A 57,671-nucleotide genomic window follows, 5' to 3' on the forward strand; every position below is an offset into this window, starting at 1 on the left:
TTGCTGCGATGAACGGCCGCAGGCCGCCCCGAAGGGGTGAGCCACGCAGTGGCGAATCATCCCTCCCTCACCGCCAAATAAAACAAAAGGGCCTGTCGCAAGACAGGCCCTTTTGTTTTATCCGATGACGGGCGGCTCGGTTCGGGCCCTGGTTCGACAGGTGGGCAGGATAGCCCGCCTGGACGGCCAGAGCCGCCCGCAGGGCGAGCGCCAGGGATGGCGCGAGTCAATCCCGACCCATCCTCAGATGTTAAAACCGACCTGATGGTCGGTTTTTTGTTTTGGGGAAGAAGTATCAGCCCATGTCGAAGAGGGAGGGTGAGAACCCTCGCCGGGTTCGAGCAGAGCAGCTTGCTGCGATGAACGGCAGCCGGCCCCCGATGTTTCCTATTGTCAACGCACGGCTCAGTCGCTATCACGCCCGTGCGGGTCATCAGGTTGAAATAAGTTCTGACTTGCGCAATGCATTGCGGAATTTACAGTTTTTTGCTCTGCATATGCAAACTTATCTGGATGAATATCTCGAATGCGCAACTTGTTGCGTTATTGCGATGATGGCTTGATTTGTGATTGATTCAACCTATTGTTTTAAAACAATAAAATGAATTGGCATGGTCACTGCTAACGGATTCGGTCGAGTGTCACTACCGTTCAACCAATCAGGAGCAATTCCATGCCAACTCCATGTTATATCAGCATCGAAGGTAAAACTCAGGGCAACATCACCGCCGGTGCTTTCACCTCCGATTCCGTCGGCAACATCTTCGTGCAGGGCCACGAAGACGAGATGCTGGTACAAGAGTTCCAGCACGTCGTGACCGTGCCGACCGATCCGCAATCCGGTCAGCCTGCTGGCCAGCGCGTCCACAAGCCGTTCAAGTTCACCGTTGCGCTGAACAAGGCCGTGCCGCTGATGTACAACGCGCTGGCTTCCGGCGAGATGCTGCCGAAAGTGACCCTGAAGTGGTACCGCACCTCCGTCGAGGGCAAGCAGGAGCACTTCTTCTCTACCGTGCTGACCGATGCCACCATCGTCGACATCGACTGCCAGATGCCACACTGCCAGGATCCGGCGAAGTCTGACTTCACCCAGCTGATCCAGGTCTCCATGGCCTATCGCAAGATCGATTGGGAGCACACCGTTGCCGGTACCTCCGGTGCGGACGACTGGCGCGCGCCGATCGAAGCGTAATTCTCAGTCAAAGGGCACTGCTTGCGGTGCCCTTTTGCCGTTTCTGGCATTTCCCGCTCCGTTTCAATACACGCGTTTTTTCTTTTGCCCGTTTGCCTGAGGTGAGGGGGCACAAGAAAAAATCCGAGTTTACGTCTTGCCGCACGCCGTCAAGGGCGTGCGGTAGCCATGGTGTCAGAAAAACCGGGGCGAAGGCGGATCTCTCACACGGCTTGAAGTGCCCCGCCTGATGGGGCTGCACGATATCTCAGGGGCGAGTAACGATGGCAGACTGCACAGGATTACAATTTACCGTCAAGGTGGGGGCTCTGCCCGAAAACACCTTCGTGGTGGCCGAGTTTGCGCTTGATGAAGCGCTCAACCGGCCGTTCAACCTGCGCCTGGAGCTGGCAAGCGCCCAGCCCGACATCGACTTTGGCGCCGTGCTGGACCAGCCGTGCGAGCTGCTGGTGTGGTACAACGGCGAGCTGCTGCGCCGGGTCTGCGGGGTGGTGAGCGACATGGCGCAAGGGGATAGCGGCTTTCGCCGCACCCGCTATCAGCTGCTGGTGCAGCCGGCGCTGTGGCGTCTGTCGCTTCGCCACAACTCCCGCATCTTTCAGGCACAGAAGCCCGATGAAATCCTCAGTATTCTTCTGCAAGAGCATGGCATCACCGACTACGCCTTTGCCCTCAAGAACGAGCACGCCAAGCGGGAATATTGTGTTCAGTACCGGGAAACAGACCTCGATTTCGTGAACCGCCTCGCCGCCGAAGAGGGGATGTTCTATTTCCACGAGTTTGAAGCGGGCAAGCACCGCATCGTCTTTGCCGATGACGCGGCCGCCCTGACCGCTGGCCCCGAGCTCTTCTTCAACCTCGGCAACCGCTCGCTTGAGCAGGGACCCTATGTGCGCCAGTTCCATTACCGGGAGGCGGTGCGGCCCTCGGATGTGGAGCTCAAAGACTACAGCTTCAGGACCCCGGCTTATGGCCTCTCCCACAAGAAGGTGGGAGCTGAGCTGACCCACCAGCGCGATACCTACCAGCACTTCGACTATCCGGGTCGCTACAAAGAAGACCCGAGTGGCAAGGCCTTTGCCCAGCACAGGCTCGATGCGCTGCGCAACGATGCGGTAGCCGGTAGTGGCAAGTCCAACAGTGCGGCCCTGCAGCCGGGGCAGACCTTCTCGCTGACCGAACACCCCAACGGCAGCCTTAACACCGATTGGCAAATCGTGCGCATCCAGCACACCGGCTTGCAGCCGCAGGCGCTGGAAGAGGAAGGGGGCAGCGGCCCCACCGTCTATCACAACGAGTTCGGGGTGGTGAAAGCCAGCACCACCTGGCGAGTGCGCATCGGCAGCCCAGAGGCCCCTCAAAAGCCCATGGTGGATGGCCCGCAAATCGCCATGGTGGTGGGGCCCGAGGGGGAGGAGATTTATTGCGACGAACACGGCCGGGTGAAGCTGCAGTTCCCGTGGGACCGCTATGGCAGCTCCAACGACCAAAGCTCCTGCTGGGTGCGGGTCTCCCAGGGTTGGGCCGGCGGCCAGTACGGCATGATGGCGATACCCCGTATCGGCCACGAAGTGATTGTGAGTTTCCTGGAAGGGGACCCGGACCAGCCTATCGTGACCGGTCGCACCTACCACGCCACCAACCGGTCACCTTACGAGCTGCCTGCCAACAAGACCCGCACCGTGCTGCGCACCGAAACCCACCAGGGGGAGGGCTTCAACGAGCTGCGCTTTGAAGACCAGGCGGGGCAGGAAGAGATTTACATCCACGGTCAGAAAGACCTGAACGTGCTCATCGAGAACGATGCGGCCTGGCATATCAAACACGACCAGCACACCGACATTGACAACGAGCGGGTCACGCGCATCAGAAAAGTGCCGGGTGAGGATGGCGCTCCGCCCAGTCTTGGCAACGATCATCTGACCGTTGAAGGAGAGAAGCGGGATCATATCAAGGCTGACTACTCGCTGACAGTGGATACCTCCATGCACCAAAAACTGGGTGACAGCTGGCTCACCCAGGCGGGGCAAGAGGTGCACGTCAAGGCCGGTGCCAAGGTGGTGCTGGAAGCGGGTTCTGAAATTACCGTCAAGGTCGGCGGCTGTTTTATCAAGGTCGATGGCGGTGGTGTCACCCTGGTGGGGCCCACCATCAAGATGAACTCGGGTGGTAGCCCGGGTTCGGGTTCGGGATGGGGCGGCAAGTCACCAGTTGACCCTCTGGGTGTCAGTGTTCCCCCCAAACCCAAGGTACCGCTCACTCCTGCGCAACTGGCCACCATGAAGAGTGCCGCCCCTTTCTGTGAAGAGTGTGAAAAATGCAAGGAGGGTGGCTGTGAAATTTGAGATCACGCCGGTGGAAGAGTGGATACAGAGGCAATCAGCCCCTCTTTATGCTGTGCTGGCCGGAGCCAGCGATGCGGCTCCCTTGCAGAATTACTACCAGCTCGATGGCCGCGAAACGCCACGCGGGCTCTATCTCGGCACCCCTTATGAAGACTGGCATCCCGTCATGCCCTATCTGGTGGCCCTCGACAAGGAGAGCCCCTTTATCGAGTGGGCGCAGAGCACCGAGGCAAGCGACTGGGGCTGGATAGTGGCAAGCGAGCAGCCTGTCGATACCCTCTATGCCCATCTGCAGGGGCTGACCCAGATCTGGCACCAGGGGGAAGCGGTGTTCTTCCGTTACTGGGATGGTGTGTATCTGAAGTGCATTCTGGTCCAGCTGGGGGAGGGCTTCACTGCCTTGATGCCTGGGTTGAGCGGGATCTGGGTCGGAGGGGACGGCTTCGAATGGGCTGCGTCAGAAGCCGCACCACCACGCGCATTCCCCTGGTGGGAGCTGCCCCCCGCCATTGCCGCGACATTGGCGAGGCAGGATACCGGTCCCCTCGTCAATAACCTGATGCAGCAGTTGGCGGATCAAAACGGTCAGCTCTACTGGTCATTTCCCGAGGTGAACCTGCGCTGCAAGGTTGCTCGCTTTGTCTCCCGTCATTCATCCCCTGATATCGATCTATTTCCGGCGCTGGAAGCGGCGCTGATCAATGAGGTTCAAGCATGAGCAATGCCGGCCAGGCCGTCTTCAACGAAGTGATCGCCGATTATCGCAACGTTCTGAATGCCTATCGCAAGGATGCCGAGAGTTTCTTTCTGGGCGACATGCTCAGCATGGACATGGAGCAGACAATCAAGGTGGGCGACAAGACCATCACGGCATCGTCCAGCAGCAAGAAGGCGCAGTCCGTGGTGACGCAATGCCCGCTGAGCGGCACTTTGCGTCTGGTTCATCTGTTTGAATCCGTACGTTTTATTCCCATCGGCAATACCCCGTACAAGGTGGAAGCGGGGAAACTGGTGCGCGGACGATTTGTCAGCGAGGCGGTAGCCAAGGAGGGAACCCTGGATGGCAAGGGCATTGCCGAGGTCGGTAAGCTGACCCCGGGCAAGTCCTATCGGGTTACCTTCTACCCCAATGTGAAGAAGAGCGATCTGGATACCTTGTTCACCTCTTATGTGCCCGTTCAAAAAGACCTGGAGGCATGGCTTACCAAGGAGTGGAACAGTGAGCACAAGGCTGCGTGGGCTCGTTACAGGGGTACTGGTGGTGGGTTTGGCAGCCATGCTCTGGCGGCAGCAAGCGGTATCGGCAAGGCACTGGTCGGGGTGTGGGACGATCTTAAAACCATCTACAACCTGCTGGCCGATCCGGTAGGCAACGCCAAAAAGCTGGCCGCCTTCGGAGTGGACGCAGCGGCCATGGCCAAGGCTGGGGCCTCCCAGATGGAAGCTGCCATGCTGGTACTGCAAGATGAAGCGCTGCTTTATCTTTATGCCTATGCCTTGGTGTGCTGGGTCAAGATGTTGCCCCCTGATCAGCAAACCGAGTTTGGTGCTCAGGTGATTTCGTCGGTGCTGATTGATGTGATCATCGGTGTGGTGCTGACCGGCGGTGCTGGTTTGGCTGCACGCTATGGTGCCAAGGCTGCCACCATGGCCAAGAACAGTGACCGGGTCATGCGACTGGTCACCTCCTTGGTCAATCTCTCCAAAAAGCACAATTTGGCCCAGCACGCCCAGAAGGCGAAGAAGGTGCTGGTCGCGGGGGCTGCACCGTTGAGCCCGGCCAAAAAAGCGGATCTCAAGCTGGTCGATGGCAATGCCAAAACGTTGGTGGAAAAAGGAACTGCGGCCAAACGCCGGTTCCAGGGGCACACCGAGATTAAGCAGGTGAACAAGACTCCGGATGCCTCCAAACAGGCAGTTACCCCGGCCAACCGGCCCCATCAACCGGAGGCCAGCACCTGCAAGAACAACTGCCCGGTCTCCATGGTGACGGGGGAAGAGTTGCTGGCACTGCAAGATGGCGAACTGCCGGGCCTGCTTCCCTTTGTCTTCGGGCGCCTCTATCGCACCTCCGCCGTCGCGCAATCCTGCGGCATGGGGCTTGGCTGGACGCATGCTCTTGCGCATCGTCTTGAACGTCACGGCGATACCCTGACCTGGTGGGATGAGGAGTCCTTGGCAACTGAGCTGCCGTTGCCATCGATAGCCCGACCCATGGTGACCAACCTGCTGTCGGAGGCGGCGGTCTACCTCGGTGACGAGGCTGATGAAGTGATCCTGGCCAAGGCCGGTTCGCCGTTCCTGCATTTTACCTGGCATGGTGATCGCGGGCGGCTAACCGGTTTTTCCGATCCCTACGGCAATCGGCTGACGGTGCGTTCTGACCGTCAAGGGCGCCCCGCCTGGGTTGAAAATGAAGGGGGGCTGGCCCTTCGTCTCGCCTATGAGGGCGACCACATCATGGCGCTCGATTTGCAGCGCTTTGATGGCATAGCCTGGCAGCACCAGGCCACGCTGCAACGCTACCACTACGATGACCATGGTCATCTGGTGGCGGCCGAGAATGGGGCCGGGGAGTGCGAGCGTTATCGCTATCGCGATGATGGGGTCATTGTGGAGCGCCGCCTGGCTGGCGGTGCCGGTTTCTTCTGGGAATGGGAAGGGGAAGGCAAGGCCGCCCGAGCCATCCGTCACTGGAGCGATGTGGCGGGTTTTGATGTCACCTATGGCTGGGATGATGACAAGGGGGAGGTGACGGTACTCAATGCCGATGGCAGTCAGGAGGTGTATCAGCACGACAGCCAGGCACGCCTTGTCCGCCAGCAGGATCCGGATGGTGCGATAACCGAGTTTGCCTACAACGACAAGGGCCAGAAAGTACTGGCCCGCGACCCGCTGGGGGCCGAGATCCATTATCACTATGACGAAGAGGGGATGTTGGCCCTCGAAGTGGCTCCCGACGGCAGTCAGACTGCCTATTACTACTGGGATGGCCGGGTTCGCAAGGTAGTGCAGGGGGAGCGTGAATGGCGCTTTGAGCACAATCCGCAAGGGGATCTGATTGCCAGGCGGGATCCCCTGGGGAACGAAACCCGTTATGGCTATACCCCCCAGGGCAAGCTGTGCTCTGTGGTTCACCCGGACAGCACCCGCACCGAACTGGTGTGGAACCGCCTTGGCCAGTTGATCGAAGAAAAAGGGGTCGATGGCGGGATAAGCCGCTGGCGCTATGACGAGCGGGGCCGCCAGATCGTGCGGCAAGACCCGCGTGGCGCAATCACACGCTATGAATGGGACGCGACAGATCGCCTCAGTGCCGTCCATCTGCCCGGGGGCGGCGTTCGCCGCTATGAGTACAACGCCTATGGCAAGGTCACGGCGCAGTGGGACGAGCTGGGTCGCGAGACTCGTTTTGAATATCACCCCGGCCTGCATCTGGTGAGTCGGCGCATCAACCCAGATGGCAGCGAGCTCAAATACCGCTACGACAACGCCAAGCTCTTTCTCAGCGAGATCGAGAACGAGCATGGTGAACAGCATCGTATCCATTACCATCCCAACGGGCTGGTAGCACGGGAAACCGGCTTCGATGGTCGCACCACCGCCTACCGTTATGATCTCAACGGACGCCTGAGCGAAAAAGTGGAGTTCGGCAAGCAGGAGACCGAGCTGGTCACCCGCTATGAGCGCGACCCCATGGGGCGCTTGCTGAAAAAGTCCCTGCCAGATGGTCGCGAGATCGCCTTCGAGTATGACGGTCATGGCCAGCTCATCCGGGTCGACGACGGTGCCTGGCCCCTGGCATTTGACTACGATGGTGCCGGTCATCTGCTGGCCGAGCATCAGGGGTGGGCCTCAAGCCATTTCCGATACGATGCCATGGGGCGGCTGTCACATTGGCAACTGCCCGACGGCAACCAGCTTGGCTATCACTATCAGCACGGAGCGCTTGGCGGAATTGATCTCAACGGCGCCGAGCTCACGCGCCACCAGGTGGTGGGGGGGCTTGAGCTGCGCCGGCAGCAAGGGGAACTGACCCAGCAGTACGAATATGACGAGCAGGGGCGCCTCTCGGCGCTGCGTCTGCAGCGGGGCAAGCAGGTCGCCCGCGAGCGGCGCTATGGCTATGACGGAACGGGCAACCTGCTGCGCATCGATGACAGCGTGCAGGGGGAGCAGCACTACCGCTACGATCCGCTGGACCGCTTGCTGGAGGTGCGGGGCGAGCTGACCGAGCGCTTCTTGCATGATCCGGCCGGCAACCTCCTGGGTGAGAGTTCGGGTGGCCAGTTCGATGGGGCCCGCACCCAGGGGAACCGGCTGCTGTTCAGTGGCGATCGCCACTTCGAGTACGACGAATTTGGCCGATTGGCGCTGGAGCGGCGCGGCAAGGGTCAGCAGCTGGTGACCCGCTATCACTACGACTGCCAACACCAGCTGGTGAGGGCTGAACTGCCTGATGGCAGCACCGCATGTTATGCCTACGATGCTTTTGGTCGCCGCATTCGCAAGACGGTAAAGGGGGCAAAAGGCGAGCAGATTACCGAATTCCTGTGGCAGGCCAACAACCTGATTGCCGAGAACAGTTATCTGCTGGGTGATGCTCAGCGCCGTACTGACGAGCAGTACCGCAGCTTTATTTATGAACCCGGCAGTTTCAAACCCCTGGCACAACTGGAGGGGGAAGGGCAGAAGGCGGAGGTGTTCCACTACCAGCTTGACCACCTGGGCACTCCCTTGGCACTGACCCGTACAAGCGGGGTCACCGCCTGGCAGGTGCGCTATCGAGCCTATGGCAATGTCTGGCGCGAAGAGATCGCCGAGGTGGCAACACCTTTGCGTTTCCAGGGGCAGTATTTTGACGCCGAGACGGGGCTTCACTATAACCGCCACCGCTACTATCAGCCCGGTACGGGTAGATTTATCACCCCCGACCCGATAGGCTTGGCCGGCGGGCTCAACAACTACCAGTATGCTCCTAACCCGACTGGCTGGGTGGATCCACTGGGGTTAAGTAATGTGCCGGGACAGTGCCCTGGTTCAGATAAAGATCTTACAAGACGAGCATATCTGAATAATAAATTCGGCCGTACTGGTGAGGTCAATGCTGACATAAATCAGAGGGCGAGGAAAAAAATTGCATTTGACTTTTATAAGGGGCAGGGTTTTGCCGAAGAAAGCATACCTAGTCATTTGAATGGAATTGACTTCAGTCACGATGTGCGTATTGAAACCCTCAATAGAGGTAAAAAAGTATATCAGTATCAATCACCAGGTGCCCCACAAGGTAATTACTATGCAATGCATAGCAGTGTGACTCCATCAGAGTTGGGTATTGGTAAGATGGGGGAGAATAGGGCTAAAGGAACAGTGGAACTTAAACTGAAAAAACAGTATGTAGTTAATGAAAAAACTAAAGTGATTCGTTCTACCTCTAAGGCAATTGATGATACTTGGTCTGTTAGAGGTGTGACTCAGCCATCTTCTGGTGGCGGCACTCAGCTCTTTACCACAGAAAAACATATATTTGTAGAGGGTGTTGAATAATGATTAATAAAGATGATTTTCAACAAATGGCTTTGAAAAACCGTTTTTTATTAGAGCAGTTTACAGATTTCAAAGAATTTTTTTTGTCATGGACCGCTTTGCTAAAAAAGAATGGTGATAGTTATCTAATTGAGAATGATGGTAGGGAAGGATGGTTGATTCTATATTCAGAGAATTCTAATGGAGGATGGGATGAGGTGGAAAAGGTTGTTTCTCATAGGTTTCACAAAGATGACTACGTAAAGCAATGTGAACTATGGTTGTCTAGAATATAAAGATAAAATGTAAGTGTTGTGGTGCATGCGATTTTTGGTGAGCCTTCGAATGGTTGAGGTTGTATACCAAGCAGAGTCGTAGGCTCGATTAGCCTAGTGTAATCGGACATAATCTAATGAATCTGTATAGATCTGGTTGTCATCTGATACTAGACTGGGTCTTTATTGGTTCAATCATGCCTCGGATGTGTAAAAGTTAGGGTAACGAAGTTTCCTTATCTTTTTATTTTATTGCATCCCTCATGTTCCTGATAAAACTGAAGGTAATCAAGGTTCTCATTTCAATGAACGCCCTATTTAAAATAAGAAAACAGGGAAGGTTGATAGTACAAAATAATATTATAACTTCAGAGTCAAGAGGTGATGTATGAGATGGTCTGATCTTCCGGGGAGTGAACTTGTGTCCAGCGTATACTCAATTGCCCCCGAAATATCAGAAGTGTCATTAATGAGTCTTTCCTTGGAGTTAATTGATGGAAAAGCAATGCTTGACTTTGATTTGAGCGATAACTTACCAGACAAAGTACCAGTAAAATGGGGTGTAAACTATAACCGATGCCGTATAGGGCTTGGATGCCATGTTGTTTCACAGTTTAGTATGAGTGGAGACTTTTATTCTTGTAATGGTACGTTAAGTATATCTCGTGGTAATGAATGTTATTGCATTTCTTTCTCCTCGGAAATAATAAATTTCAATTTTGAATGTAAGGTTGTCTATGTGACAGGGCCTTCTGTATATACATCAAGTTAAATCCAAAAACAATATTCATTTGTTTTTTGTGATTATTTTTAATATCTTGTCAATATGTTGGATTGATCTGCAGTTTAACATCTAAAATGTCGAAATAGGCTTTAAATATTATTTAATAAAGATGGAATGCTTGGTTGTATATAGTTACATCATGGCTTGTTTTTACTTCGTCATTAGCTTAGGTGTCGGTAAGTATAATATGAAAAAATTCTGTTTTTTAAGCACCTCTAACGGTTGGTTATTATGTGTATTTCTTATATCTGGCTGTTCTTCGCCAATATCATCACTAAACGATCAACAAGTAAGCCAAGCCGCCCAGCAAGGCCAGGGCAATGCGCAATATGAGCTGGCCAACCGTCTGGCGGCCAAGCCGGATTATCCCGAGGCGATGCGCTGGATGAAGCAGGCCGCCGATCAAGTCGGTCCGCTGGCGGCAGATGCCGATATTAGGGGCAAGGCCGCACTACAGGTGGGAAGTTGGTATCAGGCGGGGTTGGGAGAACCTAAAAATCCTGTACTGGCCAAGCAGTGGTGGCAGCGCTCCGCCAAGTTGGGCAATTCGGAGGCCAGCTATCAACTGGGTCAGGACTGCCGGCAACGGCACAAGGGCAAGCTGGCCAGTGAGTGCCTTGACTGGTTCGAACAGGCGGCCAAGCGCGATCATGCGAATGCCCAGTTGGCTCTGGGGCAGTGGTATGCAGGTCAGGCGGGGGCTGATGCTGATGCCGTCAAATGGTTGGAGAAAGCCGCCGAACAAGGTAATCGGGATGCCCAATTCCAGCTTGGCGCTCGCTATGAACAAGGGAAAGGGGTGAGCAAGCGCCCCGATCTTGCCCTGCGCTGGTATGAGAAAGCTGCTGCCCAGCAACAGCCGGATGCCTTGTTGGTGCTGGCGCGCAAGGCGCCATCTGAAGAGGCATTCGTTCTCTATCAGCGAGCTGCCAATGCGGGGGCTGTATCGGCACAGTTGTGGTTGGGACAAGCCTATCTGGTCGGTGATCTGGTTGCTCAGGATCTTGCGCTTGGCCGTTATTGGCTGGAGCTGGCAGCAGGCAGTGGTTCCCATGAAGCAGAATATCAATTGAGCCTGCAACAGAGCGATAGCGCCGCGCGAGAACATTGGTTGACACGTGCCGCAGAAGGGGGATTCAGCGAAGCTCAGTTGGCATTGGCGCAATGGCAGCAAGAGCAAGGTGACCTGGTGACCGCGCGCCACTATTTTGCTTTGGCAGCAGCACAGGGCAACGTCGATGCTCACTATGCCTATGGCGAGATGCTACGGCTGGGATTGGGCGGCAAGGAAGACTACCCGCAGGCGCTTAAAGAGTATCGACTGGCCGCCAATGCTCAGCACCGATCTGCTCAATACCGCATGGGTATGATGCGAGAGCAGGGGTTGGGAGCTCCACGCAATAGACTGCATGCCTATGCATGGTATCTGCTTGCTGCCACGGATGGAAACAGTGAGGCTTCTGAAGCACGTGACGAGCTTGAAAAAGGTATGACTGAAAAAGAGAAGAGCGCAGGGCAAAAACTGGCTCAGCATTGGTTTGTAGCGCTTGCCAAAGGGAAGAAATTGAACAGTTAGTCTGTTTCTTGTCAACAATGATGAGATTTACAATCTACCTGAACGGTCGAAGATCCAGAGTGCTTGATATAAGCCGCCTTATCCTGGTGATATCGTCGTGCATATTATGTTCTCCAGTCCCTTCATTGTTTTGCATGATGAAGGGATTTTTCGTTTTTGAACGGTAATTTTTTGTTACATATCCATGTCTGGTTGCGACAATCATTGTCGCATTGGATTGTGGTAAAATGTATGAATCACTAACGCTCAAAGTGAATGACTCTGGAATATGTTTTTCTGAGAGCGTGGAGGATATGGGGTGTATTTTAAAATATCACGAAAAGGCATTGTGATTTTGCACTAACTTGTTGTTTTTACTTGTTTTTTTTCTTTTTGTTCTTCTTCGCTGATAAATAATCAATTGACTATCTGTGCTACACGCATATACCATGCGGCGCAAATGGCTCTAGGGCCAATATGACCTCTAACAAAGAGTAGAGGCAAAATCGGATTGTATAGATAACAAGATGCATACTGCGTTTTTGATTATTAGAGCTTTTGCTTTTGTATATCGGAGACGCATCGTCAGCTGATGAACTACTCACTTAATCCGTCAGTGAGTTCAGTCAACTGTCATTTTTGACAGTTGTTGGTATGTGCATTGGCTATAAGCTTTAGGGTCTTTGTTGACCTTTAACTTGGTATTTAGAGCATGGGAAAAGGAATTGACGGCGGCACTGTTGCGCCCAAAGAACGTATCAATATCAAATATGTACCGGCAACCGGTGGTCAGCAGGCGGAAATAGAGCTTCCGTTGACCATGATGGTGGTCGGCAATATGAAGGGTCGTACCGAAGACACTCCGATCGAGGAGCGTCAGACCGTCTCCATCGACAAGAATAACTTCTCGTCTGTCATGAAAGAATCCGCGCTGGAACTGAAGTTTTCCGTTCCCAATCGTCTGGAAGAGAATAGCCAGGATGAGCTGCCGGTTTCGATCAAGATCCAATCTCTGGAAGACTTCACCCCTGACAGCGTGGCACAGCAAGTGCCCGAGCTGCGCAAGCTGTTGGAACTGCGTGAGGCCTTGGTTGCCCTGAAGGGACCGCTGGGTAATATCCCTGCCTTCCGCAATCGTTTGCAGGATCTGCTGTCCAGTGATGATGCTCGTGAGCAACTGCTCAAGGAGCTGGATTTGATTAAGCCTGCCGAGTGATCGCCGGGTTGGATTGACTGAACGAGAAAGGAACAAACATGTCTTTGGTCGAAGAACAGGTTCAAGCGGGGGCGAGTGCAGCCTCCTCGTCCTTGCTGGACGAAATCATGGCTCAGGCTCGTATCACCCCGGTGGACGAGGGTTACAGCGTTGCCAAGCAGGGGGTTGCAGCCCTGATCGCCAACATCCTGGACAGCGGTACGACCAGTGAGCCGGTTAACAAGGCGCTGGTCGACAGCATGATTGTCGAGCTCGACAAGAAGCTGAGCAAGCAGATGGACGTCATCCTGCATGCCAAGGAGCTGCAGGAGATGGAGTCCTCCTGGCGTTCCCTCAAGCTCTTGGTGGATCGCACCGATTTTCGCGAGAACATCAAGATCCAGGTGCTGCATGCCACCAAGGAAGAGCTGCTGGAAGATTTCGAGTTCTCGCCCGAAATCACCCAGTCCGGTCTCTACAAGCATGTCTACTCGACTGGCTACGGTCAGTTCGGTGGTCAGCCCGTCGGCGCCGTGATCGGTGACTACGCTTTTACCCACAGCTCCCCCGACATCAAGCTGATGCAATATGTCAGCGCGGTGGGTGCCATGGCCCATGCGCCGTTCATCTCTTCCGTCGCACCAGCTTTCTTCGGTGTCGACAGCTTTACCGATCTGCCTTCCATCAAGGATCTGAAATCGGTTTTCGAAGGTCCGGCCTACACCAAGTGGCGTTCCCTGCGTGAATCGGAAGATGCCCGTTATCTGGGGCTGACCGCACCGCGCTTCCTGGCGCGTCTGCCGTACGACCCGACCGAGAACCCCATCAAGGGCTTCAACTATCAGGAAGATATCAGCTCGGATCACGACCACTATCTGTGGGGCAACACCGCCTATCTGATGGGCACCTCCCTGACCGACAGTTTCGCCAAGTATCGCTGGTGCCCGAACATCATAGGCCCGCAGAGCGGTGGTGCCATCCACGATCTGCCGGTACACGTCTATGAAGCCATGGGCCAGCTGCAGGCGAAGATCCCGACCGAGGTGTTGATCACTGACCGTCGTGAATACGAGCTGTCGGAAGAGGGCTTCATCACCCTAACCATGCGTAAAGACAGCGACAACGCCGCCTTCTTCTCCGCCAACTCGGTGCAAAAACCCAAGGTGTTCCCGAACACCAAGGAAGGGAAAGAAGCGGAAACCAACTACAAGCTGGGGACCCAGCTGCCCTACATGTTCATCATCAACCGCCTGGCGCACTACATCAAAGTGCTGCAGCGCGAGCAGATCGGCTCCTGGAAGGAGCGTCAGGATCTGGAACGCGAGCTGAATGGCTGGATCAAGCAGTACGTTGCCGATCAGGAGAACCCGCCGGCAGACGTACGTAGCCGTCGTCCGCTGCGCGCCGCCCAGATCAAGGTGCTGGATGTGGAAGGGGAGCCGGGCTGGTACCAGGTTGCCATGGCCGTGCGCCCGCACTTCAAGTACATGGGGGCGAGCTTCGAGCTCTCTCTGGTAGGTCGACTGGACAAGGAATAAGGCCCGATGCCGCATCTCTCTTCCTGGGATAGAGGAAATGCGGCCAGCCTGTTTGATCGCATCCGGGGGGAGGGGCTTGGCTCCTCCCCTCGTTCGGAAGTTGATGAACTGGTCGACTCTGTCAAACGGCAGCTCGACCAGATCCTCAACACCCGTCCCGGCAATTGCCGCAGTGCACCCGATCTGGGGGTCATTGATCTCAATGACGCCACTCAGGGCAGTGCGGATATCAAAGGACGGATCCGGGAAGCGATCCGGCAATGCATCCGCCGTTATGAACCGCGGATCATCCATGTGGATGTTCGTTCACCGGACTATCAGGCGAGCCCGCTTGAGATGTCGTTTCAGGTGACGGCCCACGTGCGGCTGGAGCATATCGAGCAAGTTACCTCGTTCAACGTCCATATGGACAGTCACCGTCACTACCGCATGGTCTGATCAATGTCGCTGGAACATTACTTCAGGGATGAACTGGCATTTTTGCGCCTGCAAGGGCGTGAATTTGCCGACGCCTATCCTGAACTCACCCGCTTTCTGTCGGAGCAGAACACCGATCCGGACGTGGAGCGCCTGCTGGAGGGATTCGCCTTCCTCACGGGCAACCTGCGCGCCAAGATTGAGGATGAGTTTCCCGAGCTGACCCACGGTCTGCTCAACATGCTCTGGCCCAACTACCTGCGTCCCGTGCCCAGCATGACCATCATGCAGTTTTCGGTCATTCCGGGGGCCATCGCCCAGCCGGCGCTGGTCAGGCAAGGCTGCCAGCTCGACAGCCTGCCCATGGACGAGGTGACCTGTCATTTCCAGACCTGTCACGATACCTGGGTCTATCCGGCCGATATCCGTCATATTGCCGCCCAGAGTGGCAACGATCTCTCCACCATCTCGCTGGATATCGCCCTGCATGCCCCTCTGCCGCTCAGCGAGCTGCAACTGGACAAGCTGCGCTTCTTTCTCGGTGGCGACAGCTACACCGCCTATGAGCTCTACTTCTGGCTCTCCAACCAGCTCTCCCATATTGAGCTTGAGATCGACGGCAAGCGCTTTCGTCAGGAGGCCAAGGCCCTCAAACCGGTCGGCTTCGAGCGCGGTGATGCGCTCTTGCCCTATCCGAACAACGTCTATTCCGGCTACCGGATCCTGCAGGAGTATTTCTGCTTCCCGGAAAGCTTCCTCTTCTTCGAACTCGCCGGTGGCGACTGGCCCAAACAGCCGTTGCCGGTGAGCGAATTCAAGGTGCACTTCTGTTTCGATCGGCCGCTGCCGGCGGAGCTCAAGATCCGTCCCGACTCCTTCATGCTCAACTGCGTGCCGGCCATCAACCTGTTCCAGCACGACAGCGAGCCGGTCAACCTCAATGGCCGTCAGGCGGAGTACCCCCTCAAGGCGAGTTATCGCCACGCCGACAGCTTCGAGATCTTCTCGGTGGATCAGGTGGAAGGCTGGGTCGAGGGGAACCTCGGCCGCTCCCGCGGCACGCCGCGCATCTATCAGCCGTTCGAGAGCTTCCAGCACCAGATCGAGCGGGCCAAGCAGCGGCTGGCGCTCTACTACCGGGTGCGGGTCAAGGAGGCGGTGAGCGGGGATGGTTTCGAGCACAGTCTCTCGTTCGTGCGCGGGGATGAAACCACCACGGTCGAACTGGATGAATCCATCTCGGTGACGCTCACCTGCACCAACCGCTCCCGCGCCGCCCGCCTCAAGGTGGGCAGCGTCTGCGTGCCGACCGGCAGCTCACCCTCGTTTGCCACCTTCCGCAACCTGATCCGGCCGACCCGGCCGCTGCGCCCGGCGCTGGACGGCAGTCTGCACTGGACGCTGATCTCCAACCTGTCGCTCAACTATGTCTCCCTGTTGCGCCGCGATGCCCTGGTCCAGGTGTTGCGCACCTACGATTTTCCGGCGCTGCACGACAAGCAGGCGGAACAGGCCTCGCGCAAGCGGCTGGCGGGGATCGAGGAGATCGAAACCAAGCCGGTGGACCGGCTGGTGCGCGGCATGCCGGTGCGGGGGCTCAAGTCGGTGCTCTCCATCCGCCAGTCCGCCTTTGGCAGCGAAGGGGAGCTCTATCTGTTCAGCACCGTGCTGGCCCACTTCTTCTCGCTGTACGCCAGCGTCAACGCCTTCCACCTGCTTGAGGTGGTCAATCTCGACAACAAGGAGCGCTATCAGTGGCCAGTCCAGATCGGTCAGCACTCCCTGATGTGACGTCCGGCAAGGACGCGCCCCGTTTCAACTTCTTCCAGCTGGTTGAGCTGCTCAACCGGCTGGATGGTGCCGATCAGGAGCGGGGGCTCGACTACCTGCCCGGTGACGAGAACATCCGCTTCAAGGCGACCGCCTCCCTGGGGTTCCCTACCAGCGACGTGCTGCAGATTGGCCGGGACGGACAGGGCCGCCACGAGCTGGAGGTGGCTTTTCTCGGCCTGCATGGCAGCCAGTCGCCGATGCCCGGCTATTACCTCGACTCGTTGGCATGGGAGTACGCCCAGGGGGAGCAGAAGCTCGGCCTGTTCCTGGATTTCTTCCATCACCGTCTGCTGACCCTGCTGCACCGGATCTGGCGCAAGTATCGCTACCACGTCCGGTTTCAGGACAACGGCGAGGATGGTTTCTCCCGCCTGATGTTCGCCTTGGTGGGGCTTGGCAACGAGGCGGTCTGCCAGAGCCTGCCGGTCAACCGGGCCAAGATGCTCTCCTATGCGGGCATGCTGGCCAGCCCCAGCCGCTCCCCCGAGGTGGTGGCTGGTCTGGTGGCCCACTGTTTCGATCTGGCGGACGTGGAGGTGAGCGCTTGGCAGTGGCGCAAGGTGCCTATTCATCAGGATCAGCAAAACCGCCTCGGCGGTGCCTGCGCCACCCTGGGGGATGACTTTGTCATCGGCGACAAGGTGAACGACTGTGCCGGCAAGTTCTTGTTGAAGATCAACAACCTGAGTTTTGGCCAGTTTCTCGGGTTTCTGCCGAACGGGGAGCACTTCCACGCCCTGGTGACCTTCGTCTCCTTCATCCTGCGCGATCAGCTGGCCTGGGATCTGCGGCTGGGTTTCGGCCAGGAGCAGGCGAGGGGACTGAGACTCGGTGAAGAGCAGAGTGCCCGTCTGGGGTGGAGTACCTTTCTCGGTCAGCCGCCGAGCGATCCGTTCGTGACCATTTGTGTGCAGGAATAAGCGCAGAAATACGCTGCGCAGAACATTTAAGTACAGAGATCAGTGCAGGAGTAACCGTGGACGATTTTAACCAGCAACTTTCCCTGGTGGTGCTCAACAGCGAACAGCTCGACGGCAGCCAGCAGGTGCAGTACCGCTTCGACGAGATGGGGGGGACCCTGGGGGCCTCCGAGCAGGATGACTGGCAGCTGCGGGACAGGTTGGGGGCCGTGCTGCCCGCCCACGCCCGCATCGAGCTCAACGACGGTCGCTTCTGCCTGTGCGATCTGAGCGGCCAGACCTATATCAATGGCGCCACCTCACCCATCGGGCGGGCCCGCAAGGTGCATCTGGAGCAGGGGGACGAGCTCATCGTCGGCCCGTTCCGGTTGCGTACCTACCTGGGGGCCATCACCCCGGAGCAGAGCCTGCAGCAGGTGCTGGGCAATCGTGCCACCGAGCAGCTCGACGAGTGGCTGACCGGTGATGAGCCCGCCGCCCGGGCCGATGATCCGCGCACCTTGGCGGCCGATCCCCTGCTGGCACTGCAACAGGAGCGCCGGACCCCCAATTCGTTGATGGATGGCTTGCCAACAGCTGGCGTGCCGACGGATGGCCCGCTGGCGGATAGTCGCCTGCAGGCTTCACCGCGTTCACAGCCGGATGTGGACGTTCCCCCCCTTGCCCCCTTTTCTGCTGTCGAGAACACCATGAACCAAGAATTTCTGGATATGCCCAGCATCGAGAACCACCCCGATTATCAGCTGTCGCTGGACGGCGTCGATCACGTGGCCCTGACCCCGCTGATGCGTGGCCTGGGTCAGCCCTTGCAACTGCAGGACACTCAGCAGGCCCACGACATGCTCGAAGAGATGGGCAAGACGGTGCGGGCCATGGTGGAGGGGTTGCTGCAGTTGCAAACCGAACAGGCGGCGCTTGCAGACAAGCATCTGCGCCCCATCGAGGACAACCCGCTGCGCCTGGGTCTTGACTATGACGAGACCCTGGCGGTGCTGTTTGCCGAGCAGAAGAGCCCGGTCCACCTGAGCGCGCCGGCGGCGGTGACCGAGAGCCTGCACAACGTGCGTATTCACCACGTGGCGAACCAGCAGGCCATCGGCGCGGCGCTGGACAGTATTCTGCAAGCCTTCTCGCCCGAGGCGCTGATCGGCCGGTTCGAACAATACCGCCGCAGCGGCGCGCCGGGCATGACCGATGAAGGCTGGGCCTGGAACATGTACCAGCACTACTACCGCGAGCTCACCTCCGCCCGCCAGCAGGGGTTCGACAAGCTGTTCCACCAGGTGTATGCCCAGGCCTATGACCAGGCCGTGCGTCAGCAACAGGGACTGATTTGATGATACGTGCGCTGATGCTGGGCGCCGCGCTGCTGGCCCTGGCTGGCTGTACCACCATGGGCAAGATGGCCGACGTCGCCATGAACCCGGATATCCAGGTGGGCAGCAATGACAGTCAACCCTCCACCCTGGGGCTGAGCCTGCTGGCGGAGCCAGATGTCAACCCCAACGAGAGCGGGGAGGCGGCGCCCATCGAGTTTCAGGTGGTGCTGCTGGCCGAGGATTCCAAGCTGCTCGCCACCGACTACGACCAGGTGACGGCAGATGTCGAGAAGGCCCTTGGCAAGAACTACCTGGATCATCAGGACTACACCCTGCTGCCGGGCCAGTTCAAATACCTGCCCCCCGTCAAGCTCGACGAGAAGACCCGTTACATCGGCGTGATCGCACGCTACGCCGACCCGGACAGCGCCGAGTGGCGCAAGGTCATCAAGATCAAGAGCAAGGGTGCGGCTTATCAAATCCTGGTGCACCTGCGCCTGGATGAAGTGGAACTGCAAAAAGAAGAAGAATAACCATGTCGAGTCGAAATCGGGTTATCTGGCGTGAGGGGCTCTTCATCAAGCCCCAGCACTTCCAGCAACAACAAAGGCATTCGGATTACGCGCTGCACGCTCGCCTGAGCGCGCTGTCCGACTATTTCTACGGCTTGCAGTCGCTCGCCATCAACGAGGATTACCTCGGCTTTGGCCGCATCGCCCTGGTGGGAGCCACCGGCATACTGCCGGACGGGACAGTATTCAACATTCCCAACGATGACATGCTGCCGACCCCGCTGGAGATCACCGACGCCTCGGTGGCCAACCAGAAGGTCTATCTGGCGCTGCCGCTCTCGGTAAGCGGCGTCAACGAGGTGGGGCAGGGCGGCCAGGTGGCTACCCGGCTGCAGGCCCATCGCCACGATGTGCGCGATCTGCACAGCGAAGGGGGGGACGTGGTCTCCCTCGAAGTAGGGCGGGTCAGCCTGCGGCTGATGCTGGAGCGGGAAGATCGCAGCGCCTACGCGTCGCTCGCCATTGCCCGCATTCTGGACAAGCGTCCGGACGGCGGTCTGGTGCTGGATCCCAACTTCATGCCCTGCAGCATCAGCGTCTCCGCCATCCCGACCCTCAAGCGCTTCCTCGGCGAGTCGGCCGGCCTCGTGGCCGAGCGGGCCCGCAGCCTCTCCCAGCGCATCGCTGCGCCCGGTCAGCAAGGGGTGGCCGACGTGGCCGAGTTCATGATGTTGCAGCTCCTGAACCGGGCCCAGCCCCAGCTCTCTCATCTGGCGCGCCTGGGCACCCTGCACCCGGAGCGGCTGCACGAGTCGCTGGTCCAGCTCTGTGGCGAACTAATGACCTTTACTGACGAGTCCCGCCTGCCGCCGGAGTTCCCCGCCTATCGTCACGACGACCAGCAGGTGAGCTTTGAGCCGGTGATGCTGGCCCTGCGCCAGGCGCTCAGTACCGTGCTGTCGCCGCGCGCCGTCTCCATCCAGCTGCGCAAGCACCAGTACGGCATCATGGTGGCCATGGTGAACGAGAGCGAGCTGATGAAAAGCGCCGACTTCGTGCTGGCGGTGCGCGCCCGCATGCCGCAGGAGCAGTTGCGCAAGCAGCTGCTGCAGCAGACCAAGGTGGCCTCCAGCGACAAGATCCGCGAGCTCATCAGCCTGCAACTGCCCGGCATTCCGTTGCTGCCGCTGCCGGTGGCGCCGCGCCAGCTGCCCTATCACGCCGGTTACAGCTACTTCCAGCTCGACCGGCAGAGCCCGGCCTGGCAGATGCTGGCGGTCAGCAACACCCTTGCCTTCCACATTGCCGGCGACTTCCCCGAGCTTGACATGCAGCTCTGGGCCATTCGCAGCCAGTGATCGTACCAAGGAATAAGCAGAGATGACCACGGACATTATCAAGAACGAGCAACTCAGCGACCTGCTGTTCGATCACGCCGAGCAGCTGGACATGGATTCGGATTACTGGTTCCGCCTGCGCGGCCAGAGCATCAACCCGATGATCGATGCGGTGACCCCCTTGCTGGGGCTGGTACAGCGGGTGCGCCTGCTGTCGCGCTATGACCAGGTGCCCGAGCTCTACCAGCGGGTGGTGACCGAGATCCAGGCCATCGAACAGGAGCTGATGGCCCAGGGTTACGAGAACGGGGTGGTGCTGTCGTTTCGCTACATCCTCTGCACCTTCATCGACGAGGCCGTGATGGGGCGCGACTGGGGCAGCCAGAGCGAATGGTCCCAGCACTCCCTGCTGGCCCGCTTCCACAACGAGACCTGGGGCGGCGAGAAGGTGTTCGTGCTGCTGGCCCGTCTGCAGGAAGACCCGGTGCGCTACCGCGACATCTTGGAGTTCATCTACCTGTGCCTCTGCCTCGGCTTCGAGGGGCGCTACAAGGTGATGAGCCAGGGGCGGGAAGAGTTCGAACGCATCGTGCGCCAGCTGCACAAGCAGTTGGCGCCCGAGGCAGGTGGTGAGGCGCCCAGCGTGTTTCACCTCGATCTGGGGCAGCAGGCCTCCCGCTATCAGCTGCGCAAGCAGGTTTCCCTGCGCAGCCTGTTCATGGGCGGGGCGCTGATCCTGGCGCTGATCTTCGGCCTCTATCACCACCAACTCAATAACCAGACCCAGGACGTACTGCGTCAACTGGGCGAATTATTAAAATAAAATACTAAGGAGAGCACGCCTTGATTCGTATAGAGCTACCGGTACTGGTGGAAAGACTCAACCCCATCTGCCGTCACATGCTGGAGGAGGCCGCGGCCCTCTGTGTCAATCACCAGGGGGCCGAGATCCGCATCGAGCACCTGCTGCTCAAGATGCTGGAAACCCCGCTGAGCGACGTGCGCCAGATCCTGAAGGTGGCCGAGGTCGACGTTGAAGAGCTGAAGACCCTGCTGCAACCCTCGCCGGCTGACAATGGTTATGGCCAGGGTTACCCCTCCTTTTCGCCCATGCTGGTGGAGTGGCTGCAAGACAGCTGGCTGCTCGCCTCCGCCGAGCTGCAACACGCCCAGCTGCGCAGTGGTGTCATGCTGCTGGTGCTGTTGATGACCCCGCAGCGCTATCTGCCGGGCTCGGTGACCCGCCTGCTCGCCAAGGTCAATCGCGAGCTGCTGCGCCAGCAGTTTGACGAGTGGGTCAAGGAGTCCGCCGAGATGCAAGTCACCACGACCCCCGGCGGCAAGACGGCCCAGGCCGCGCTGCCGGCCGATGCCAGCCTGCTGGCCCGCTTTACCGTCAACGTGACCGAACAGGCCCGCCAGGGCAGCCTGGATCCTGTGCTCTGCCGGGATCACGAAATCGACCTGATGATCGACATCCTCTCCCGTCGTCGCAAGAACAACCCCATCGTCGTGGGGGAGGCCGGTGTCGGCAAGAGCGCCCTCATCGAGGGGCTGGCTCTGCGCATGGTGGCGGGCCAGGTGCCCGAGAAGCTGCGCGGGGTCGAGCTGATGACCCTGGATCTCGGTGCCATGCAGGCCGGCGCTTCGGTCAAGGGGGAGTTCGAGAAACGCTTCAAGGGGGTGATGCAGGAGGTCAAGGACGCCGTGCAGCCTGTCATCCTGTTCATCGACGAGGCACACACCCTGATCGGGGCCGGCAACCAGGCTGGCGGGCTGGATGTCTCCAACCTCATCAAGCCGGCGCTGGCCCGGGGCGAGCTGCGCACCATCGCCGCCACCACCTGGGGCGAATACAAAAAATACGTGGAAAAAGACGCGGCCCTGTCGCGCCGCTTCCAGCTGGTGAAGGTCGGTGAACCCGATGCCGACGAGGCCACCGTGATCCTGCGCGGCCTGCGCAGCATCTACGAGAAGGCCCACGGGGTACTGATCGATGAGGAGGCGCTGCAGGCGGCCGCCCAGCTCTCCGCCCGTTACATCTCCGGCCGTCAGTTGCCGGATAAGGCGATCGATGTGCTTGACACCGCTTGTGCCCGGGTGGCCATCAATCTCACCACGCCGCCGCGCGCGGTCAGCCACCTGCAAAACGCGCTGCGCCAGCGCGAGCTGGAGATCCGCCAGCTGGAGCGCCAGAGCCTGATCGGCCTCGGTGACAACGCAGATCGCCTGGCCGAACTGCAGGGGGCCCAGCAGGCTTGCCGTGAAGAGCTGGCCGAGCAGGAGGCCCGCTGGCAGCAACAGCAGGGGCTGGTGCACCAGATTGTCGAGCTGCGTGCGGCCCTGCTGGCCGATCAGCAGGATGAGATGCTGGCCAGAGAGGCGCTGGATCTCGCCGACGCGCCGCTCGATCCGCAAGCCGCTGCCGAGCAGCTGGCCACCCTCGAGCGCGAGCTGGCCGAGCTGCAGCAAGGAGAAGTGCTGGTCTCAGCCCACGTCGACAAGACCCAGATTGCTGCCGTCATCGCCGAGTGGACCGGGGTGCCCCTCAATCGCATCTCGCAAGGGGAGCTGGACGTGGTGACCCGATTGCCGGAGTACCTCGGCGAGCTTATCAAGGGGCAGGATGTGGCGGTGGCCCACCTGCACAAGCACCTGCTGACCGCCCGCGCCGATTTGCGTCGTCCCGGCCGCCCGCTCGGCGCCTTCCTGCTGGTAGGGCCGAGCGGCGTCGGCAAGACCGAAACCGTGCTGCAGATTGCCGAGCTGATGTTCGGTGGTCGCCAGTATCTGACCACCATCAACATGTCCGAGTATCAAGAGAAGCACACCGTTTCCCGTCTCATCGGCTCGCCGCCCGGCTACGTCGGTTTCGGCGAGGGGGGCGTGCTGACCGAGGCCATTCGGCAGAAACCTTATTCCGTGGTGCTGCTGGACGAGGTGGAGAAGGCCCACCCGGACGTGCTCAACCTCTTCTATCAGGCGTTCGACAAGGGCGAGCTGGCGGACGGGGAGGGGCGCATCATCGACTGCAAGAACGTGGTCTTCTTCCTCACCTCCAACCTCGGTTTCCAGACCATAGTCGATCATGCCGAGCAACCGGACGTGCTGCTGGATGCCCTCTATCCGGAGCTCGCCGCCTTCTTCAAGCCAGCGCTGCTGGCACGGATGGAGGTGATCCCCTATCTGCCGCTCGGTCACGATACCCTGGTGCAGATCGTCGGCGGCAAGCTCAACCGGCTGGTCAAGTTGCTCAAGGAGCGTTTCGGCGCCGAGGTGGTGCTGGACGATGAGGTGGCCGAGGAGATCCTGCTGCGGGCCAATCGCAGCGAGAACGGCGCCCGGATGCTGGAATCCGTCATCGATGGGGCCCTGCTGCCGCCGGTCTCTCTGCAACTGCTGCAGCGCCTCTCGGCCGGTGAGCCCATCAAGCGCGTCCACTTTTCCGTGGCCGATCACCAGTTCGTGGCCGAGGTGGGGGCTTGAGTATGGAGCAAGCCCTCGCATTTGCCCTGGCCCTCACCGCCCAGCGCGATGAGCCGCATCTGTGCCACTGGTGGAGCTCGACCCTCCATGCCAGCTTCCAGCCCAGGGGGCTGCTGCTCGGCATGCTGGATGTGAGCGGCCGCCAGCTCGAATGCAAAGGCTGGGTCAGGGGGAAGGAAGTGGCGCTGGGGCTGGCGGTGGACGATTTTTCCCACCCGCTGGCCTATGTGCTGCACAAGGCCCAATCCCGCACCTGGGACTCCCTCTATGGCGGTGCCCGCATCGAGCACGCCGGTTTTCGCGCACTGCTGGCCGACCTTGGCCAGCAGTGCGGCCTGCACGCCTATCCGCTGCTGGATGGCAACGGCAAGCCGTTTGCCGTGCTGGCCCTGATGGATGAGGGGGAGGTGCTGCGGGCCTGGGCCGATGGCCCCGAGCTGGCCCAGCTCTCCCAGGTCTTTTGCAACCAGCTCACCCTCATTCGCGATCTCGGCCGCAGCCGACGGGATCAGGGGGTACTGCGCGACTCCCTGCGCCAGATGAAGGGAGAGGGGGAGCGGCTACGTCAGCACGAGAAGCTGCTCGGCGATCAGCTGGTCGGCCAGTCGGCGGTGATCCGCGGGCTGCGCGAGCAGATCAATCAGGCTGGCCAGCACAAGCTGACCGTGCTGATCCAGGGTGAGACTGGCAGCGGCAAGGAGGTGGTGGCACGGCTGGTGCACCAGTGCTCCGATCGCGCCAACAAGCCCTTTGTCGCCATCAACTGCGCCGCCATCCCGGAGAACCTCATCGAGAGCGAGCTGTTCGGCTACCAGAAGGGGGCCTTCTCTGGCGCCCTTGCCAACAAGACCGGGCTGGTGGCCCAGGCCAACGGCGGTACCCTGTTTCTGGACGAGGTGGGCGACATGCCCGCCGCCATGCAGGCCAAGCTGCTGCGGGTGCTGGAAACCCGCAGTTACCGGCCGCTCGGGGCCGAGCAGGAGTATCACTCCGATTTTCGCCTCATCGCCGCCACCCACCAGCCGCTCACCCGTCATGTGGAGGAGGGGCGGTTTCGGGCCGACCTCTACCACCGTCTCTGTCAGTGCCTGCTGCTGATCGCCCCCCTGCGCGAACATATCGAGGATGTGCCGCTCTTGTGCCAGCACTTCATGGCCCAGTTTGCCGCCCAGGATGGCAAGACGCTCGCCGGCTTGCAGCGCAAATTTTTGAAACAGCTGCAGACCTATGACTTCCCCGGCAACGTGCGCGAGCTGCGCAATCTGCTGGAGGTGGCCTGCGCCCATACCCGCTCCGGGGAGGAGGTGGGGCTGGAGTCGCTGCCGCCCGAGTTGCGTGAGCGGGTCTGTGTCGAGTTGCCCGGCTACATGGACGATTACAACCACATCCGCGATCTGCGCCGGGCCATGCAGCAGTACGAGGCCTCCGTCATCGAGGCGCGCCTGCGCCACTTCCACGGCAACCGGATGTTGGTGGCCGAGAGTCTCAACATTCCCAAGCGCACCCTGGATCACAAGTGCCAGAAACTGGAGGTGAACTGATGAGCCTCATCGCCCTATTGCCTCTGCTGCTGGCCACCAGTGCGGCCGAGGCACCGCTGGACATGGCGCGCTGGCAGGCCTGCCGGCAGGAGCCCTCACCGCTGGTGCGACTCGCCTGCTACGACGCCATCGGCAATGGCGCGGCCAGTGCCACCGAAGGGGATTCCCCCAAATCGGCGGCCTGGCAGGCCATCTGGGCCCAGGAGCAGGCCCGCACGCCAGCGAGCGCCCCCTTCCTCCTGCAAAGCGATGAAACGCGTGGCAGTGAAACACTGACCCGTCCGGCGCTGCGCGGCGCGACGCTCTCCATCGGCTGCGTCGACAGCATCACCCATATCCGGCTGCGGCTGGATCAGCCCTGGAGCGGCGAGAAGGTGCAGGTCGAGCTGGATGGTCAGCCGAGTGCCGGCTCCCAGAGCTGGTTTATTCGGGATCAGGGTCTGTTGCTGGAATATGGCCGCGGTCTGCCCGCCATCGAGGAGCTCAAACGCTGGCTGGGCCATCGCGAACTGCAGGTGCGGGCCGACAACGGTGCCCTCTTGCGGGTCGACCTGAGCGGCCTGAAAGAGGCGCTGGCACCGCTGCGTCAGCAGTGCCGCTGGTAGGAGGGGCGATGAGCTATCAACACCCCTGGTGTGCACGCCTGCTCACCAGCCTGCCGGATGAACAGATCAGAGGCGCGGTGCTGGCCGACGAGCCGCGCTGGGACTATGTGGAGACCGAGCTGGTCAAGCTGGGCTCCCTCGCTCACAGCCAGGTCGATCTCAATGCGGTGGCCGAGGCCTGCCTCGGCTTGCTGGAGAGCCGCACCAAGGATATGCGGGTGCTGGCCCAGTTGCTGCGCTGCCTGCAGCACCCGGCCAAGGCGACCCCGCTGGGGGCGGCGATCAGTCTGCTGGAGGCCTGGATCCAGGCTTACTGGCTGCTGGCCTGGCCCGGCAATGCCAGCCAGAAACAGCGGCTGATGGTGCAGATCGTCAAGCGCTTCGAAGGGGGCCTGCCGCGCATCTGCGAGAGCGCCTCGGCGGCCGAGCTGGCCCAGTTGCTGGCCCAGGCCGAACAGCTGGAGCGGGTCTGGCTGGCGCAGTGTCCCGACAAGGGGGAGCTGCTCGACCCGCTGGTGATGGGACTGAAGCGGGCCCAGCGCCAGCAGGTGGCACAGGCGCAGGCTGATGCTGCTGGGCAGCCCCAGAGCAGCGGCGCGGCGGCAGCGGGCTCCCCGGCCTCGGTGGCGTCGACCGCCAGCGGTGCCGGCGCCATGGTGCTCAGCGGCGGTGGCGGCAGTGCCGGCGTCGACGTCGACAGCTCCAACGATCGCGCCTGGCGCCAGACTCAGCTCAAGGTGGCGGAGCTCCTGATCGAGCGCCAGCCGGAGGCGGCAGTGGGCTATCGACTGCGCCGTCATGCCGTCTGGGCCGGGATCACGGCGGTCCCCATGAGCGGGGCAGGCAATAAAACCCCGCTGGCGCCCATGTCGGCGGACATGGTGGACGAGTACCGCGCCGCCATGAACGCCCCTGATCAAGGGCTCTGGCAGCGCATCGAGCAGAGCCTGACCCTGGCCCCTTACTGGTTCGAGGGGCATAGGCTCTCGGCCGAGGTGGCCCAGAAACTCGGTTTTGGGGCGGTGGCCCAGGCGATCGCCGAGGAGCTCGGGACTTTTCTGCAGCGCCTGCCGGCCCTGCGGGAACTCGCCTTCAGCGACGGCACGCCGTTCCTCTCCCCCGAGTGCAGCCGCTGGCTGCAACCGGCCAAGGGCGGCAGTGTCGGCAGTGGCGAAACAGGGCTGGCCGAGGAGGTCGCCCTGCGCCATGGCGAGCAGGGGGTCGCGGCGGCGCTCGCCCTGCTCGATGAGCGGATTGCGCAGTTGAAAGAGCCAAGAGATCGCTTCCACGCCTTGCTGGTGCAGGCGGAGCTGTTGGCGCAGGAAGGCATGGAGGCGCTTGCGCGCCAGCACTATCAACACTTGTGGCAAGAGGCCAGTCGCCTCGGGTTGTCGCATTGGGAGCCCGGGTTGGTCAACCGCCTGGAGAGCCTGGCGGCGCCGTTGTCGAAATGAGTGCCGAAATGAGTCATTGAGTCGGAGTTGGATCACATTTTATGTTCAAAACCATTTTTACTTTTCTGCGGCAACAGCTGCCGAAATTGAAACCCTCCTGGCCCCTGCTCGGTGCTGTGCTCTGGGTGCTCGCCCTCATCCTGGTGTGGTGGCTCGGCCCTCGTCTCGAGGTGCGCGGCGCCAAGCCGTTCGAGCCGCTGTGGGGGCGGGTGGTGTTCACCCTGCTCTGGCTCTGGCTGCTGCTGGGAGTGGTCTCTTGGCGGGTGTGGCGCAAGATGCAGCAGCTCAAGGCCGAGCGTCAGCACGAACAGGTGCTGGAGCAGGACCCGGTCAAGGGGCTCATCGACAGGCAGGCGCTGTTCCTCGATCGCTGGTTGCAGGCGCTGAATACCCATCTGGGCAAGGGGGCGCTCTACGCCATGCCCTGGTATCTGGTGCTGGGGTTGCCCGGCAGCGGCAAGAGCAGCCTCATTCACCGTGCCAACCCGGCCAACAAGCTCAACCCGAGGCTCGACACCGAGCTGCGCGACGTGGCGCAGGATCAGCTGGTGGATTGCTGGCTGGGGGAACAGGCGGTGATGCTGGATCCGGCCGGGGTGCTGCTCTCCCAGAGCGAAGCCGAACTGGATCCCCAGGCCCGCAAGCATGAGCGGCTCTGGCTGCACCTGCTCGGCTGGCTCAATGAACACCGCCGTCGTCAGCCCCTCAATGGCCTGGTGCTGACCGTGGATCTGGCCTGGCTCTCCCACGCCAGCGTGGCCGAGCGCAAGGCTTATGCCCAGCTGATGCGCTCGCGTCTGCAGGAGGTGTCGGCCACCATGAATACCCGGTTGCCGCTCTATGTCACCTTCACCAAGCTCGATTTGCTGCGCGGCTTTGACGTGATCTACCAGCAGCTCGACAAGGAGGCCCGCGAGGCCGTGCTGGGGGTGACCTTCAAGCCGGGCGCCGACTGGCAGCAGGATCTGGCCCTGTTCTGGGATCAGTGGGTGGACAACCTCAACCAGAATCTGCCCGAGCTGATGCTGAGCCGGCTCGATGCTGCCCAGCGCAACGCGCTGTTCTCGTTCGTGCGCCAGCTGGCGGGACTCAAGGATTACGTGACCAGCCTGCTGGCCGAGACCCTGGCCATCGAGGAGAGCAAGCCGCTCTTGGTACGCGGGGTCTATGTCAGCTCCGTCTATCAGCAGGGGGTGCCGTTCGATGCGTTTGCCCAGGCGGCCTCCCGCCGCTACAACCTGCCAGAGCCCATCCACTCGGCTCTGCGTGGGGAGTCCAACACCTATTTCGTGCGCCAGCTCTTCTCCTCCATCATCTTCCCGGAGGCCCATCTGGCCGGCGAGAACCGGTTGCACACCCTCTATCGCCGTCGCCGCATGGCCATTGGCATTGGCTGCCTGTCGCTCTTCTCGGCAGCCCTCATCGGTGGCTGGCACTACTTCTACCGGGTCAACGAGGAGGCGGGCCGCAACGTACTGACCAAGGCCCAGGCTTTCATGGAGACCAACGAGGTGGCTGATGCCCACGCCTTCGGGGTGAGCCAGCTGCCGCGCCTCAACCTCATTCGCGAGGCGACCCTCTCCTTTGGCAACTACCGCGAGCGCATGCCGCTGGTGGCCGATCTCGGCCTCTACCAGGGGGACGAAATTGGTCCTTATGTGGAGGGTTCCTACCTGCAACTGCTGAGCCTGCGCTTCCTGCCGGCCCAGATGCAGGGGTTGCTGGCGGATCTCAACCAGGCACCTGCGGGGAGCGAGGAGAAGCTTGCCATCCTGCGTGTGATGCGGATGCTGGACGATGCGTCCGGTCGCAACAAGGAGCTGGTGGCGCAGTACATGGCGAGCCGCTGGCAGAAGGCCTTCCCGGGGCAGGGGGCGGTACAGGAACAACTGATGGGGCACCTGGATTATGCCCTCGATCACACCAACTGGTATGGCGCCAGGGCAGAGCGGGATCAGGCCGCCATCACCGCCTTCGTGCCCTTCAAGGAGCCGGTCTACGGTGCCCAGCGCGAGCTCGGCAAGCTGCCCATGTATCAGCGGGTCTACCAGAACCTGGTGGTGAAGGCGAACGACGTGCTGCCGCCGGATCTCAACGTGCGTGACGAGGTGGGCCCCACCTTCGACACCGTGTTTGCCTTGCGCAGCGACAACGCCGGCCAGGTGCCGCGGCTGCTGACCTGGCCCGGTTTCAACGACTTCTTCCTGAAACAAGACAAGGCCCTCATCGATCTCACCGCGATGGATGCCTGGGTGCTGGGCCAGCGCAAGCTGAGCCAGCTGAGCGAGGCGGATCGCAAGGAGATCACCCGTCAGGTCAACGACCGCTATGTCACCGATTACGTCAACCAGTGGCAAAAACTGCTGACCAATCTGGACGTGCAGACCCTGGAGAGCCCGGAGCAGGCGCTGGACGTGCTCGCTGCCATCACCGGCAACGATCAGCCGTTCCAGCGGGTACTGGCCTCGCTGGATGACAACACCCGCATTCGCAAGATCTCCGATGTGGAAGGGGACCCGGCCCAGGCCATCAGCGCTCGCATCGGTCGCCCCTTTATGGCCACTAATGGAGTATTGGCTGGACGTGGTGAGCAGGGGCCGCTCATTCAGGAGGTTAACCAGAAGCTGGTGGAGCTGCAGCACTACCTGGAGCTCATCGTCAACGCCACCGAGCCGGGCCAGTCCGCCTTGAAAGCGGTGCAGCTGCGCATGACCAACAAGTACGCCGATCCGGTGTTCGCGCTGCAGCAATATGCCCGCAGCCTGCCGGCCCCGCTCGATCGCTGGGTGGGTCAACTCTCCGAGCAGAGCTCGCGGCTGGTGATCGACCTGGCCATGTCCTCCCTCAACCAGGAGTGGCAGGACAAGGTGCTGGCGCCCTTCAACAGCCAGCTGGCCGGCCGTTATCCGTTTGATCCGAGCTCGAACAAGGACGTGCCCCTCTCCGAGATGGAGCGCTTCTTTGCGCCGGGCGGGACGCTGGACAGCTTCTATCAGGTCAACCTCAAACCCATGGTGGAGAGCGGCCTGATGGAAGGGGAGTTCAGCTCGCCCATCCAGGCCGAGCTGGTCAAGCAGCTGGACCGTGCTGCCCGCATCCGCCAGATCTTCTTCAGCCAGCAGGGCAACCTGGAGGTGCAGTTCGCCCTCGAGCCCATCGAGCTCACCGCCAACAAGCGGCGCAGCGTGCTGAACCTGGATGGCCAGCTGCTGGAATACGCCCACGGCCGTCGTACCAAGATCCCGCTGGTGTGGCCCAACACCATGCGCGACGGGGCCGAGAGCAAGATCACCCTGGTGCCGGCCGCCCGCGAGCGTTCACCGCGCAGTGAAGGCTTCGTCGGCCCCTGGGCCATGTTCCGTCTGATGGACAAGGGGGAGCTGACCCAGGTCAATGACGCCACCTTCGATGTGCGCTTCCCGGTGGATCAGGGGGCCATGACCTATCGCGTCTACACCGACAGCGCGCAAAACCCCTTCACCGGCGGCCTGTTCAGCCAGTTCAGACTGCCCGAATCCCTCTATTGATCGCGTCGGGGGCACGTTGTGCCCCCTTCCTGCGTTGGAAGTTCATATGTCACAGAATCAACAAGGTCAGCAGGCCCTGAAAGTGGGGCGCGACCCCAGGATGTTGCCGGAGTACGAGGCGCTGCGGGCCGAGATCAACAAGCTCAGCCACGCATCGCGCCCTGAGGTGGACTGGCAGCGGATCCATCAGCTCGCCAGCCTTATCTTCGAAAAACACGGGGTGGATCTGCAGACCGCCATCTATTTCACCCTGGCCCGTTCGCGCCTGCAGGGGCTGAGCGGTTTTACCGAAGGATGCGAGTTTCTCGCCAACCTCATCGTCACCCAGTGGGAGAGCTTCTGGCCGCCGGTCCATCAGGAGCGGGCCCGTATCGAGATGCTCGACTGGTTCATCGCCCGTATCAGCGACGTCATTCGCCAGTACCAGATCAGCCACGAGGACAAGCGGCTGATCTATCGCTGCGAGCGGGCGCTGCAGCTCATCAGCGAGAAGCTGCACAATGCGGATCTGAGCCGCATTCCCCGAGTTGAAAACCTGGTGCACTTCATCGAGGGGTATACCCACCTGTTCGATGAGACCGAGATCGTCATCGTCTCCGACGAGCCGGGCCTCAAGGAGGATCTGCAGATCCCGCCCATGGTGTTCTTTAAGTCCGACATGGAGAGTGATCACGGTGGCACGGTCTCGGCATCGACCCCGCACCTGCCCCAGGGCAGCATTCTGGTGGGGCGCGAGAAGGGGCAGGTCAAGCCCACCGTGCTGAAGATTGAGCAGCACCGCCGGCAGCGTCCCGCCTGGTTCTGGTTTGGCTGCGGCCTGCTCAGCTGCGCCCTGCCGGTGATGGGGTGGCTCGGCTGGCAGCAACATCAGCAGGAGAAAACCGTGGCGGCCCAGCGCCTGGTACAGCCGGCCGCCGAGCTGCCCCGAGCCCTCAGCTACGACGACATTCGCCAGGCACGCATCGTGCTGGGGGAGCAGACTCTGCAGAACATGGAGAGCGATCTGGTGGCCCGCTACCAGAACCAGTTGACCCGGCTCGAGCAGACGTCGCCGCTCTACTGGTATCGCTACGGCGAGGGACTGCGCAACTCGTTACAGATGCTCTATCCCGACTCGCTGGCGGTCAAGGCGCTGGACAAGCAGTGGCAGACGCAGCTTGGCAGTCAGCAGGGGGATGTCATCAGCGTGCCCACCTATCTGGATGCCCGCGCCGGGGTGGATGCCCTGCTTGATCAGCTGCTGGAGCTGGAGCGCCAGCGCAAGACGGTGACCATCTCCTACCTCAAATCCCAGCTCTACGAAGTGCAGAAGAACCTGATGCAGAACATCCCGTTCAGTCTGCGCCTGGATGAACTGGAGGCGAGAAAAGCCTCCCAGGAGCCCATCACGGCTGCCGAGCTCAAGAGCCTGGAAAATGATCTGAAAGCGCTCAACATCCGCCTCTATCAGCTGCAACAGGGCGCTTCTGGCAGCTGAAAATGCTGGTATGAGCAAAGAGTTGCGCAAGGCATGGTGAATTTGACTGGCAAGGCAAGGTTTGCCGGGAAACTTGCCCTGTCTTGCGCAATGGATTGCAGCAGATTGGTCAGACTCAACGAGATTGAATCGTAATTAGCTGATTTTTAATGTAATTGTTTGCGACTTTGCCATGGCACGGAGGCTGCTGGGTCGCTGTTCCAACTGTCTCTGCACCAGGCTGCGCTTGCACCATGGTTGCCCCACGGAGAATCCAGATGTGTCCTTCTATTGCATTGCTCGGTGACATCGGCACCGACCACGATGGTTTCCACCCATCTCCCGTGATTGCCGCCAGCCCCGATGTGTTCCTCGATGGCAAACCGGTGGCCCGCCAAGGCGATCCGCTGGCCCCTCACGACAAACCCAACAATCCACCCCATCCGCGCAGCATCTCGGGCGGCGTCGGCTCTGTGCTGGTCAACGGCAAGCCCATCGCCGTGACCGGTACCGCCGTCGGCTGCGGCGGCGTGGTGATTGGTTCAGGTAGCGGACAGGCAGGTTAAGGAGCGCTTCATGGCAGACAGCACAGGATTACAATTTACCGTCAAGGTGGGGGCCCTGCCCGAGAGCACCTTCGTGGTGGCCGAATTTGCGCTGGATGAGGCGTTGAACCGGCCGTTCAACCTGCGCCTGGAGCTGGCAAGTGCCCAGCCCGACATCGACTTTGGCGCCGTGTTGGACCAGCCGTGCGAGCTGCTGGTGTGGTACAACGGCGAGCTGCAACGTCGGGTGTGCGGGGTGGTCAGTGACTTCGCGCAGGGTGACAGCGGCTTTCGCCGCACCCGCTATCAGCTCATGGTGCTGCCGGCCCTGTGGCGTCTCTCTTTGCGCCAGAACTCCCGCATCTTCCAGGTGCAGAAGCCCGATGAAATCCTCTCCATCCTGCTGCAAGAGCACGGCATCACCGACTACGCCTTTGCCCTGAAAAACGAGCATGCCAAACGGGAATACTGCGTTCAGTACCGGGAAACCGACCTCGACTTCGTGAACCGACTCGCCGCCGAAGAGGGGGTGTTCTATTTCCACGAGTTTGAAGCGGGCAAGCACCGTATTGTGTTTGCCGATGACGCGGCCGCCCTGACCGCCGGCCCCGAGCTCTTCTTCAATCTCGGCAACCGTTCGCTGGAGCAGGGCCCCTATGTGCGCCAGTTCCACTACCGGGAGGCGGTGCGCCCTTCGGATGTGGAGCTCAAGGACTACAGCTTCAAGACCCCGGCCTATGGTCTTTCCCATAAGAAGGTGGGAGCTGAGCTCGAACACCAGCGCGATACCTACCAGCATTTCGACTATCCGGGTCGCTACAAAGAAGACCCGAGCGGCAAGGCCTTTGCCCAGCACAGGCTCGATGCGCTGCGCAATGACGCAGTGGCGGGCAGTGGGAAGTCCAACAGCGCGGCTCTGCTGCCGGGCCAGACTTTTTCACTCACGGAACACCCCAATGGCAGCCTCAATACCGACTGGCAAATCGTCCATATCCGCCATATCGGTGAACAGCCACAAGCGCTGGAAGAGGAGGGGGGTAGCGGCCCCACCGTCTACCACAACGAATTCGGGGTGGTGAAAGCCAGCGCCACCTGGCGGGCACTCATCGGCAGCCCGGAGGCCCCCCACAAGCCCATGGTGGATGGCCCGCAAATCGCCATGGTGGTGGGGCCCGAGGGGGAGGAGATTTACTGCGACGAGCATGGCCGGGTGAAACTGCAATTCCCGTGGGACCGCTACGGTAGCTCCAACGACCAAAGCTCCTGCTGGGTGCGGGTGAGCCAGGGTTGGGCCGGCGGCCAGTACGGCATGATGGCCATCCCGCGCATCGGCCACGAGGTTATCGTGAGTTTCCTTGAAGGGGACCCGGATCAGCCCATCGTGACCGGTCGCACTTATCACGCCACCAACCGGCCACCCTACGAGTTGCCGGCCAACAAGACCCGCACCGTGCTGCGTACCGAGACCCACCAGGGTGAAGGTTTCAACGAGCTGCGTTTCGAAGACCAGGCGGGGCAGGAAGAGATTTACATCCACGGCCAGAAAGACCTGAACGTGCTTATCGAAAATGATGCCGCCTGGCACATCAAGCACGACCAGCACACCGATATCGACAATGAGCGGGTGACCCGCATCAAGGCCAACGACCACCTGACGGTAGAGGGTGAGAAGCGCGACCAGATAAAAGCCGACTACTCGCTGACGGTGGATGCCAGCCTGCACCAGAAGCTGGGGCAGTCCCTGCTGGTGGAAGCCGGGCAGGAAGTGCATATCAAGGTGGGCGACAAGTTGGTGCTGGAGGCGGGTTCTGAAATAACCCTCAAGGGAGGCGGCAGCTTTGTCAAAGTTGACCCGAGCGGCATCAAGTTGGTGGGCCCCGCCATCAAACTCAACGCCGGTGGCAGCGCCGGATCTGGCTCTGGCTGGGGTGGCAAGGCTCCCGTTGTGCCCAAGGGGGTAGAAGTGGTCAAGGCTCCCGAGATGGTTGAACTGGTCAAGGCCATCCCCACCGAGAAGGCGATGGAGGCGCTCTTGAAAGAAGAGAAGCCCGGTGCGTTTTACCTCTTTTCTGAATAAGGAAACAGCATGAAGTTTGCATTTCCCATCCTCACAGCCAAAGGGGAAGAGTTCAAAGATGCCAAGGCACTGACGGCGCTGATCAATGGCGAGCAATCGGGTCACTATCTTCTTGGCAATCACAACAAATGGCATGGCGGCATTCATATCAGCGACAAGAGTGCTCCTTGGTGCAAGGATAAGTACCCTGTCAGAGCCATGGCCGATGGCAAGGTGGTGGCCTTCCGGATGATGAAGGATTACCTGACCTCTGAATTTCAGGGGGAGTCCTTGCGTTATTCCAACTGCTTCTGCCTGGTACAGCATGAATATTGTGAAGTGAATGCAGAGACCAAGGCGAAAAACGAGTTCACCTTCTACTCGCTTTATATGCATCTGCTGCCTTGGGATCAGTACCAAAGTACCGAGAAGCTGGTATTGAAGAAGGGGTGGAATGCACGCAATTCCGTTCCCCATGCCAATCCCGATGCCGAGCAGCAGCGTGTTGATGCCGCTTTGCCTCGTTTCACCTTGCCCAAGGATACCGAGCTGGAAATGGACAGCAGTGTGCCATCCCAAAAGGGGAATGTCGGGGGCAAGGTGTATGACTTCATCAAGGTGATCATCAAGAGTCAGCTGTCCAATACCCAGATGAAAGAGGCTGAGAAGGCCGGTGTTGTGGTCAGTCAAGGGAGTTCGGTCTGGATCGCCAATAGTCCGGCCGCTGTTGAGGTGATTAAACCCAACCTGCCTACTTGGCTATTCGATCAGATAGAGGCGGAACTGTTGACTAATATGGTTGGTCGTGCGGATCCTGTTCTCAATGGGCCTACAGGCCGTCTGATGGCGGGAGACCGAAGCGTTTCTCTGCCCGCAGGAACAAAAGTGACGTATGATGTCCACCAACTCGAATTCCATTGGGTGGGTGACAAGGCGCGCAAGATGGCAAGATGCGAATATGTGACACCGAATGCAGATGGTGCTACGGGTAATTGCGGTATGGCCTGGGTGTGCGTCGAAGATGAATTTATCAAGGTAAATGCGCGTACACCTTCTCATCTTGGCGAGCTATATGTGTTGCCATCTCCCGTGGCCATTGCCGCAGGTGAGACCATAGGCTATCTCGGCTTGGTGGAAACGCCAGGCTCTTTGATTGGAGGCAAAAAGAGCAAGTATCAAGTCCATCTTGAAGTTTTCACCCAGGATCCTCGTCTTGACGATGTGCTGGCCAACAAGGCGGGAACAAAAGGCGGTGCTACCTATGCCAAGGTCCTGGCGGGACTCGTCTTGCACGAAAAGAAAAAGCAGGAAGATAAAGATCTTTGGGTGGCAACCGGTGACAAGAGCCTGGAAGAGTTGGTTGAGTCACCAAAGTTTGAAAAAGATGCCGCCAAGCAGGAGTGGGTTTGTGTTTCGTCAGGAAAATATGTCAAGAAAGAGCAAGTCGAACTGTTAAGTCAGCATGACTGGCTGAAGATTGGTTTTAAAAAGGTCGATGGTTCAGGCTCCGATGGCTATCTGGATCCCGATGCGCCACCCAGCTTCTTTACCGAATTGGTAAAGAGTTTCGATACTGATAAGAGTGGTGAGCTTAGCAGTGAAGAAATACAGGCGGCCTTACAAAACAGCAGCAATGCAGAAAAACTTCACAAACTAATCGTCAAGCATCCCAGTGAGTGGTATGAAAAATCATCGGCCAGCAGTTATCTGTGGCTAGATAAACTGATGACCAAGATTGGCTTGCCTGATTTTGACCTCTTGGTGGGTCACGAGAAACAGCGTATCGATAAGCTGGAGTGGATGCAGAGTGCTGCCAAGCTAAAGCTTGATAAGGAGGTCTGGCATTTTAATCCATTGCTAGTATTGATTAATAAAAAAGTCAATTCATGTTATCGATTGCTTTGGGGACAGAAAGTAACAGTTTCATTAGGAAGCGAAAAAGCTTGTGAGTTCAGACGTAGAGTTGTTGATATATGTGCTGAAGTGTGGGGTGAGAATAAAAAAATTGAGTATGCAAATGTTTTAATGGCTTGTATGGCTGTTGAAACATCAAGGATATTCACTTCTTCGGTGATTCTTCTTAAACCACTTAGAGATACTAATGGTGCATATATATATAATAAAAATGGTAGGATTAAAAAATCATATCAACCTGTACCTAAAAAAGAAATTATAAATGATGTAAGTATTGCTAAAAAAAATCCGGTTGGCTTAATACAATTTACTGGACCTGCGGTCCAGCAAATTAACAAAGTTCATTCTACCAATATAACCAAACAAGATTTGGCGTTAATGGATGAACTTGAACAGTTGGATTATGTAAAGAAATACTTCACATCAAGAAAAGACCTTCTAGAAAAATTCAATGGACCGGAGGATATATATCTTTTTATTTTCTGTCCTGAAGGTGTTGGAAAAGATGATGATTATGTTCTTTATAGTAAACAAGATGATAATGAATTTGGGGTTGATTATTATAAGAGCAACAGTAGCTTAGATTCAAATCTTCATGGTAATGAAGGTAACAATGATCAGAAAATCCAAAAGAAAGAACTATTGTCAAGGTTGAGGAAATTAATGGTTGAGGGGGAGGAGTACATTAACGAGTGCTGCTGTGGTATCTCTAAAAAAGAACTCTCTCGTTTAGAATTGAGTGGCGAAAAATGGGTAAGCCGCTATCCAACAAGCAAGAGTATAGATGACCTTGAACTTGGATTTTCTAAAAATGTAAGGAAGTTTATATCTGCGATAGAGTCTGCTGGTGGGCAAGTTAGAATTTCTGCAACCTATCGGCCAGTTGAACGTGCTTACTTGATGCATTATTGTTGGCGAATTGCTAAAGAGGGGTTTGCTCCTGAAAAAGTACCAAAGATTCAAGGTGTTGATATTGATTGGGAACATAATAACGAAAATGGCATACCAGATAAGCAAGCTGCAATCATGGCAGCTAAAAAAATGGTAGCAGCATACAACATAATATATAAGCCATCTTTAACCTCTCGACATACAGAGAAAAAAGCCATAGATATGACAATCACTGGAGTTCGAGGTCTATTTATTAAAACGAATAATGGGAAGCTTATTGAGATAAAAAATAGCGATGACCTGCACCGTGTTGGAGCCAGTTATAATGTCTTTAAGTTGGTAAGTGACCCTCCGCATTGGTCCATTGATGGGAGATAATATTTTGAAATATATTTTGTTTTTCTTTATAAGCTCTATCGCGTGGGGGAGTTATGCTTCCGATTCTTATCAACCCGGAATATTTGTAAAGAATTCTAATGGTAAATATAATTTTATTGTAAGTGGTGGTATTAATAGTGGAGGTGTACTGCTGGTCGCTGATGAATGTGAAGGCTCTAAATGTTACAAGAAAGTAGACTCTTCGTATATGCTTAATAAAGGGGAGGATTTAAATTCTAGCGATGAGATTAACTTCAATAAAGTTTATAGATACGAGGTTTCAGGTATAAATATTAAAAATGAAATTACAATTGCATACTATTTTTTGAATAAAAAAAATCTATCTAGGACAAGTTTAATAAAAGAGGGGGGGCAATACGTTATTAATGTTGATGGGGATATGAATAAAGGATTTGTTTGTAAGTCTGAAGAGGGTGTTCACTTGTACACACTTTCTATAAACAAAAAAATTAATAGCCATGTATACTATTCTCTGGGATATAGTGTTAAACCAGATTGCGATAGGTTTATGTATGAATAAATTTCTTTCAGAAAAAGCAATGATTTTGATTTTTATTTTTTCTTGTGTTTTTCCAGTAGAGGCTTTTTCTAGTGTATTTAATAAAAAATTAATCCTAAATCAAAAGCAAGAGGAATTGATTGATGGTAGCGTGGCTAGTCAAACATATATATTTGATTTTGATGGTAATAAAGCCTTTCTAAAGATAAAGTCATGGCATTCTATGTATTCCTGCGATGGGAACTATGTTGCTATAAATAATAATGGTATCATATCGCTTTCATGGAATGTATCAGTCAATGGGAAAGACTATTTTTGTGACTCCCCATCACCACAGTTTAAAATCAAAGTTAAAAACAATAAATTTTATTTAAATAGTCAGTTATTAAAAGATGAAAATGAATGGTATCTGATGACTGAAAAGTAATTTTCAGTTTATAGCTAGCGTTTTCAACCGGGTGAGATCATCTGTGTGCTATGAGGGTGTTAGGTATAAGATAAAGCGAGTAGCTATTACATAACACCGGCCTAGCGCCGGTGTTGTTTTATCGTCATTGTAGTGGTCTAATCATCCCGGACACCATTTTAGGTGGTACAGTCACCACCTTGACCTGAGGTGTTCAATGACATGAGTATGTCGCTCATTTACTGCTGAATTCAAACTCGAAGCCGCATCCCTGGTGCTCGACCAGAGATATTCTGTCCCAGAAGCCAGCCGCTTACTGGATGTTGGTGAAACCGTACTTCGCCGCTGGGTTCAGCAGCTTCAATCCGAACGCTGTGGCACTACCCCAATCAGCAAAGCGCTGACTCCGGAGCAGCAGAAAATCCAGGAGCTGGAGGCCCGTATCAACCGGCTCGAACGTGAAAAGGACATTCTAAAAAAGGCTACAGCTCTCTTGATGGCGGACGAGTTCACACGTACGCGCTGATAGACCGATTAAGGGAGCAAGCCCCCATCACCTTGGTCTGCTGCGCTTTCGATGTTCCCACCTCCTGTTTTTACGATTATCTGGCTCGCAGGCGGACGATTAACCATGAGCGTATGCAGCAGCGTAGTGAGTTGCGCCGGTTGTTCAAAGCGAGCAGGGACTCGGCAGGCAGCCGGGCCTTGATGTCGATGATGCGGGAGTTGGGGTATCAGATTGGCCGATTCAAAATACGTAACTTGATGAAGGAGGCCGGGCTGGCATCCAAGCAGCCGGGCGCACACCGTTATAAGGTGGCACAGTCTGAACGACCGGACATTCCCAATCTGCTGGCCCGCAAATTTGATGTCCAGCAACCCAATCAGGTGTGGTGTGGCGATATCACCTACGTCTGGGCAGGTGGCCGTTGGCATTACTTGGCAGCGGTGCTTGGCCTGCATACCCGGCGGGTTGTGGGGTGGGCGATGTCAGATAAACCAGATGCCGAGCTGGCCGTGAAAGCACTTGAGATTGCGTATAAGCAGCGGGGTTGTCCGCCCGGCGTGCTGTTTCACTCCGACCAGGGCAGCCAATATGGCAGTCGGGCATATCGGCAACGACTGTGGCGCTATCGCATGACCCAGAGTATGAGTCGGCGTGGAAACTGCTGGGATAACGCCCCGATGGAGCGGTTGTTCAGAAGCCTGAAGTCAGAGTGGCTCCCGGCAACGGGATACATGAGCCTGCGGGAAGCGAAGCGGGATATTAGTTATTACCTGATGGATTACTACAACTGGCGGCGTCCACATCAATACAATGACGGGATACCGCCAGCAGAGGCCGAGAATCGGCTTAACTGTGTGTCCGGATTTAGTTGACCACTACACATCTTCTTCGGTACCAATTTCATAGCCTTCTTGAACATGTAATAAGGGGGACTGTCCCTCCATCATTAGGCCCTGACGAGATCACTGGTTGTTGTCGTGTTCTAGGTAGCTGTCCAGGCCTGTTTGCATCTGCTCCACCGGTTCGTCCGGGCAGCGCTCATCGAGCAGAGGTTGATGTAACCGCTCGATAAAGCTGTTGCTTTGTGGCCTATGCACCTTGGTTTTCCGGTGGCGAATCCCTTTCAGGTGCAGGAACAGATCGTAGGGATGATGGTAAGGACACTGCTAGAACTTACGAGACAGTATAAAACTGCGCCTATGGACTTCGAAGAGCAGCTGTGTGTTTCATTGAGCGCATGGACCGGGGTCACCGGCTGCTTGCAGCGGTAGCGTCGTCCTCAGGTGTGTTGGTTGTAGCAACCTATACAGCTTGCAGGTACACCTCACCAATCCCCTTGAGCGAAGGTGTCGACTGCCATCAGCTCTCCGGTGTAGTGAACCTCAATATAGTGTTCTATGAACTCGGGACTGAAGCGTTCGAGCAGGCGAATTTGCTCGTCATTGAGCACAATCGTTTGTTCTTGGTGGTTTTTCTCGAGGCGCAACAAACAGTCGTATCTGGCGTGCAGGTCGTGACGTTGTTATACGCCACTCAGACCACCCGTACCGACGTTGATGCCACTTGGAATGAGCACTAATGAAACCTATTGCAGACATCTTGCAGTGAACCACCCGGATGAAAAAAGGGGTTTATTTCTACCGGATTTAAATAGATAAGACTGGATGTCTTCTGCAAGGAGATAATGGGGTGGCTGATGGGGCTCGAACCCACGACAACCGGAATCACAATCCGGGACTCTACCAACTGAGCTACAGCCACCACTGAAGATAACCATCAATGCCTGCATTGGGGAGATGCATATCATCAATGGCGCGCCCTGCAGGATTCGAACCTGCGACCCACGGCTTAGAAGGCCGTTGCTCTATCCGACTGAGCTAAGGGCGCATTGCCTCGACAAACCTGACGGCATGTCGAAAAACCTGGTCGGTGATAAAGGATTCGAACCTTTGACCCTCTGGTCCCAAACCAGATGCGCTACCGGGCTGCGCTAATCACCGAAAATCTCGTCTCCAGCATAGCGACAGCGGCTGTACTGGGCAACGGGCCGGCATCATACCCAAGCGGGAAAGCCAGCGTCAACGAATTTTTCCACCAATGAATTCAAATGCCTACTTATTGCCCTCCATGCGAGAGCCGCTAACACCCGTGGCAAAAAAATGCGACAATGCGCGGCAGTTGAACACATGGTGAGTGAAGAACGATGTCTGCCAAAATCATTGATGGAAAACAGGTTGCGCAAACGATTCGCAATCAGGTCGCAGCGCAAGTCCAACAGCGGTTGGCACAAGGAAAACGGGCGCCGGGTCTGGCGGTGATCCTGGTCGGGGTAGATCCTGCCTCTCAGGTCTATGTCGGCAGCAAGCGGCGTGCCTGTGAAGAGGTGGGCTTTATCTCCCGCTCTTACGATCTGGATGCGACGGCAAGCCAGGAAGAGTTGTTGGCACTGATCGATAAGCTGAATGAAGACGCAGACGTTGACGGTATTCTGGTGCAGCTCCCCTTGCCGGCTCACTGCGATACGACTCAGGTATTGGAGCGTATTCGCCCCGACAAGGATGTGGATGGTTTCCACCCCTACAACGTGGGTCGGCTGGCACAGCGTATTCCGGCACTGCGTCCCTGCACGCCCAAGGGCATCATGACCTTGATTGAAACGACCGGGGTCAAGACACACGGCTTGCATGCGGTGGTGGTCGGTGCGTCCAACATCGTTGGCCGGCCGATGACGCTGGAGCTGCTGTTGGCCGGTTGCACTACCACTACCTGCCACCGTTTCACTCAGGATCTGGAAGAGCAGGTTCGCCGTGCCGACCTGCTGGTGGTCGCCGTTGGCAAACCCAATTTCATCCCGGGTGAGTGGGTCAAGCCGGGGGCACTGGTGATCGACGTGGGTATCAATCGGTTGGCGGATGGCTCTTTGGTCGGTGACGTGGAGTTTGAGACTGCCCGCAACCACGCATCCTTCATCACGCCCGTACCGGGTGGAGTAGGCCCCATGACGGTAGCCAGCCTGATGGAAAACACCCTGAGCGCCTGTCAGGACTATCACGACAACGCAAAATGATCTTTGCCTGACTGACCCGCCAGGAGAATGCACTTCTCCTCTGGCTCGCAGCAATAAAAAAACCGGCAAGCCGCAAGGTTGCCGGTTTTTTTATTTATCCAGTTCGACTCTTACATGTTCTGTGCTTCGTTTGGCACAATGACAGAGGCATGATTGCCTTTCGGCCCCTGCTGCAGCTCGAAGTTGACTGCTTGACCTGCTTTCAACGTCTTGTAGCCTTCCATTTGTATCGTGGAGTAGTGGGCGAAAATATCCTCGCCACCTCCTTCCGGACAGATAAACCCAAATCCTTTTGCGTTGTTAAACCACTTGACTGTTCCGGTTGCCATACATCTACATCCTTTTATTGATTACCTTGAAGTCGTTGAGTAACCTGCGCCAGCCCTTTATAACTAGTAACATAGCCCATAGCAGACGGGCGCCGATTAGCAAGTAACCAATCTAGTCTAACTTTTGAGCGAGTCAAGGAGTTGTTAACAACTGATGTGATCTGGTTAACAAGTCTATTGACCAATCTTGTGTTAGGCGGTAGTAATCTAGAGGTACCAAAGCGCGACTATGAGCAAGCAGAAAGAACTCTTTGCTAATGAAGAGATTGCAGAGGCAGAGAAAACCAAGCTGCAACCGCCACCCATGTACAAGGTCGTTCTGAACAACGACGACTACACACCGATGGAGTTCGTGGTGGAGGTGCTGCAAAAGTTCTTTGGTATGGATTTGGACAAGGCCACTCAGGTGATGCTGAGCGTGCATTATAGTGGTAAGGGAGTCTGTGGCACATTCACCGCCGAGATTGCCGAAACCAAAGTGGTCCAGGTCAACACCTATGCACGTAACAACGAACATCCACTGCTCTGTACCATGGAAAAGGCTTGAATCTGATGACTTGATGGCGATGACGACACCACATTGTTGCTGTACTAGGGGAGGTGCCTATGTTGAATAAAGATCTAGAAAAGACGCTGAACGAGGCTTTCAAACTGGCCCGTGACGAGCGCCACGAATTCATGACCGTCGAGCACCTGTTGTTAGCCCTGCTGGATAACAGCTCAGCCAATGAGGCGCTGAGTTCTTGTGGTGCTGACGTGGAGCAGATGCGCAAAGAGATCAGCGCATTCATCAGTCAAACAACCCCGCTTATCCCCCGTGATGATGAAGACCGCGAGACCCAGCCCACACTGGGCTTCCAGCGCGTGCTGCAACGCGCCGTGTTCCACGTTCAGTCCTCCGGCAACACCGAGGTCAGTGGAGCCAACGTGCTGGTTGCCATCTTCAGCGAGCAGGAGTCCCAGGCTGCTTACTTTCTGAAAAAGGCCGAGATCAGCCGGCTGGATGTGGTCAACTTCCTCTCCCATGGAGTACGCAAAGACAGCAAACCGGACAACAGCAGCAACAACGTCGAGTCTGACGACGAGGTCTCTGCTGCCCAGATTGAGAGCTTTGCCACCAACCTCAATCAGCTGGTACTGGAAGGGCGTATCGATCCCCTCATCGGGCGCGATCAGGAGCTCAACCGTACCATTCAGGTGCTCTGCCGCCGTCGCAAGAACAACCCCTTGCTGGTGGGCGAAGCCGGGGTGGGCAAGACAGCCATCGCGGAAGGGCTGGCCTATCGTATCGTCAAGGGTGATGTGCCCGAGGTGATTGCGGGCAGTACCATCTACTCCCTGGATATGGGGTCGCTGCTGGCGGGGACCAAATATCGCGGTGACTTCGAGAAGCGCCTCAAGGTGCTGCTCAAGCAGATCGAACGGCAGGAAGGGGCCATCCTGTTCATCGACGAGATCCACACCATCATAGGGGCGGGGGCTGCCTCCGGTGGTCAGCTGGATGCGGCCAACCTCATCAAGCCGCTGCTCTCCAATGGCTTGCTGCGTTGCGTCGGCTCTACCACCTACCAGGAATACTCCCAGATCTTTGAAAAAGACCGCGCCCTGGCGCGTCGCTTCCAGAAGATCGACATTGTCGAGCCCAGCGTGGATGACACTACCCGCATCCTGATGGGCCTCAAGAGCCGCTATGAGGCGCACCACGGGGTACGTTACACCGTCAAGGCCATCCGTGCCGCGGTGGAGCTCTCCGCCAAGTACATCAATGACCGCCATCTGCCGGACAAGGCGATCGACGTGATTGACGAGGCCGGGGCGGGTCAACGCTTGCTACCGGTGAGCAAGCGCAAGAAAGTGATCAATGTGCAGGAGATCGAAACCATCGTCGCCAAGATTGCCCGCATCCCGGAGAAATCAGTTTCCTCTTCCGACAAGGAAGTGCTGAAGAACCTGGAGCGCAATCTCAAGATGGTGGTCTTTGGCCAGGACAAGGCCATCGAGGTACTGACAGACTCCATTCGCCTCTCCCGCTCGGGGCTGGGCAATGAGCGTCGCCCTGTGGGCTGCTTCCTGTTTGCCGGCCCGACCGGGGTAGGCAAGACCGAGGTCACCCAGCAGCTCGGCAAGGCGCTTGGCGTGGAGGTGCTGCGCTTTGATATGTCCGAGTACATGGAGCGCCACACCGTCTCTCGTCTGATCGGGGCGCCTCCCGGTTATGTGGGGTTCGAGCAGGGAGGCCTGCTGACCGACTCTGTCCTCAAGCATCCGCACTCAGTGGTACTGCTGGACGAGATCGAAAAAGCGCATCCGGACGTGTTCAATCTGCTGTTGCAGGTGATGGACAACGGCACCCTGACTGACAACAACGGGCGCAAGGCGGATTTTCGCAACGTGATCCTGGTGATGACCACCAACGCGGGGGTACAGGAGACCCAGCGCAAGTCAATCGGCTTCCAGCAGCAGGATATGAGCCACGATGCCATGGCGGTGATCAACAAGACGTTCAGTCCGGAGTTTCGCAACCGGCTTGATCACATCATCTGGTTCAACCATCTGGACATGCAGATCATCCATCAGGTGGTCGACAAGTTCATCGTCGAGTTGCAGGTTCAGCTGGATGCGAAAGGGGTATCCCTTGAAGTGTCCGAGGGTGTCCGCCACTGGCTGGCCGAGAAAGGGTATGACAGGGCCATGGGGGCAAGACCCATGGGGCGGGTCATCCAGGAACACCTCAAGAAACCCCTGGCCAACGAGATCCTGTTCGGGGCGCTGGTCGATGGGGGGGTTGTGAAGGTTGAGTTGATAAACGACAGCCTCAGCTTTGACTATCAGGTCAATGTTGAAGCCGTTTCCCACTAAGCATTGAACAGTTGAAAGACCACAAAAAACCCCAACCGAAAGGTTGGGGTTTTTTGCTGAATTCCTGGCTTAGCGAGAGCGGAAAACAATACGTCCCTTGGAGAGATCGTACGGAGTCAGAGCTACCGTTACTTTGTCTCCAGTCAGGATACGGATGTAGTTTTTGCGCATCTTGCCGGAAATATGAGCGATAACCACGTGACCATTTTCCAGTTCCACACGGAACATGGTATTGGGCAGGGTTTCGAGAATAGTGCCCTGCATCTCAATACTGTCTTCTTTAGCCATTGAATCCTCTTGATAAGCCACAACAAAAATCCGCTGGATCATGCCGGATTTAAGGCTATGTGTAAAGTTTACTCGGGCTTGCTGTCGATATTTTTCCATTCTCCCTGTATCAGGCGCTCATGAGGCAGGTACTGGCTCTTGTAATTCATCTTGCGGCACTCCTCCACCAAGTAGCCCAGATACAGCCAGCTGCGGCCGGTACGCCTGGCCAGTTCCAACTGGCTCAGAATGGCAAAGGTACCGAGTGAGCGATCGGCATGGGCCGGGTCGAAGAAGGTGTACATGGCGCTGAGGGAATGGGGCAGCAGATCCGTAGTAGCGACCCCGATCAGTCGATTATCCTTGCGCATTTCCAGATAGAGGGGAGGCATCCAGTCACAGTGCAGGAAGCCCTTGTACTGGGTGCGGCTGGGGGGATACATGCTGCCATCATGATGGCGTTCGCGAATGTAGCGTTCATAGAGCTGATAGTATTCGGGCTTGTCATCGTAGCTCAGCACCAGCTCGATATCCCGGTTGAGCTGGCGGATCCGCTTTTGGCTGCGGCTGGGCACGAACCGTTCGCTGTGAATGCGTAGGGATTGGCAGGCATTGCAGGATGGGCAGTGGGGGCGATAGATGTCGTTGCCACTGCGGCGGAAGCCGGCCGTCAGCAGGCGCTCGTAACCGCTGGCGTTGAGCAGGCTGTGATCCATCAATACCAGCAGCTGTTCCTGTTCATGACCCAGATAGCTGCATTGATGCTTGGGGGTCAGTCCTACCTTGAGGATCACTTCTTCGGTCATAGTGTCATGCTCCCCGCCTGCCAGCAGCCGGCCGCCAGTGGTTGCCGGCTCAGCTGGGTCAGCGTCGTCAGGAATTTGCTTCTCGGCCACTCCTCTATTCCCATGGTGGCCAGAAAGTCGTTCTGCATCTGGCAATCGATCAGGGCCCCGTCATGCCGGGCAAAGTGCTGGCAGAGGGCTACCATGGCCAGCTTGGCGCCGTTGTCGATGCGACTGAACATGGACTCGCCACAGAACACCCGGCCGAGGGAGAGGCCGTAGAGGCCGGCCTGCAGCCGGCCATCCTGCCAGATCTCGATGGAGTGGGCATGGCCAAGGCGGTGCAGCTGTCGATAGGCGTCGATCATGGGTGTGCTTATCCAGGTTCCACTGGCACTGCGACGGGGGGCGGCGCAGGCCGCTATCACCTCATTAAAGGCGCGATCGATGGAAATATCGAATGGGGTTCGGCGGATAAATTTGCGCAGGCTGCGGCCGATGTGCAGTTGCGTCGGCTGCACTACGCCTCTGGGGTCGGGTGACCACCACAGCAGCGGCTGGTGGGGTTCGTTCCACGGGAAGATCCCCTTGTGGTAAGCTGCCAGCAAACGGGCGGGGGAGAGATCGCCACCGATCGCCAGCAGGCCGTTGGGTTCATCCAGGGCGTGCTCGGGGTCGGGAAACCAGCACAGCTCATCATCCAATTGGGTAAGATAGCGAGACATAAGGCAACGAGGTTCATAGATGAAGGCCATTATCCTGATAGTATCCAGCTTGTTCTGCTTTGTCACTGCGCCCGCCTGGGCCCAGGTCTACGAGCGCAATACCGCCAGGCCCGTGAATCAGGTGGTGTTTGGCCAGGTTGAAACTGTGCGCAACATCACCCAGCGTCAGATTCTGGAATCCGAGCGTTCAGGCTGGAAAACCCTGGGCGGCGCCGTGCTGGGTGGCCTGCTTGGCAACCAGTTCGGTGGCGGCCATGGTCGGGAAATCGCCACTGCCGTCGGGGCCCTGGCGGGCGCCGCTGCGGCGCAGCAGTATCAATCCGGCGGCACAGTGGTGGAGAACAAGCTGGTGGAACTGCTCATTCGCAACGAACAGAACGGGCTGATCAACGTCATTCAGGATTACGATCCGGCCATGGTATTCATGAACGGCGACAAGGTGCGCATCCTCTATTTCGACGATGGCGTGCGGGTCGACAAGACCTACTGAGCAGGGCTGTGACATGACGGGAGGTAACAGGAGGGGAACCCGACGTGTGCCCGGGGAGGGGCTGCGGTCGGGCGGTACTACACGACGAGCATCCGGGATGGTGCGATCAGGCCGCTGAGCCTTGAGACACTATCTTGTCACGACCGGTGTTCTTGGCCTGATAGAGCAGGCGATCCGCTTCGCTCAATGCCTCGTCCATGGAGACGCGCCCGACCTGGATCACCCCGAAACTGGCGCGAACGAACAGCCGCGTTTCCCGTGACAGCGGTTGCTGGCGCATCTGCTGGCGCAACCCTTCCAGCCGCTTGAGCAGCACGGGCACGGTGCAGTGAGGCACCATCAGGGCAAACTCCTCGCCGCCAAAGCGGGCGATCATGGCATCCGGGAAGAACTGGGTGAGCAGACGGGTGAGGTGACACAACAGCTGATCGCCGATGGCGTGACCCCAGTGATCGTTGACCTGCTTGAAGTGATCTACATCGAGCACGCACAGTGCAAGCGGCGTCTCCTGGCGCTGGTGTTCCTCGAACCATTTTTGACCCTCATTGAACCAGTAGCGCCGGTTGTAGAGCCCGGTCAGGTAGTCACGATTGGCCGACTCCTGGATGCTGTTGAACTGTTCCAGCGCCTCCAGATTGTGGCTGACCCGGCACTGCAGCTCTTCCGGCTCGAACGGCTGGTTGAGGAAGTCGTTGGCACCCTGTTTGAGGTAGCGGGCGGAGAGGCCGCGTTTGTCCGACACCGAGATCCCGATGATGGCGAGCTGCTGCTTGCTGTAGCGCTCGCGCAACATGCGTACCAGGCTGATCCCGTCAATTTCTGGCATATAGTAGTCGACCAGCACCAGCCGGATGGCCGGGTTCTGTTCGAGCTGGGCCAGCGCTTCACGGGCATGGCTCGCCTCGTGCACCTGCAGCAGTTGCTTGCGCAGCTGGGCCATGGTGCGGTGGCGGGAGGTACGGGAATCATCGACCACCAGCACTTCGATGCGCTGGTTGAGGTAGAGGCGATGGACCAGGCTGACGGCATACTGCAGGGAGTGACGTGAATCTTTCATCACGTAATCGAGCACCCCGGCCTCAAGCCAAGCTTCCCGTTTCTCCTCGCTGATGTCGGCGGTGAGGATCACCACCGGCAGGCCGCGCTCCAGCAATACCTTGACCGCTTCTCCGCTGGGGGCATCCGGCAAGGTGAGATCCACCAGGGCAACCACATACTCTTCTCCCCGACAGTGTCGGGCCCCTTCCAGGGTTTCGAACGCATCGATTTCCAGCCCGGTTTGCTGGGCAATGGCCTGGATCAGCATGCGACGAATAGTCAGACTATCCTCGACAATCAATATTTTCTGTTTCATCCGGCTCCTTAAAGCAAAAAGGCATGCCTTGCGGCATGCCTTTTATATCCCTTGTGCTTATTGCGCGTCCAGATAACGCTCTGCATCGAGGGCGGCCATACAGCCAGTGCCGGCGGAGGTGATGGCTTGACGGTAGGTGTGGTCAGCCACGTCACCGGCGGCAAAAACCCCTTCGATGCTGGTCTGGGTGGCAAAGCCGTCCAGGCCGCCACGCACCTTCAGATAGCCGTTCTGCATCTCCAGCTGGCCGTCGAAGATCTGGGTGTTGGGCTGGTGACCGATGGCGATGAAGACCCCCATCAGTGGCAGGTCGGTGGTGGTGTCGTTCTGGGTGTTGCGCAGACGCACACCGGTCACGCCCATGTCGTCACCCAGCACTTCGTCCAGGGTCTGGTGGGTGTGCAGCACGATATTGCCGCTGGCAACCTTGTCGTGCAGGCGCTTGATCAGGATCTTCTCGGCGCGGAACTCGTCGCGGCGATGGATCAGGTGCACCTTCTTGGCGATGTTGGCCAGATAGAGTGCCTCTTCCACGGCGGTGTTGCCGCCGCCGACCACGGCCACTTCCTGGTTGCGATAGAAGAAGCCGTCACAGGTGGCGCAGGCGGAGACGCCGCGGCCCTTGAAGGCCTCTTCGGAAGGCAGGCCCAGGTACTTGGCGGAGGCGCCGGTCGCGATGATCAGCGCATCACAGGTGTATTCGCCGTTGTCGCCCTTGAGGCGGAACGGACGCTGGGTCAGCTCCACTTCATTGATGTGATCGAACAGGATGCGGGTATCGAACTTCTCCGCATGCTCTTTCATGCGCTCCATCAGGGCCGGACCGGTCAGACCCTCGGGGTCACCGGGCCAGTTCTCCACTTCGGTGGTGGTAGTCAGCTGACCGCCTTGCTGCATGCCGGTGATGAGCAGCGGATTGAGGTTGGCACGGGCGGCGTAGACTGCCGCGGTGTAACCAGCCGGGCCGGAGCCCAGGATCAGCAGTTTGCTATGAGTGACTTGGCTCATGATGTGATTTCCGAGACGTGATGAGTTTGCGCGATTGTAGGTAATTCGTGATATGGGGTCAAAGGCCAGTGCGTCGATTGCATCAATCGGCCTCAAGGCCCTTCATGAAGGGGAAGCGCTCTCTTGTTACGGGTTGTTTGTCACGGGTTGTCCCTAGCAGTCGTCATGGGCCCGGGCGAGCAATGCCTGGTGGCCCCACAGCTGACAACCAGGGGGAGTGGGGCTCGTGCGTCCTGATTGCTGGCACAAGTGAACCAGACCCCGCTCACATGGAGACAAGCTCGCCAGGATTGACAGCTTCTGGCGCAATGGTGCCCGCCGTGGGTGGGGCAATTAGGCTTCGATGGGGCTCACCAAGAGGCCCGGTTGTCAGCGAGGGTCGCTTCGGCGGCGCTGCTTGGGGGAGGGGCCTGGACTCTCTTGCCGAAGAAACGCCCTCGTTATGGCACGTCGGATGCAAAACACGCTGGGGCGGTGAGGTGCATATCTATAGAAAGGAGGGAAACACGAGAGGGTGGCTGCCGGCTTGGCGGCCTTGGCTGATCGTTGTGGTGACTCTGCCCTGGCGAAAAGCTCGGCGATGCAGGACAAAATAGCAGCAGTGGCAGCGTGATAATCTGCATTGACAAACTCATTGCCGCTTCCTGCGCCGCTTTGGGCGAAAACGGTATGGTTTCGTGCTGTTAGTTAACGTACACTGGCCAGAACCATGCCTAAGCGGTATTCATGGTTTTTTATTTCTTCAGGTACACCGATAATCATGCTATCCCTCGACTATCGACTGGTGTTTTGTGTTGCGTTCGTTTTCCGCAACATTTGCGCCTAGCATATTCAGGTATTGACAGGATTTGTGACCATAATTATAAAATGACTGGTGATTCTTACCAAAAAATAGCCAAAGGATGGAATAAATGATGGAAGCTAAGAGTCGGCTAAAGGATTTGGACAGGATTGACCGCAACATTCTGAATGAGCTGCAAAAGGATGGCAGAATTTCGAACGTTGAGTTGTCCAAACGTGTTGGCCTGAGTCCCACACCGTGTCTGGAACGGGTTCGTCGCCTTGAGCGACAAGGGTATATCGAAGGATATGCCGCCATTCTGAACCCTCATTATCTGGATGCGTCTCTGCTGGTATTCGTGGAAATCACCCTCAATCGCGGTGCCCCGGATGTATTTGAACAGTTCAACAAGGCTGTTCAGGTGCTCGAAGAGATCCAGGAGTGCCATCTGGTCTCCGGCGATTTCGACTATCTGCTCAAGACCCGAGTCAGCGACATGTCGGCCTACCGCCGCCTGCTGGGGGAAACCCTGCTGCGTCTGCCCGGCGTCAACGACACCCGCACCTACGTGGTGATGGAAGAGGTCAAACAGAGCAGTCGGCTGGTGATCAGCACCCGTTGAGTTGGGTTATGCTGTGGCTTGCCAGCCTTGCGACAAGTCACGACATTCAGAAACGAGCGGCCGGTCCGCTCGTTTCTTCTTATCGTGCCGGTTGTGAATACGGTCGGCACATCGGGCACTGGCTGACAACCGGTGGGCTTTTCAGGGATACTAGGCCCCCTTATCCCCCTGCATTACATGTTTTCAGAAAGGAGCCGGAGTTTGGCCGATAAAAAGCTGTTTACTCCTTTATCAGGTACACAACGGATCTTCGAAGCCGTCTTGATCGCCATCACCCTGATGGCTGCCTATCTCTTGCTTGCCCTGTTGTCCTACCACCCCGCCGATCCCGGTTGGTCCCAGACCTCCTGGCAAGGGGAGGTGAAGAACCTCGCCGGCAGCGCGGGGGCCTGGCTCGCCGATATCACCATGTTTACCTTCGGGGCTTTCTCCTACCTGGTGCCCCCCCTGGTCGTGCTGCTTGGCTGGAGCCTGTTCTGGCGCCCGAGCCGCCTGCTCGATGTGGACTACCTCACCCTGTCGGTGCGCATCGTCGGTTTCATCCTGACCGTGCTCGGCATGTCCGCCATCGCCAGCATGAACTTCAACGATCTGCAGAATTTCTCCGCCGGCGGCCTGGTGGGGGACGTCATCTCCTCCGCCGTGGTGCCGCTGTTTGGTGGCGTAGGGGCCAACCTGCTGCTGCTCTGCTTCGTGGCCACCGGCATCACCCTGTTTACCGGCTGGTCCTGGCTCACCATCGTCGAGCGGATCGGTGCCGCCTGCACCGGTTCGGTCAGCGCCGTTTACCACTTTCCTGCCACCCTGGGCCGCTGGCTCACCGGTGGCTGGCGCCAGCCCCGTTACGAGGGGCCGGATCCCCTGCTGGAAGGGGGCGTAGGTGCCATCGAGCTGGGTGACGACGAGGAGGATGAGCCGCATACCGGCTGGACCCGTCGTCCCAAGGAGAAGGTGGCCGCCAAGGGCCAGAAGGCCAAGTCCGAGGAGTGGCTGCCCGAGCTCGACGAGGATACCTTCCAGTTCGATCCGCAGTTTGACGACGACAATGATGACGCGCCTGCGCCGGTTACCCGCACCAAGCGAGCCGCCGCGGCCGGCGCCCGTCGTCAGCCCGCGCTGGTGACGGCCGATGACGAGGACGATGATCTCGACTTGCCCTGGGCCGAAGGGGATGAGGAGGCGCCGGCACCGGCTGCCCCTACTCCTGGCAAGCCCAAGCGCCGTCTGCAACCAGGACTGCCCCCCTTACCGAGCATCGAGCTGCTGGACCGTCCGCCCGCCAAGACCCAGATGATGAGCAAGGACGAGCTGGAGCGTATGGGCCGGCTGGTGGAGGCGAAACTCGCCGACTACAACGTGCAGGCCAAGGTGGTGGGCGTCTATCCGGGCCCCGTCATCACCCGTTTCGAGCTGGATCTGGCACCCGGTATGAAGGCGAGCAAGATCACCAACCTCTCCCGCGACTTGGCCCGTTCTCTGTCGGCCAGCAGCGTGCGGGTGGTGGAGGTGATCCCGGGCAAGACTTATGTGGGGATCGAGCTGCCCAACCGGGTGCGTCAGACCGTCTACCTGCGCGAGACCCTCGACTGCGAGGCGTTCTCGGGCAGCCGTAACCCGCTCACCATGGGCCTGGGTCAGGACATCGCCGGCGAACCCGTGGTGGTGAACCTCGCCAAGATGCCCCACCTGCTGGTGGCCGGTACCACAGGTTCCGGCAAGTCGGTGGGGGTGAACACCATGATCATCTCCATGCTCTACAAGTCGACGCCGGACGATCTGCGCTTCATCATGATCGACCCCAAGATGCTGGAGCTGTCGGTCTACGAAGGGATCCCCCATCTGCTGACCGAGGTGGTGACCGACATGAAGGACGCCGCCAACGCCCTGCGCTGGTGCGTGGGCGAGATGGAGCGTCGCTACAAGCTGATGTCGGCGGTCGGGGTGCGCAACCTCAAGGGCTACAACGACAAGGTGCTGGCAGCCATCGAGGAGGGCGACCCTCTGCTGGATCCACTGTGGCGTCCGGGCGACTCCATGGATCAGATGCCGCCTGAGCTGGAAAAACTGCCCCATATCGTGGTGGTGGTGGACGAGTTTGCCGACATGATGATGATCGTCGGCAAGAAGGTGGAGGAGCTCATCGCCCGTATCGCCCAGAAGGCGCGGGCGGCCGGTATTCACCTCATTCTCGCGACCCAGCGTCCGTCGGTGGATGTCATTACCGGTCTTATCAAGGCCAACATCCCGACCCGTATCTCGTTCCAGGTGTCGAGCAAGATCGACTCCCGTACCATCATCGACCAGGGCGGTGCGGAATCCCTGCTCGGCATGGGCGACATGCTCTACATGCCGGCTGGTACCTCCAACCCGACCCGGGTGCACGGCGCCTTCGTCGATGACCACGAGGTACACAAGGTGGTGGCGGACTGGAAACTGCGCGGCGAGCCGAACTACATCGAGGAGATCCTCTCCGGTGAGTCGGGCGGCGAGGGCGGCAGCGGCGAATATGGCGGTGGTGACGACGAAGAGCTCGACCCCCTGTTCGACGAGGCGGTGGCCTTCGTGGTGGAGTCGCGCCGCGGTTCCACCTCCAGCGTGCAGCGCAAGTTCAAGATTGGTTACAACCGGGCGGCCCGTCTCATCGAGCAGATGGAAAACCAGGGCATCGTCAGCGCCCCGGGCGGCAATGGTCAGCGCGACGTGCTGGCCCCGCCGCCGGTGCGGGACTAAGGCTCACCCCTCTATCATCCTGGCCATGCCCTCTGCGGGCATGGCCTTTTATCGAGATAGCCGTTATGAAAAGCGTGATGAAAAAACAACTGTTGATGGGCACAGTGCTGCTGGTGGCCAGCAGCCAGGCGTGGGCCGATGCGGCCAGCGATCTCAAGCAGAAGCTAGCGGGGGTGAGCCTCTTCTCCGCCAAGTTTGCCCAGGTGGTCTATGACAGCAAAGGCAAGGAGCTGCAGCGTGCCGGCGGTACCCTGCTGGTGCAGCGTCCCAACCGTTTCAACTGGCATACCACCACGCCGGACGAGAGCCTGATCGTGGCCGATGGCAAGGATGTCTGGATCTACGATCCCTTCGTCGAGCAGGTGACTGCGCTCAAGCTCAAGGATGCGGTGCTCAACACCCCCTTCGTGCTGATCGCCGGCAACGACGATGCGCTCTGGAAGAACTATGACGTGACCCAGCAGGGGGACGTCTACACAGTCACCAGCCGCAGTCAGGATGAGCTGATCGCCTCCTTTCGCATCACCTTCGACCGCCAGAACAACATCAATCGCTTCGACGTGAAAGAGGCCCAGGGGCAGTGGAGCGAGTTCACCCTGAGCAACTTCAACCGCAAGCCGGCGCTCAAGGGCAACGAATTTGTTTTCAAGACGCCTGCGGGGGTCGCACTGGACGATCAACGCTGATGCGCAAGCAGGCGCTGGCTTTATTGGCAGGCCGCCCGGCAACGGCGGCCTGCACCCTTCCTGACGGTCAATGCAGATGAGCAATTTATCGCTGGATTTCTCGTCGGACTTTCGTCCGCTGGCGGCCCGGATGCGGCCGCAAACCCTCGAGCAGTACATAGGTCAACAACATATCCTCGGGCCCGACAAACCGCTGCGCAAGGCGATCCTGGCGGGCCACTGCCATTCCATGATCCTGTGGGGCCCTCCCGGCACCGGCAAGACCACGCTGGCAGAACTGGTTGCCCACTACTGCCAGGCCGAGGTGGAGCGGCTCTCGGCGGTGACCTCCGGCATCAAGGAGATCCGTGCCGCCATCGACAAGGCCAAGGAGAACAGCTGGCGCGGGGTGCGCACCATCCTGTTCGTGGACGAGGTGCACCGCTTCAACAAGAGCCAGCAGGATGTGTTCCTGCCCCACATCGAAGACGGCACCATCACCTTCATCGGTGCCACCACCGAGAACCCCTCGTTCGAACTCAACAACGCGCTGCTCTCCCGGGCCCGGGTCTATCTGCTCAAAAGGCTGGAGGAGCAGGATATCCTCGCCATGATCGATCAGGCGATGCAGGACCCCCGTGGTCTCAACGACCCGAGTCTCGCCTTCGCCCCCGGGGTGAAGGAGGCGCTGGCGAAAGCCGTGGACGGGGACGGGCGCAAGTCCCTCAACTATCTGGAGCTGCTGGCCGACATGGCCGAAACCGACAGTGCCGGGGCGCGGGTGATCGACAGCACATTGCTCGCCGCCGTGGTGGGGGAACACGTGGCCCGTTTCGACAAGGGTGGCGATCACTTCTACGACCTCATCTCGGCGGTGCACAAGTCCATTCGCGGCTCGGCGCCGGATGCGGCGCTCTACTGGTATGCCCGCATGGTGAGCGCCGGTTGCGATCCGCTCTATATCGCGCGCCGGCTGCTGGCGATAGCCTCGGAAGACGTGGGCAACGCCGATCCCCGTGCCATGCAGGTGGCGCTCTCGGCCTGGGATTGCTTCCATCGTATCGGCCCGGCGGAAGGGGAGCGGGCCATCGCCCAGGCGATCGTCTACCTCGCCTGCGCCCCCAAGAGCAATGCGGTCTATACCGCCTGGAAGGCGGCGCTTCATGATGCCAAAAACCTGCCGGACTTCGAGGTGCCGCCGCACCTGCGCAACGCGCCGACCAGGCTGATGAGCGAGCTGGGCTACGGCGCCGAGTATCGCTATGCCCACGACGAGCCGGGCGCCTATGCCGCCGGCGAGCAGTACTTCCCGCCTGAGCTGGCTGGCAAGCAGTACTATCAGCCCACCGATCGCGGCCTTGAGAAGCAGATCGGCCAGAAGCTCGACTACCTGCACGAACTGGACAAGCAGAGCCCGCGTCAGCGGGAGAAATAACCGGTCGGGGCAGGGGAGTGGCCGCGCCTCTGCCTGACCAATTCGGGCCGATTGCACGTTAATTGGTCAGCCGATTTGATCCAGGTCGTCATCCCCCGGAAAACAGGGCAAAACGGGCGCAATAGTCCCTGTTCGGGCGGGGGGGCGGTCTGATACACTGCCCCTCTGACCCCGCTTGTCTTGGCCTGGTGCCATCTTCTTGATTTCGAAGGCTTGCTCTTGTTGGCCCGATGCAAAAAGACGACAGGGGTGTGCCAACCGATGTTAACTTCCGGATCTGTTTTCCAGCCCGTCATGATGACTCAGGCCCAGATCCCATTTTAAAAAAGTAGGTAAACCATGCTGGATCCCAAATATCTGCGCAGCGACATCGACGATGCCGCCGCTCGTCTGGCGACACGTGGCTACGCTCTGGACGTAGCGGCTGTCAATGCTCTGGAAGAGAAACGCAAGGATCTGCAGTCCCGTACCCAGGAGCTGCAGGCCGAGCGCAACGCCCGCTCCAAATCCATCGGTGAG

The 57,671-nt window shown here is 58.2% G+C and carries 43 protein-coding genes, 3 tRNA genes and 1 pseudogene (1 of these 47 running past the window's edge); 37 read left to right on the forward strand and 10 right to left on the reverse strand.

All coding sequences use genetic code 11. The features are described 5' to 3' along the window. The first annotated feature begins 673 nt into the window (after positions 1-673). The 28 genes from hcp1 to AB5Y94_RS04435 all read left to right on the forward strand — a co-directional run bounded on the left by hcp1 (position 674) and on the right by AB5Y94_RS04435 (position 40,907). Positions 674-1,192 (forward strand): type VI secretion system effector Hcp1, encoded by a 519-nt coding sequence (hcp1, locus tag AB5Y94_RS04300; RefSeq protein ID WP_010634242.1) that lies wholly within the window; start codon positions 674-676, stop codon positions 1,190-1,192. A 263-nt stretch (positions 1,193-1,455) separates the two neighbouring features. After that, the gene (tssI, locus tag AB5Y94_RS04305; protein WP_368205020.1) at positions 1,456-3,537 is read left to right on the forward strand and encodes a type VI secretion system tip protein TssI/VgrG; all 2,082 of its coding nucleotides are present in this window, start codon (positions 1,456-1,458) and stop codon (positions 3,535-3,537) included. Continuing rightward, complete coding sequence (locus AB5Y94_RS04310; protein WP_368205022.1) at positions 3,527-4,255, forward strand: DUF4123 domain-containing protein; 729 nt, start codon at positions 3,527-3,529, stop codon at positions 4,253-4,255. The genes tssI (AB5Y94_RS04305) and AB5Y94_RS04310 overlap by 11 nt, the downstream gene beginning before the upstream one ends. Next, the gene (locus tag AB5Y94_RS04315; RefSeq protein WP_368205023.1) at positions 4,252-9,084 is read left to right on the forward strand and encodes a polymorphic toxin type 46 domain-containing protein; all 4,833 of its coding nucleotides are present in this window, start codon (positions 4,252-4,254) and stop codon (positions 9,082-9,084) included. The genes AB5Y94_RS04310 and AB5Y94_RS04315 overlap by 4 nt, the downstream gene beginning before the upstream one ends. After that, the gene (locus AB5Y94_RS04320) at positions 9,084-9,359 is read left to right on the forward strand and encodes a hypothetical protein (RefSeq protein ID WP_368205025.1); all 276 of its coding nucleotides are present in this window, start codon (positions 9,084-9,086) and stop codon (positions 9,357-9,359) included. The genes AB5Y94_RS04315 and AB5Y94_RS04320 overlap by 1 nt, the downstream gene beginning before the upstream one ends. 367 nt (positions 9,360-9,726) lie before the next feature. Further along, complete coding sequence (locus AB5Y94_RS04325) at positions 9,727-10,110, forward strand: Imm50 family immunity protein (protein ID WP_139753163.1); 384 nt, start codon at positions 9,727-9,729, stop codon at positions 10,108-10,110. 199 nt (positions 10,111-10,309) lie between these two features. After that, positions 10,310-11,698 carry a tetratricopeptide repeat protein gene (locus tag AB5Y94_RS04330; RefSeq protein WP_126882030.1) on the forward strand — a complete coding sequence of 463 codons (1,389 nt, stop codon included), beginning with the start codon at positions 10,310-10,312 and terminating at the stop codon, positions 11,696-11,698. Between the two features lie 691 nt (positions 11,699-12,389). After that, entirely contained in the window at positions 12,390-12,893 is a 504-nt protein-coding gene (gene tssB, locus AB5Y94_RS04335; RefSeq protein WP_005299975.1) for a type VI secretion system contractile sheath small subunit, read from the forward strand. Positions 12,894-12,931: 38 nt separating this feature from the next. Further along, positions 12,932-14,410, forward strand: a complete 1,479-nt coding sequence (gene tssC / locus AB5Y94_RS04340; protein WP_005299978.1) for a type VI secretion system contractile sheath large subunit — start codon at positions 12,932-12,934, stop codon at positions 14,408-14,410. A 6-nt stretch (positions 14,411-14,416) separates the two neighbouring features. Beyond that, positions 14,417-14,848: a type VI secretion system baseplate subunit TssE gene (gene tssE / locus AB5Y94_RS04345; protein WP_005299981.1), complete on the forward strand. Its 432-nt coding sequence runs from the start codon at positions 14,417-14,419 to the stop codon at positions 14,846-14,848. Positions 14,849-14,851: 3 nt separating this feature from the next. Continuing rightward, positions 14,852-16,618 (forward strand): type VI secretion system baseplate subunit TssF, encoded by a 1,767-nt coding sequence (gene tssF, locus AB5Y94_RS04350; RefSeq protein WP_054545063.1) that lies wholly within the window; start codon positions 14,852-14,854, stop codon positions 16,616-16,618. Next, positions 16,582-17,580 (forward strand): type VI secretion system baseplate subunit TssG, encoded by a 999-nt coding sequence (gene tssG / locus AB5Y94_RS04355; protein WP_017787306.1) that lies wholly within the window; start codon positions 16,582-16,584, stop codon positions 17,578-17,580. The genes tssF and tssG overlap by 37 nt, the downstream gene beginning before the upstream one ends. 56 nt (positions 17,581-17,636) lie before the next feature. Then, positions 17,637-18,917: a type VI secretion system-associated FHA domain protein TagH gene (tagH, locus tag AB5Y94_RS04360; protein ID WP_042050940.1), complete on the forward strand. Its 1,281-nt coding sequence runs from the start codon at positions 17,637-17,639 to the stop codon at positions 18,915-18,917. Further along, a complete protein-coding gene (gene tssJ / locus AB5Y94_RS04365) occupies positions 18,917-19,432 on the forward strand; it encodes a type VI secretion system lipoprotein TssJ (RefSeq protein WP_005299990.1) in 516 nt (171 codons plus the stop codon). Before tagH ends, tssJ begins: the two co-directional genes overlap by 1 nt. A gap of 2 nt (positions 19,433-19,434) precedes the next feature. Continuing rightward, positions 19,435-20,769 carry a type VI secretion system baseplate subunit TssK gene (gene tssK / locus AB5Y94_RS04370; protein ID WP_017764290.1) on the forward strand — a complete coding sequence of 445 codons (1,335 nt, stop codon included), beginning with the start codon at positions 19,435-19,437 and terminating at the stop codon, positions 20,767-20,769. Between the two features lie 22 nt (positions 20,770-20,791). After that, positions 20,792-21,571 carry a type IVB secretion system protein IcmH/DotU gene (icmH, locus tag AB5Y94_RS04375; protein WP_017764291.1) on the forward strand — a complete coding sequence of 260 codons (780 nt, stop codon included), beginning with the start codon at positions 20,792-20,794 and terminating at the stop codon, positions 21,569-21,571. A gap of 20 nt (positions 21,572-21,591) precedes the next feature. Beyond that, the gene (gene tssH, locus AB5Y94_RS04380; RefSeq protein ID WP_368205028.1) at positions 21,592-24,234 is read left to right on the forward strand and encodes a type VI secretion system ATPase TssH; all 2,643 of its coding nucleotides are present in this window, start codon (positions 21,592-21,594) and stop codon (positions 24,232-24,234) included. A gap of 2 nt (positions 24,235-24,236) precedes the next feature. Then, positions 24,237-25,775 (forward strand): sigma-54-dependent transcriptional regulator VasH, encoded by a 1,539-nt coding sequence (gene vasH, locus AB5Y94_RS04385; protein WP_368205030.1) that lies wholly within the window; start codon positions 24,237-24,239, stop codon positions 25,773-25,775. Next, positions 25,775-26,380: a type VI secretion system-associated protein VasI gene (gene vasI, locus AB5Y94_RS04390; protein ID WP_368205032.1), complete on the forward strand. Its 606-nt coding sequence runs from the start codon at positions 25,775-25,777 to the stop codon at positions 26,378-26,380. Before vasH ends, vasI begins: the two co-directional genes overlap by 1 nt. A gap of 8 nt (positions 26,381-26,388) precedes the next feature. After that, complete coding sequence (gene tssA / locus AB5Y94_RS04395) at positions 26,389-27,834, forward strand: type VI secretion system protein TssA (protein WP_368205033.1); 1,446 nt, start codon at positions 26,389-26,391, stop codon at positions 27,832-27,834. A gap of 41 nt (positions 27,835-27,875) precedes the next feature. After that, positions 27,876-31,361 (forward strand): type VI secretion system membrane subunit TssM, encoded by a 3,486-nt coding sequence (tssM, locus tag AB5Y94_RS04400; protein WP_368205035.1) that lies wholly within the window; start codon positions 27,876-27,878, stop codon positions 31,359-31,361. A 46-nt stretch (positions 31,362-31,407) separates the two neighbouring features. Further along, complete coding sequence (locus AB5Y94_RS04405; RefSeq protein ID WP_005300006.1) at positions 31,408-32,838, forward strand: VasL domain-containing protein; 1,431 nt, start codon at positions 31,408-31,410, stop codon at positions 32,836-32,838. Between the two features lie 257 nt (positions 32,839-33,095). After that, positions 33,096-33,383 carry a type VI secretion system PAAR protein gene (locus tag AB5Y94_RS04410; RefSeq protein WP_017411057.1) on the forward strand — a complete coding sequence of 96 codons (288 nt, stop codon included), beginning with the start codon at positions 33,096-33,098 and terminating at the stop codon, positions 33,381-33,383. Positions 33,384-33,393: 10 nt separating this feature from the next. Further along, positions 33,394-35,439, forward strand: a complete 2,046-nt coding sequence (gene tssI, locus AB5Y94_RS04415; protein WP_368205037.1) for a type VI secretion system tip protein TssI/VgrG — start codon at positions 33,394-33,396, stop codon at positions 35,437-35,439. A gap of 9 nt (positions 35,440-35,448) precedes the next feature. Next, positions 35,449-38,601 carry a hypothetical protein gene (locus AB5Y94_RS04420; protein ID WP_368205039.1) on the forward strand — a complete coding sequence of 1,051 codons (3,153 nt, stop codon included), beginning with the start codon at positions 35,449-35,451 and terminating at the stop codon, positions 38,599-38,601. Continuing rightward, a complete protein-coding gene (locus AB5Y94_RS04425) occupies positions 38,591-39,142 on the forward strand; it encodes a hypothetical protein (protein ID WP_368205041.1) in 552 nt (183 codons plus the stop codon). The genes AB5Y94_RS04420 and AB5Y94_RS04425 overlap by 11 nt, the downstream gene beginning before the upstream one ends. Further along, positions 39,135-39,548, forward strand: coding sequence for a hypothetical protein (locus AB5Y94_RS04430; protein ID WP_368205042.1), 414 nt, complete (start codon positions 39,135-39,137; stop codon positions 39,546-39,548). Before AB5Y94_RS04425 ends, AB5Y94_RS04430 begins: the two co-directional genes overlap by 8 nt. Positions 39,549-39,798: 250 nt before the next feature. Beyond that, positions 39,799-40,907 (forward strand): IS3 family transposase gene (locus AB5Y94_RS04435; RefSeq protein WP_368205143.1). Its coding sequence is split into 2 segments (ribosomal slippage): positions 39,799-40,000 and positions 40,000-40,907, totalling 1,110 coding nucleotides; the frame shifts between segments, so codons are not numbered across the junction. Between the two features lie 8 nt (positions 40,908-40,915). On the opposite strand, the pseudogene AB5Y94_RS04440 reads toward AB5Y94_RS04435, so the two are convergent. From AB5Y94_RS04440 to AB5Y94_RS04455, 4 genes and pseudogenes are all read right to left on the reverse strand, one after another. After that, a pseudogene (locus AB5Y94_RS04440) lies at positions 40,916-41,596 on the reverse strand (IS481 family transposase); the annotation flags it as partial. Between the two features lie 124 nt (positions 41,597-41,720). Further along, positions 41,721-41,796: transfer RNA gene (locus tag AB5Y94_RS04445), tRNA-His, on the reverse strand. A 49-nt stretch (positions 41,797-41,845) separates the two neighbouring features. Further along, positions 41,846-41,922: transfer RNA gene (locus tag AB5Y94_RS04450), tRNA-Arg, on the reverse strand. A 36-nt stretch (positions 41,923-41,958) separates the two neighbouring features. Then, positions 41,959-42,035: transfer RNA gene (locus AB5Y94_RS04455), tRNA-Pro, on the reverse strand. Between the two features lie 203 nt (positions 42,036-42,238). Between AB5Y94_RS04455 and folD the strand changes: the two genes are divergently transcribed. Then, the gene (gene folD / locus AB5Y94_RS04460) at positions 42,239-43,102 is read left to right on the forward strand and encodes a bifunctional methylenetetrahydrofolate dehydrogenase/methenyltetrahydrofolate cyclohydrolase FolD (RefSeq protein ID WP_005300012.1); all 864 of its coding nucleotides are present in this window, start codon (positions 42,239-42,241) and stop codon (positions 43,100-43,102) included. A gap of 110 nt (positions 43,103-43,212) precedes the next feature. Here folD and cspD read toward each other — a convergent pair whose 3' ends face one another. Beyond that, entirely contained in the window at positions 43,213-43,431 is a 219-nt protein-coding gene (gene cspD / locus AB5Y94_RS04465) for a cold shock-like protein CspD (RefSeq protein ID WP_005300025.1), read from the reverse strand. 229 nt (positions 43,432-43,660) lie between these two features. Here cspD and clpS point away from each other — a divergent pair, with 229 nt between their 5' ends. Further along, on the forward strand, positions 43,661-43,978 hold the full coding sequence (clpS, locus tag AB5Y94_RS04470) for an ATP-dependent Clp protease adapter ClpS (protein ID WP_005300028.1): 318 nt from the start codon (positions 43,661-43,663) through the stop codon (positions 43,976-43,978). Between the two features lie 59 nt (positions 43,979-44,037). Continuing rightward, the gene (clpA, locus tag AB5Y94_RS04475; protein ID WP_010634216.1) at positions 44,038-46,290 is read left to right on the forward strand and encodes an ATP-dependent Clp protease ATP-binding subunit ClpA; all 2,253 of its coding nucleotides are present in this window, start codon (positions 44,038-44,040) and stop codon (positions 46,288-46,290) included. 69 nt (positions 46,291-46,359) lie between these two features. Here clpA and infA read toward each other — a convergent pair whose 3' ends face one another. The 3 genes from infA to aat all read right to left on the reverse strand — a co-directional run bounded on the left by infA (position 46,360) and on the right by aat (position 48,067). Next, positions 46,360-46,578 (reverse strand): translation initiation factor IF-1, encoded by a 219-nt coding sequence (gene infA, locus AB5Y94_RS04480; protein ID WP_005300033.1) that lies wholly within the window; start codon positions 46,576-46,578, stop codon positions 46,360-46,362. 68 nt (positions 46,579-46,646) lie between these two features. After that, positions 46,647-47,363: an arginyltransferase gene (locus AB5Y94_RS04485; protein ID WP_126882017.1), complete on the reverse strand. Its 717-nt coding sequence runs from the start codon at positions 47,361-47,363 to the stop codon at positions 46,647-46,649. After that, on the reverse strand, positions 47,360-48,067 hold the full coding sequence (aat, locus tag AB5Y94_RS04490; RefSeq protein ID WP_368205045.1) for a leucyl/phenylalanyl-tRNA--protein transferase: 708 nt from the start codon (positions 48,065-48,067) through the stop codon (positions 47,360-47,362). Before aat ends, AB5Y94_RS04485 begins: the two co-directional genes overlap by 4 nt. 19 nt (positions 48,068-48,086) lie before the next feature. Here aat and AB5Y94_RS04495 point away from each other — a divergent pair, with 19 nt between their 5' ends. Next, positions 48,087-48,557, forward strand: a complete 471-nt coding sequence (locus tag AB5Y94_RS04495; RefSeq protein ID WP_017765515.1) for a glycine zipper 2TM domain-containing protein — start codon at positions 48,087-48,089, stop codon at positions 48,555-48,557. 106 nt (positions 48,558-48,663) lie between these two features. Here the strand turns inward: AB5Y94_RS04495 and AB5Y94_RS04500 are convergent, their stop codons facing one another. Beyond that, positions 48,664-49,911 (reverse strand): diguanylate cyclase, encoded by a 1,248-nt coding sequence (locus tag AB5Y94_RS04500; RefSeq protein WP_025201814.1) that lies wholly within the window; start codon positions 49,909-49,911, stop codon positions 48,664-48,666. 57 nt (positions 49,912-49,968) lie between these two features. After that, positions 49,969-50,919: a thioredoxin-disulfide reductase gene (trxB, locus tag AB5Y94_RS04505; RefSeq protein WP_010634213.1), complete on the reverse strand. Its 951-nt coding sequence runs from the start codon at positions 50,917-50,919 to the stop codon at positions 49,969-49,971. A gap of 911 nt (positions 50,920-51,830) precedes the next feature. Here trxB and lrp point away from each other — a divergent pair. From lrp to serS, 5 genes are all read left to right on the forward strand, one after another. Beyond that, positions 51,831-52,322: a leucine-responsive transcriptional regulator Lrp gene (gene lrp / locus AB5Y94_RS04510; RefSeq protein WP_005300047.1), complete on the forward strand. Its 492-nt coding sequence runs from the start codon at positions 51,831-51,833 to the stop codon at positions 52,320-52,322. Positions 52,323-52,523: 201 nt separating this feature from the next. Continuing rightward, positions 52,524-55,052 (forward strand): DNA translocase FtsK 4TM domain-containing protein, encoded by a 2,529-nt coding sequence (locus AB5Y94_RS04515; RefSeq protein WP_368205047.1) that lies wholly within the window; start codon positions 52,524-52,526, stop codon positions 55,050-55,052. Between the two features lie 77 nt (positions 55,053-55,129). Next, positions 55,130-55,738: an outer membrane lipoprotein chaperone LolA gene (lolA, locus tag AB5Y94_RS04520; RefSeq protein WP_041202943.1), complete on the forward strand. Its 609-nt coding sequence runs from the start codon at positions 55,130-55,132 to the stop codon at positions 55,736-55,738. 70 nt (positions 55,739-55,808) lie between these two features. Next, on the forward strand, positions 55,809-57,152 hold the full coding sequence (locus AB5Y94_RS04525) for a replication-associated recombination protein A (protein ID WP_319909648.1): 1,344 nt from the start codon (positions 55,809-55,811) through the stop codon (positions 57,150-57,152). A gap of 339 nt (positions 57,153-57,491) precedes the next feature. Next, positions 57,492-57,671 carry the beginning of a serine--tRNA ligase gene (gene serS / locus AB5Y94_RS04530; RefSeq protein ID WP_206865320.1) on the forward strand. The gene runs 1,116 nt beyond the window's last position, so the window shows 180 of its 1,296 coding nt (coding positions 1-180); it begins with the start codon at positions 57,492-57,494; its stop codon lies beyond the right edge, outside the window.

Origin of the sequence: Aeromonas sp. s5, from assembly GCF_040907865.1 — a bacterium.
In the GTDB taxonomy this organism is placed as follows: Bacteria; Pseudomonadota; Gammaproteobacteria; order Enterobacterales; family Aeromonadaceae; genus Aeromonas; species Aeromonas dhakensis.

Bases quoted from the DNA above. Each gene is read 5' to 3' on its own strand.
- AB5Y94_RS04315 (WP_368205023.1), top strand. From the start codon at position 4,252: ATGAGCAATGCCGGCCAGGCCGTCTTCAACGAAGTGATCGCCGATTAT.
- vasH (WP_368205030.1), top strand. From the start codon at position 24,237: ATGGAGCAAGCCCTCGCATTTGCCCTGGCCCTCACCGCCCAGCGCGAT.
- tssF (WP_054545063.1), top strand. From the start codon at position 14,852: ATGTCGCTGGAACATTACTTCAGGGATGAACTGGCATTTTTGCGCCTG.
- AB5Y94_RS04330 (WP_126882030.1), top strand. From the start codon at position 10,310: ATGAAAAAATTCTGTTTTTTAAGCACCTCTAACGGTTGGTTATTATGT.
- AB5Y94_RS04420 (WP_368205039.1), top strand. From the start codon at position 35,449: ATGAAGTTTGCATTTCCCATCCTCACAGCCAAAGGGGAAGAGTTCAAA.
- AB5Y94_RS04485 (WP_126882017.1), bottom strand. From the start codon at position 47,363: ATGACCGAAGAAGTGATCCTCAAGGTAGGACTGACCCCCAAGCATCAA.
- AB5Y94_RS04495 (WP_017765515.1), top strand. From the start codon at position 48,087: ATGAAGGCCATTATCCTGATAGTATCCAGCTTGTTCTGCTTTGTCACT.
- tssM (WP_368205035.1), top strand. From the start codon at position 27,876: ATGTTCAAAACCATTTTTACTTTTCTGCGGCAACAGCTGCCGAAATTG.
- tssB (WP_005299975.1), top strand. From the start codon at position 12,390: ATGGGAAAAGGAATTGACGGCGGCACTGTTGCGCCCAAAGAACGTATC.
- icmH (WP_017764291.1), top strand. From the start codon at position 20,792: ATGACCACGGACATTATCAAGAACGAGCAACTCAGCGACCTGCTGTTC.
- hcp1 (WP_010634242.1), top strand. From the start codon at position 674: ATGCCAACTCCATGTTATATCAGCATCGAAGGTAAAACTCAGGGCAAC.
- vasI (WP_368205032.1), top strand. From the start codon at position 25,775: ATGAGCCTCATCGCCCTATTGCCTCTGCTGCTGGCCACCAGTGCGGCC.
- tssC (WP_005299978.1), top strand. From the start codon at position 12,932: ATGTCTTTGGTCGAAGAACAGGTTCAAGCGGGGGCGAGTGCAGCCTCC.
- clpS (WP_005300028.1), top strand. From the start codon at position 43,661: ATGAGCAAGCAGAAAGAACTCTTTGCTAATGAAGAGATTGCAGAGGCA.
- AB5Y94_RS04525 (WP_319909648.1), top strand. From the start codon at position 55,809: ATGCAGATGAGCAATTTATCGCTGGATTTCTCGTCGGACTTTCGTCCG.
- clpA (WP_010634216.1), top strand. From the start codon at position 44,038: ATGTTGAATAAAGATCTAGAAAAGACGCTGAACGAGGCTTTCAAACTG.
- aat (WP_368205045.1), bottom strand. From the start codon at position 48,067: ATGTCTCGCTATCTTACCCAATTGGATGATGAGCTGTGCTGGTTTCCC.
- AB5Y94_RS04430 (WP_368205042.1), top strand. From the start codon at position 39,135: ATGAATAAATTTCTTTCAGAAAAAGCAATGATTTTGATTTTTATTTTT.
- tssE (WP_005299981.1), top strand. From the start codon at position 14,417: ATGCCGCATCTCTCTTCCTGGGATAGAGGAAATGCGGCCAGCCTGTTT.
- AB5Y94_RS04320 (WP_368205025.1), top strand. From the start codon at position 9,084: ATGATTAATAAAGATGATTTTCAACAAATGGCTTTGAAAAACCGTTTT.
- tssJ (WP_005299990.1), top strand. From the start codon at position 18,917: ATGATACGTGCGCTGATGCTGGGCGCCGCGCTGCTGGCCCTGGCTGGC.
- tssA (WP_368205033.1), top strand. From the start codon at position 26,389: ATGAGCTATCAACACCCCTGGTGTGCACGCCTGCTCACCAGCCTGCCG.
- trxB (WP_010634213.1), bottom strand. From the start codon at position 50,919: ATGAGCCAAGTCACTCATAGCAAACTGCTGATCCTGGGCTCCGGCCCG.
- AB5Y94_RS04325 (WP_139753163.1), top strand. From the start codon at position 9,727: ATGAGATGGTCTGATCTTCCGGGGAGTGAACTTGTGTCCAGCGTATAC.
- AB5Y94_RS04410 (WP_017411057.1), top strand. From the start codon at position 33,096: ATGTGTCCTTCTATTGCATTGCTCGGTGACATCGGCACCGACCACGAT.
- tssI (WP_368205020.1), top strand. From the start codon at position 1,456: ATGGCAGACTGCACAGGATTACAATTTACCGTCAAGGTGGGGGCTCTG.
- tssI (WP_368205037.1), top strand. From the start codon at position 33,394: ATGGCAGACAGCACAGGATTACAATTTACCGTCAAGGTGGGGGCCCTG.
- infA (WP_005300033.1), bottom strand. From the start codon at position 46,578: ATGGCTAAAGAAGACAGTATTGAGATGCAGGGCACTATTCTCGAAACC.
- lolA (WP_041202943.1), top strand. From the start codon at position 55,130: ATGAAAAAACAACTGTTGATGGGCACAGTGCTGCTGGTGGCCAGCAGC.
- tssK (WP_017764290.1), top strand. From the start codon at position 19,435: ATGTCGAGTCGAAATCGGGTTATCTGGCGTGAGGGGCTCTTCATCAAG.
- cspD (WP_005300025.1), bottom strand. From the start codon at position 43,431: ATGGCAACCGGAACAGTCAAGTGGTTTAACAACGCAAAAGGATTTGGG.
- AB5Y94_RS04425 (WP_368205041.1), top strand. From the start codon at position 38,591: ATGGGAGATAATATTTTGAAATATATTTTGTTTTTCTTTATAAGCTCT.
- lrp (WP_005300047.1), top strand. From the start codon at position 51,831: ATGATGGAAGCTAAGAGTCGGCTAAAGGATTTGGACAGGATTGACCGC.
- AB5Y94_RS04405 (WP_005300006.1), top strand. From the start codon at position 31,408: ATGTCACAGAATCAACAAGGTCAGCAGGCCCTGAAAGTGGGGCGCGAC.
- AB5Y94_RS04500 (WP_025201814.1), bottom strand. From the start codon at position 49,911: ATGAAACAGAAAATATTGATTGTCGAGGATAGTCTGACTATTCGTCGC.
- folD (WP_005300012.1), top strand. From the start codon at position 42,239: ATGTCTGCCAAAATCATTGATGGAAAACAGGTTGCGCAAACGATTCGC.